This is a genomic window from Pseudomonas baetica (assembly GCF_002813455.1).
GTDB classification, from domain to species: Bacteria; Pseudomonadota; Gammaproteobacteria; order Pseudomonadales; family Pseudomonadaceae; genus Aquipseudomonas; species Aquipseudomonas baetica.
Window position 1 is genome coordinate 6,246,378 of the sequence record NZ_PHHE01000001.1, and the last position, 56,493, is coordinate 6,302,870.

Annotated in this window: 50 protein-coding genes, 1 tRNA gene and 7 pseudogenes (1 of these 58 cut by a window edge); 36 read left to right on the forward strand and 22 right to left on the reverse strand. The window is 56.7% G+C overall.

What is annotated here, in order from left to right; translation table 11 throughout:
• Positions 1-494: 494 nt before the first annotated feature.
• The 3 genes and pseudogenes from ATI02_RS29035 (at position 495) to ATI02_RS29045 (ending at position 3,666) form a co-directional block, all read left to right on the forward strand.
• Complete coding sequence (locus tag ATI02_RS29035) at positions 495-1,904, forward strand: circularly permuted type 2 ATP-grasp protein (RefSeq protein WP_095191308.1); 1,410 nt, start codon at positions 495-497, stop codon at positions 1,902-1,904.
• A 12-nt stretch (positions 1,905-1,916) separates the two neighbouring features.
• Positions 1,917-2,866: pseudogene (locus tag ATI02_RS29040) on the forward strand (alpha-E domain-containing protein).
• A complete protein-coding gene (locus ATI02_RS29045; protein ID WP_095191309.1) occupies positions 2,863-3,666 on the forward strand; it encodes a transglutaminase family protein in 804 nt (267 codons plus the stop codon). Before ATI02_RS29040 ends, ATI02_RS29045 begins: the two are co-directional and overlap by 4 nt.
• Before the next feature lie 119 nt (positions 3,667-3,785).
• On the opposite strand, the gene ATI02_RS29050 is transcribed toward ATI02_RS29045, so the two are convergent.
• Entirely contained in the window at positions 3,786-4,607 is an 822-nt protein-coding gene (locus ATI02_RS29050; protein ID WP_100848071.1) for a c-type cytochrome, read from the reverse strand.
• A gap of 94 nt (positions 4,608-4,701) precedes the next feature.
• Entirely contained in the window at positions 4,702-4,914 is a 213-nt protein-coding gene (locus ATI02_RS32175; protein ID WP_141233157.1) for a hypothetical protein, read from the reverse strand.
• 275 nt (positions 4,915-5,189) lie between these two features.
• Between ATI02_RS32175 and ATI02_RS29055 the strand changes: the two genes are divergently transcribed.
• The 3 genes from ATI02_RS29055 to ATI02_RS29065 all read left to right on the forward strand — a co-directional run bounded on the left by ATI02_RS29055 (position 5,190) and on the right by ATI02_RS29065 (position 9,387).
• Positions 5,190-6,395, forward strand: a complete 1,206-nt coding sequence (locus tag ATI02_RS29055) for an acetyl-CoA C-acetyltransferase (RefSeq protein WP_095191311.1) — start codon at positions 5,190-5,192, stop codon at positions 6,393-6,395.
• A gap of 24 nt (positions 6,396-6,419) precedes the next feature.
• Positions 6,420-8,564 (forward strand): 3-hydroxyacyl-CoA dehydrogenase NAD-binding domain-containing protein, encoded by a 2,145-nt coding sequence (locus tag ATI02_RS29060; protein ID WP_100848072.1) that lies wholly within the window; start codon positions 6,420-6,422, stop codon positions 8,562-8,564.
• A 94-nt stretch (positions 8,565-8,658) separates the two neighbouring features.
• A complete protein-coding gene (locus ATI02_RS29065) occupies positions 8,659-9,387 on the forward strand; it encodes an amidotransferase (RefSeq protein WP_095191313.1) in 729 nt (242 codons plus the stop codon).
• A gap of 81 nt (positions 9,388-9,468) precedes the next feature.
• On the opposite strand, the gene ATI02_RS29070 is transcribed toward ATI02_RS29065, so the two are convergent.
• From ATI02_RS29070 to ATI02_RS29080, 3 genes are all read right to left on the reverse strand, one after another.
• The gene (locus ATI02_RS29070; RefSeq protein ID WP_100848073.1) at positions 9,469-10,440 is read right to left on the reverse strand and encodes a magnesium and cobalt transport protein CorA; all 972 of its coding nucleotides are present in this window, start codon (positions 10,438-10,440) and stop codon (positions 9,469-9,471) included.
• A 136-nt stretch (positions 10,441-10,576) separates the two neighbouring features.
• Complete coding sequence (locus ATI02_RS29075; RefSeq protein ID WP_095191315.1) at positions 10,577-11,299, reverse strand: lysophospholipid acyltransferase family protein; 723 nt, start codon at positions 11,297-11,299, stop codon at positions 10,577-10,579.
• A 217-nt stretch (positions 11,300-11,516) separates the two neighbouring features.
• On the reverse strand, positions 11,517-12,206 hold the full coding sequence (locus ATI02_RS29080; RefSeq protein WP_095191316.1) for a crotonase/enoyl-CoA hydratase family protein: 690 nt from the start codon (positions 12,204-12,206) through the stop codon (positions 11,517-11,519).
• 307 nt (positions 12,207-12,513) lie between these two features.
• On the opposite strand from ATI02_RS29080, the gene ATI02_RS29085 reads away from it, so the two are divergent.
• The 3 genes and pseudogenes from ATI02_RS29085 (at position 12,514) to ATI02_RS29095 (ending at position 14,059) form a co-directional block, all read left to right on the forward strand.
• Positions 12,514-12,603: transfer RNA gene (locus ATI02_RS29085), tRNA-Ser, on the forward strand.
• Positions 12,604-12,806: 203 nt separating this feature from the next.
• Positions 12,807-13,025, forward strand: a pseudogene (locus tag ATI02_RS32960) (hypothetical protein).
• Positions 13,026-13,195: 170 nt separating this feature from the next.
• Positions 13,196-14,059 carry a hypothetical protein gene (locus ATI02_RS29095; protein WP_100848074.1) on the forward strand — a complete coding sequence of 288 codons (864 nt, stop codon included), beginning with the start codon at positions 13,196-13,198 and terminating at the stop codon, positions 14,057-14,059.
• A 59-nt stretch (positions 14,060-14,118) separates the two neighbouring features.
• Here ATI02_RS29095 and ATI02_RS29100 read toward each other — a convergent pair whose 3' ends face one another.
• The gene (locus tag ATI02_RS29100) at positions 14,119-14,811 is read right to left on the reverse strand and encodes a hypothetical protein (protein ID WP_100848075.1); all 693 of its coding nucleotides are present in this window, start codon (positions 14,809-14,811) and stop codon (positions 14,119-14,121) included.
• A gap of 295 nt (positions 14,812-15,106) precedes the next feature.
• On the opposite strand from ATI02_RS29100, the gene ATI02_RS29105 reads away from it, so the two are divergent.
• Positions 15,107-15,346 carry a hypothetical protein gene (locus tag ATI02_RS29105; protein ID WP_100848076.1) on the forward strand — a complete coding sequence of 80 codons (240 nt, stop codon included), beginning with the start codon at positions 15,107-15,109 and terminating at the stop codon, positions 15,344-15,346.
• Positions 15,343-15,590: pseudogene (locus ATI02_RS32965) on the forward strand (hypothetical protein). Before ATI02_RS29105 ends, ATI02_RS32965 begins: the two are co-directional and overlap by 4 nt.
• Here the strand turns inward: ATI02_RS32965 and ATI02_RS29115 are convergent.
• From ATI02_RS29115 to ATI02_RS29145, 6 genes are all read right to left on the reverse strand, one after another.
• Positions 15,574-16,761 carry an Arm DNA-binding domain-containing protein gene (locus ATI02_RS29115; RefSeq protein WP_100848077.1) on the reverse strand — a complete coding sequence of 396 codons (1,188 nt, stop codon included), beginning with the start codon at positions 16,759-16,761 and terminating at the stop codon, positions 15,574-15,576. The pseudogene ATI02_RS32965 and the gene ATI02_RS29115 overlap by 17 nt on opposite strands.
• A 437-nt stretch (positions 16,762-17,198) precedes the next feature.
• The gene (locus ATI02_RS29125; RefSeq protein ID WP_192886590.1) at positions 17,199-19,922 is read right to left on the reverse strand and encodes a toprim domain-containing protein; all 2,724 of its coding nucleotides are present in this window, start codon (positions 19,920-19,922) and stop codon (positions 17,199-17,201) included.
• The gene (locus ATI02_RS29130) at positions 19,919-20,158 is read right to left on the reverse strand and encodes a hypothetical protein (protein WP_100848525.1); all 240 of its coding nucleotides are present in this window, start codon (positions 20,156-20,158) and stop codon (positions 19,919-19,921) included. The genes ATI02_RS29125 and ATI02_RS29130 overlap by 4 nt, the downstream gene beginning before the upstream one ends.
• Before the next feature lie 78 nt (positions 20,159-20,236).
• A complete protein-coding gene (locus ATI02_RS29135; protein ID WP_100848079.1) occupies positions 20,237-20,485 on the reverse strand; it encodes a hypothetical protein in 249 nt (82 codons plus the stop codon).
• Positions 20,482-20,772, reverse strand: coding sequence for an Ogr/Delta-like zinc finger protein (locus ATI02_RS29140; RefSeq protein ID WP_100848080.1), 291 nt, complete (start codon positions 20,770-20,772; stop codon positions 20,482-20,484). Before ATI02_RS29140 ends, ATI02_RS29135 begins: the two co-directional genes overlap by 4 nt.
• A gap of 36 nt (positions 20,773-20,808) precedes the next feature.
• The gene (locus ATI02_RS29145; RefSeq protein ID WP_100848081.1) at positions 20,809-21,015 is read right to left on the reverse strand and encodes a BcepMu_gp16 family phage-derived protein; all 207 of its coding nucleotides are present in this window, start codon (positions 21,013-21,015) and stop codon (positions 20,809-20,811) included.
• A 75-nt stretch (positions 21,016-21,090) separates the two neighbouring features.
• On the opposite strand from ATI02_RS29145, the gene ATI02_RS29150 reads away from it, so the two are divergent.
• Positions 21,091-21,465: a helix-turn-helix domain-containing protein gene (locus ATI02_RS29150; RefSeq protein ID WP_164747901.1), complete on the forward strand. Its 375-nt coding sequence runs from the start codon at positions 21,091-21,093 to the stop codon at positions 21,463-21,465.
• Between the two features lie 440 nt (positions 21,466-21,905).
• Here ATI02_RS29150 and ATI02_RS29155 read toward each other — a convergent pair whose 3' ends face one another.
• Positions 21,906-22,199, reverse strand: coding sequence for a DUF3077 domain-containing protein (locus ATI02_RS29155; protein WP_100848082.1), 294 nt, complete (start codon positions 22,197-22,199; stop codon positions 21,906-21,908).
• A 526-nt stretch (positions 22,200-22,725) separates the two neighbouring features.
• On the opposite strand from ATI02_RS29155, the pseudogene ATI02_RS32970 reads away from it, so the two are divergent.
• The 10 genes and pseudogenes from ATI02_RS32970 to ATI02_RS29205 all read left to right on the forward strand — a co-directional run.
• Positions 22,726-22,889, forward strand: a pseudogene (locus ATI02_RS32970) (toxin-antitoxin system HicB family antitoxin); the annotation flags it as partial.
• Between the two features lie 101 nt (positions 22,890-22,990).
• A complete protein-coding gene (gene tnpA / locus ATI02_RS29165; protein ID WP_095188479.1) occupies positions 22,991-23,308 on the forward strand; it encodes an IS66-like element accessory protein TnpA in 318 nt (105 codons plus the stop codon).
• Positions 23,305-23,640 (forward strand): IS66 family insertion sequence element accessory protein TnpB, encoded by a 336-nt coding sequence (tnpB, locus tag ATI02_RS32975; RefSeq protein WP_157815118.1) that lies wholly within the window; start codon positions 23,305-23,307, stop codon positions 23,638-23,640. The genes tnpA and tnpB overlap by 4 nt, the downstream gene beginning before the upstream one ends.
• 49 nt (positions 23,641-23,689) lie before the next feature.
• A complete protein-coding gene (tnpC, locus tag ATI02_RS29175; protein WP_095188477.1) occupies positions 23,690-25,216 on the forward strand; it encodes an IS66 family transposase in 1,527 nt (508 codons plus the stop codon).
• Positions 25,210-25,548: pseudogene (locus ATI02_RS29180) on the forward strand (DNA adenine methylase); the annotation flags it as partial. The gene tnpC and the pseudogene ATI02_RS29180, both read left to right, overlap by 7 nt.
• Before the next feature lie 213 nt (positions 25,549-25,761).
• Positions 25,762-26,742, forward strand: coding sequence for an IS5 family transposase (locus ATI02_RS29185; RefSeq protein WP_100845114.1), 981 nt, complete (start codon positions 25,762-25,764; stop codon positions 26,740-26,742).
• Positions 26,743-27,518: 776 nt separating this feature from the next.
• Positions 27,519-28,598, forward strand: coding sequence for a hypothetical protein (locus ATI02_RS29190; RefSeq protein WP_095191448.1), 1,080 nt, complete (start codon positions 27,519-27,521; stop codon positions 28,596-28,598).
• Between the two features lie 124 nt (positions 28,599-28,722).
• Entirely contained in the window at positions 28,723-29,964 is a 1,242-nt protein-coding gene (locus tag ATI02_RS29195; RefSeq protein ID WP_100848083.1) for an MAC/perforin domain-containing protein, read from the forward strand.
• Between the two features lie 252 nt (positions 29,965-30,216).
• On the forward strand, positions 30,217-30,441 hold the full coding sequence (locus ATI02_RS29200; RefSeq protein WP_095191446.1) for a hypothetical protein: 225 nt from the start codon (positions 30,217-30,219) through the stop codon (positions 30,439-30,441).
• 13 nt (positions 30,442-30,454) lie between these two features.
• The gene (locus ATI02_RS29205; RefSeq protein ID WP_095191445.1) at positions 30,455-30,688 is read left to right on the forward strand and encodes a hypothetical protein; all 234 of its coding nucleotides are present in this window, start codon (positions 30,455-30,457) and stop codon (positions 30,686-30,688) included.
• A gap of 570 nt (positions 30,689-31,258) precedes the next feature.
• On the opposite strand, the gene ATI02_RS29210 is transcribed toward ATI02_RS29205, so the two are convergent.
• Positions 31,259-33,361, reverse strand: a complete 2,103-nt coding sequence (locus ATI02_RS29210; protein WP_202864027.1) for a hypothetical protein — start codon at positions 33,359-33,361, stop codon at positions 31,259-31,261.
• Positions 33,362-33,956: 595 nt separating this feature from the next.
• Positions 33,957-34,181: a hypothetical protein gene (locus tag ATI02_RS32180; protein WP_157815158.1), complete on the reverse strand. Its 225-nt coding sequence runs from the start codon at positions 34,179-34,181 to the stop codon at positions 33,957-33,959.
• A 712-nt stretch (positions 34,182-34,893) separates the two neighbouring features.
• Between ATI02_RS32180 and ATI02_RS29220 the strand changes: the two genes are divergently transcribed.
• The 4 genes and pseudogenes from ATI02_RS29220 to rimA all read left to right on the forward strand — a co-directional run bounded on the left by ATI02_RS29220 (position 34,894) and on the right by rimA (position 38,559).
• Entirely contained in the window at positions 34,894-35,256 is a 363-nt protein-coding gene (locus ATI02_RS29220) for a DUF6124 family protein (RefSeq protein WP_100848084.1), read from the forward strand.
• 454 nt (positions 35,257-35,710) lie between these two features.
• Positions 35,711-36,787 (forward strand): annotated as a pseudogene (locus ATI02_RS33430) (methyl-accepting chemotaxis protein); the annotation flags it as partial.
• A 78-nt stretch (positions 36,788-36,865) separates the two neighbouring features.
• On the forward strand, positions 36,866-37,645 hold the full coding sequence (locus ATI02_RS33435) for a methyl-accepting chemotaxis protein (RefSeq protein WP_425273629.1): 780 nt from the start codon (positions 36,866-36,868) through the stop codon (positions 37,643-37,645).
• A 137-nt stretch (positions 37,646-37,782) separates the two neighbouring features.
• The gene (rimA, locus tag ATI02_RS29230) at positions 37,783-38,559 is read left to right on the forward strand and encodes a S6 modification regulatory phosphodiesterase RimA (RefSeq protein WP_100848086.1); all 777 of its coding nucleotides are present in this window, start codon (positions 37,783-37,785) and stop codon (positions 38,557-38,559) included.
• Positions 38,560-38,568: 9 nt separating this feature from the next.
• Here rimA and pseH read toward each other — a convergent pair whose 3' ends face one another.
• The 3 genes from pseH to ATI02_RS29245 all read right to left on the reverse strand — a co-directional run bounded on the left by pseH (position 38,569) and on the right by ATI02_RS29245 (position 40,550).
• On the reverse strand, positions 38,569-39,120 hold the full coding sequence (gene pseH, locus ATI02_RS29235; RefSeq protein WP_100848087.1) for a UDP-4-amino-4,6-dideoxy-N-acetyl-beta-L-altrosamine N-acetyltransferase: 552 nt from the start codon (positions 39,118-39,120) through the stop codon (positions 38,569-38,571).
• 79 nt (positions 39,121-39,199) lie between these two features.
• Positions 39,200-39,991 carry a transporter substrate-binding domain-containing protein gene (locus ATI02_RS29240; RefSeq protein ID WP_095191437.1) on the reverse strand — a complete coding sequence of 264 codons (792 nt, stop codon included), beginning with the start codon at positions 39,989-39,991 and terminating at the stop codon, positions 39,200-39,202.
• A 76-nt stretch (positions 39,992-40,067) separates the two neighbouring features.
• Positions 40,068-40,550 (reverse strand): hypothetical protein, encoded by a 483-nt coding sequence (locus ATI02_RS29245; RefSeq protein ID WP_095191436.1) that lies wholly within the window; start codon positions 40,548-40,550, stop codon positions 40,068-40,070.
• Positions 40,551-40,715: 165 nt separating this feature from the next.
• Here ATI02_RS29245 and ATI02_RS29250 point away from each other — a divergent pair, with 165 nt between their 5' ends.
• The 5 genes from ATI02_RS29250 to ATI02_RS29270 all read left to right on the forward strand — a co-directional run bounded on the left by ATI02_RS29250 (position 40,716) and on the right by ATI02_RS29270 (position 45,106).
• A complete protein-coding gene (locus tag ATI02_RS29250) occupies positions 40,716-41,381 on the forward strand; it encodes a ribonuclease T2 (RefSeq protein WP_095191435.1) in 666 nt (221 codons plus the stop codon).
• Between the two features lie 134 nt (positions 41,382-41,515).
• Entirely contained in the window at positions 41,516-42,013 is a 498-nt protein-coding gene (locus ATI02_RS29255) for a PAAR domain-containing protein (RefSeq protein ID WP_095191434.1), read from the forward strand.
• Between the two features lie 3 nt (positions 42,014-42,016).
• Entirely contained in the window at positions 42,017-42,745 is a 729-nt protein-coding gene (locus ATI02_RS29260) for an alpha/beta hydrolase (RefSeq protein WP_100848088.1), read from the forward strand.
• A complete protein-coding gene (locus ATI02_RS29265; protein WP_100848089.1) occupies positions 42,745-43,266 on the forward strand; it encodes a hypothetical protein in 522 nt (173 codons plus the stop codon). Before ATI02_RS29260 ends, ATI02_RS29265 begins: the two co-directional genes overlap by 1 nt.
• Positions 43,267-43,537: 271 nt before the next feature.
• Positions 43,538-45,106 carry a sensor domain-containing diguanylate cyclase gene (locus ATI02_RS29270; RefSeq protein WP_100848090.1) on the forward strand — a complete coding sequence of 523 codons (1,569 nt, stop codon included), beginning with the start codon at positions 43,538-43,540 and terminating at the stop codon, positions 45,104-45,106.
• A 158-nt stretch (positions 45,107-45,264) separates the two neighbouring features.
• Here ATI02_RS29270 and ATI02_RS29275 read toward each other — a convergent pair whose 3' ends face one another.
• The gene (locus ATI02_RS29275; protein WP_095191430.1) at positions 45,265-45,564 is read right to left on the reverse strand and encodes a hypothetical protein; all 300 of its coding nucleotides are present in this window, start codon (positions 45,562-45,564) and stop codon (positions 45,265-45,267) included.
• Between the two features lie 177 nt (positions 45,565-45,741).
• Between ATI02_RS29275 and ATI02_RS29280 the strand changes: the two genes are divergently transcribed.
• Positions 45,742-46,182 carry a carboxymuconolactone decarboxylase family protein gene (locus ATI02_RS29280; protein WP_095191429.1) on the forward strand — a complete coding sequence of 147 codons (441 nt, stop codon included), beginning with the start codon at positions 45,742-45,744 and terminating at the stop codon, positions 46,180-46,182.
• 125 nt (positions 46,183-46,307) lie between these two features.
• Here ATI02_RS29280 and ATI02_RS29285 read toward each other — a convergent pair whose 3' ends face one another.
• Positions 46,308-47,072: an AraC family transcriptional regulator gene (locus ATI02_RS29285; RefSeq protein ID WP_095191934.1), complete on the reverse strand. Its 765-nt coding sequence runs from the start codon at positions 47,070-47,072 to the stop codon at positions 46,308-46,310.
• 102 nt (positions 47,073-47,174) lie between these two features.
• On the opposite strand from ATI02_RS29285, the gene ATI02_RS29290 reads away from it, so the two are divergent.
• The 4 genes from ATI02_RS29290 to ATI02_RS29305 all read left to right on the forward strand — a co-directional run bounded on the left by ATI02_RS29290 (position 47,175) and on the right by ATI02_RS29305 (position 55,161).
• Positions 47,175-48,305, forward strand: coding sequence for an MFS transporter (locus tag ATI02_RS29290; protein WP_100848091.1), 1,131 nt, complete (start codon positions 47,175-47,177; stop codon positions 48,303-48,305).
• A 108-nt stretch (positions 48,306-48,413) separates the two neighbouring features.
• Complete coding sequence (locus tag ATI02_RS29295) at positions 48,414-50,141, forward strand: ShlB/FhaC/HecB family hemolysin secretion/activation protein (protein WP_100848092.1); 1,728 nt, start codon at positions 48,414-48,416, stop codon at positions 50,139-50,141.
• A 98-nt stretch (positions 50,142-50,239) separates the two neighbouring features.
• The gene (locus ATI02_RS29300; RefSeq protein WP_100848093.1) at positions 50,240-54,706 is read left to right on the forward strand and encodes a hemagglutinin repeat-containing protein; all 4,467 of its coding nucleotides are present in this window, start codon (positions 50,240-50,242) and stop codon (positions 54,704-54,706) included.
• A gap of 197 nt (positions 54,707-54,903) precedes the next feature.
• Positions 54,904-55,161, forward strand: coding sequence for a hypothetical protein (locus ATI02_RS29305; protein WP_100848094.1), 258 nt, complete (start codon positions 54,904-54,906; stop codon positions 55,159-55,161).
• 207 nt (positions 55,162-55,368) lie between these two features.
• Here the strand turns inward: ATI02_RS29305 and ATI02_RS29310 are convergent, their stop codons facing one another.
• A complete protein-coding gene (locus ATI02_RS29310) occupies positions 55,369-56,250 on the reverse strand; it encodes a LysR family transcriptional regulator (RefSeq protein WP_100848095.1) in 882 nt (293 codons plus the stop codon).
• Positions 56,251-56,264: 14 nt separating this feature from the next.
• Positions 56,265-56,493 (reverse strand): annotated as a pseudogene (locus ATI02_RS29315) (L-dopachrome tautomerase-related protein) (its annotated part continues 116 nt past the right edge of the window); the annotation flags it as partial.

The window sequence follows — 56,493 nt, forward strand, 5'->3', positions numbered from 1 at the left end:
TGGCCGCTGTTTATTCAAAGATCAAAAGATCGCAGCCTGCGGCAGCTCCTACACGATCACCTGTAGGAGCTGCCGCAGGCTGCGATCTTTTCGTTTTTATTTCACAAAGTTTCGATCAGGCAAAAAAAAGCCACCGGAGAGGGTGGCTAAAAGGGAAGACCGATAAGGAGAGGAAACCGGTCAGGGTTAAGGCTTTGAGGGCTGCTCAGGCAGTCCGGATCAGTTGAGCTGAAGGCTTCACCGGGGAAGTTTTTTCAGCGGATGCGCCGATTATGCGCAGCCAGCCACCAGCAGTGAAATCAACTCTGACTATGCTGGTGATAGACGCCTGCACTGCGTCGCAATGAGGCGGGGGCAATCAGGTTGGGGCATTTGGCGCACAGCAATGGTGCGGCGGCCACGGCTTGAATATCCAACCGATTGAAATCAAAGCGTTTATGCCGATGGCACGGGCCTTGCGAAGGCCTGTATGTCCGGGTGACAAGGAGTACGGCATGATCCGCACCTATTTTGATGAAATGTACGATGCCGGCGGCCAGGTCCGCCCGCATTACCGGGAGTTTGCCCGGTGGTTGGCTGACACGCCTGACGAGCTGCTGGCCCAGCGCCGCCGTGAGGCTGATCTGCTGTTCCATCGCGCCGGCATCACGTTCACGCTTTATGGGGACGAGCAGGGCACAGAGCGCCTGATTCCTTTCGACACCATCCCGCGCAGCATCCCCGCCAGCGAATGGCGGATCGTCGAGCGCGGCTGCATCCAGCGGGTCAAGGCGTTGAACATGTTCCTCGCCGACCTTTACCACGAGCAGCGCATCATCAAGGCCGGGATCATTCCCGCCGAGCAGGTGCTGGCCAACGAGCAATACCAGTTGGCGATGCAAGGGTTGGATCTGCACCGCGATATCTATTCGCACATCTCCGGCGTCGATCTGGTGCGCGACAGCGACGGCACCTATTACGTGCTCGAAGACAACTTGCGCACACCGAGCGGCGTGAGCTACATGCTCGAAGACCGCAAGATGATGATGCGCCTGTTCCCGGAGTTGTTCTCCGCGCAGCGTATCGCGCCGATCGACCATTACCCGAACCTGCTGCTCGACACGCTGAAAAGCTCTAGCCCCATCGACGACCCAAGTGTCGTGGTGCTGACGCCGGGGCGCTTCAACAGTGCGTTCTTCGAACACGCCTTTCTGGCGCGGGAGATGGGCGTTGAACTGGTGGAGGGCGCCGATCTGTTCGTGCGCGACGACAAAGTCTTCATGCGCACCACCGACGGCCCGAAAGCAGTGGACGTGATCTACCGCCGACTCGACGACGCGTTCCTCGACCCGCTGGCGTTCAATCCGGATTCGATGCTCGGCGTACCGGGCCTGCTGTCGTCCTATCGCTCCGGCAACGTGGTGCTGGCCAATGCCATCGGCACGGGGGTGGCGGATGACAAATCGGTTTATCCGTTTGTCACCGACATGATCCGCTTCTATCTCGACGAAGAACCGATCCTCAAGAACGTGCCGACCTGGCAGTGTCGCAATCCGTCTGAACTTTCCCATGTATTGGCCAATCTTCCGGATCTGGTGGTCAAGGAAACCCAGGGCTCCGGCGGTTACGGAATGCTGGTGGGGCCGGCGGCGACCACCGCGGAAATCGATGCCTTCCGCGAGCGCATCAAAGCCAAGCCTCACGCGTACATCGCGCAACCAACGCTGTCGCTGTCGACCTGTCCGACGTTTGTCGAAAACGGCATTGCGCCGCGCCATATCGACCTGCGTCCGTTTGTCTTGTCCGGTCGTGAAACCCGGGTTGTGCCGGGCGGTTTGACCCGTGTCGCTTTGCGTGAAGGCTCCCTGGTGGTGAATTCCTCCCAAGGCGGCGGAACCAAGGACACCTGGGTGGTCGAGGATTGAAGGAAGCTTGCCATGTTAAGTAGAACTGCCTCGGATCTGTATTGGATGTCGCGTTATCTCGAGCGAGCGGAAAACCTCGCTCGGATGCTCGACATCAGTTATTCGCTGTCGCTGATGCCGCAGGACGGTCGCGGCGACGGTCTGCACGAACTGGCCATGCCGCTGCTGATTACCGGCACCCTGGATGATTACCTCGAGCGTCACGGCGCGCTGCATGCCGAACGCCTGTTGCATTTCTTTGCCCTCGACGCAGCCAACCCGGCGAGCATCTATTCCTGCCTGGGTGCTGCACGAGCCAGCGCCCACGCCGTGCGCGGTCGCATCACCGCCGACATGTGGGAAAACATCAACGCGACCTGGCTGGAAATCCGCGGCATCGCCGAACAGGGCCTGAGCCGCTATGGCATGAGCCGTTTCTGCGAGTGGATCAAGGAGCGTTCGCACCTGTTTCGCGGCGCGTCCTACGGCACGATCATGCGTAACGATGCGTTCGCTTCATTCGGCTGGGCACGTTTATCGAGCGCGCGGACAACACCTTGCGCCTGCTCGATGCCCGTTACGAAATGGCTGGCGATCAGGCCGAAGCCGTCAGCGACGGCACGGCTCACGCGTACTACCAATGGAGTGCGTTATTGCGGGCCTTGTCGTCGTTCGAGGCCTACACCGAAATCTACCGGGATGCGCCGGGTGCCCGGCATGTCGCCGAATTGCTGCTGTTGCGTGCGGATGTGCCGCGTTCCTTGCGCGCCTGCACCGAGGAGATCGACCAGATCCTCGCGCAGTTGCCGGGAGCCAACGGTCGTCCTGCACAGCGCCTCGCGGCAGAAATGGACGCGCGCCTGCGCTACACCGGCATCAACGAAATCCTCGAGGAAGGCCTGCACGCCTGGCTCACCGAGTTCATCCCGCTGGTGCGCCAGTTGGGCAACGCCATTCACAGTTCCTACCTGGAGGCTGCATGAGACTTTCCATTAGCCACGAGACCACCTATCACTACGAAGATCAGGTGCGGGCGAGCATCCAGTACCTGCGACTGACACCCCACGACAGCGAGCGCCAGCACGTGTTGAGCTGGCAGCTCGATCTGCCGCGCCCGGCGCGCGCGCAACTCGATCCGTTCGGCAACATCCTGCACGTGCTGACCATGGACGAGCCGCACGAAGCGATCATCATCGGTGCGCGTGGTCAGGTCGATATCGACGAATTGCGCGAAGCTGAGCATGAGAGCCAGTCAGCGCTGCCATTCTTGCGCTTCACCCGGCTGACCGAGGCAGACGAGGCGCTGCGGGCATTCGCGGCGAAATCCTGCAAACAACGCCGCGACCGCACCGCGCTGATCGATTTGATGCACGGCCTCAATCAGCATATGACTTACACGCCGGGTTCCACCGAGGTCGACACCAGCGCTGCCGAAGCTTTCGCCGGACGTGCGGGTGTTTGCCAGGACCACGCCCATGCGTTTCTGGCGTGCGCGCGCAGTTTGGGGATTCCTTCGCGTTATGTGTCGGGGTATTTGTACAGCGAAGATTGCGAACACCTGGCCAGCCATGCCTGGGCGGAAGCCTGGCTGGATGACGCCTGGTACAGCTTCGACGTGACCAACCAACTGGCGCGGCCGGAGCGACATCTGAAACTGGCAGTGGGTCTGGATTACCTGGATGCCTGCCCGGTACGCGGCATGCGTCGGGGCGGGGGGTGCGAGCAGATGCATGCGAAGGTGTTTGTCTCACCCACGCCCGTCATCTCCGTGCAACAGCAATAAACACCGCCCTCTGTAGGCGCTGCGGCACGCTGCGATCTTTTGATCTTGATGTTAAAGATCAAAAGATCGCAGCCTCGTTTCACTCGACAGCTCCTGCAGGGGGGATGCTGAACAGGTGATCAGGGCTTAACCTTGCGCCCAGCCATATGCTGCAAATACCCGATCAACATCTGTAAATCTCCATCCGGCAACACCTGCGTCGAAAACCCCGGCATCTTCGCCTGCGGCCATTGGCGCAAACTCTGCGGGTCACGAATGTAGCGCTTGAGGAAATCCGCACCGAAATACTCGGTCGGGTTATACGGAATATTCAGATCCGGCCCGAACTGCGCATCCCCGGCGCCGTTCAAGCGGTGGCAAGCCAGGCAGTTTTTCTGAAACAGCGCAAACCCCTGATTCACCGGGTCATCGGCCTTCAGCGCGGGATCCGGCAACAGGGCAGGGAAGCGCTCGGCCACTGGCGCCATGCGCTTGATACTGGCCACTTCGAAAGGCCATTGCTCCGGGCTGATATTGCCGGCCTGCGGATCCGTCCACACCAGATAAAACGGCCCTGCACTGTGCTTGCCCTTCGATAACGGCGGCCACGGCTGCGCCGGATCTTCAATCGCCAGCCAGGCCCGCGCACCTTTTGTATTGAGCAGGGGCGCAGCAGCCAACTCGGCGGCAAATCCATCCAGCGCCACCGCTTGCAGGTGATCTTCAGGTTTGATGCCGGTCAGCAATGCCGCCACGGGCACGGCGCGATAGGTCATGTCCTTCTTGTAGGACACATCGTTTTTAACCGTGAGAAATTGCACCTGAGGATGCTTGAGCAGCTGCTCGGTCTGCCAGGTGCGGCTGTTCTCGCCCAGTTCAAGATTCAACTGGGCGGCAGACAAGGGCATGCTCAGCAGCAGGGCCCCAAACACAATGAGCGCTTTCAAATGATCGCCGTCCATGTCGTGGAAGTGCGAAAGGTTGGCACAACCACGCTGGCCCGGGTAGCGGGCCAGTCATATTTTTAGAGGCAATCAACAGCACCTGCCGCTCGATTCAGCCGATGACCTTGGTCAGGTTCGGCAAAATCAACAACAGCGTCGTGGCGAAAAGAATGAGTCCTGCTTGACGAACTTTCGGTTGTTTGAACATGGCTTGACCGCCTTTATTGTTATTCCTGATGCTTGCCTGCATATCCATGACGGCAAGCGCTGCACTTCCTGTTGAATGACGCCTGCCTCGGCAAAACCCGACAGCGACGACGTACATGTCTTACCTTAGGGCCCGCGTCACGCTTGGCTTAGATCCATTTCATATTTACTTGCTGCTACACGCGATCAAAAAGGCATGAGGCGTATTGCCAGCTTCGTTGCCGCCCGCTTGCTAGACAACTCGCCGACCTGAACCGGTTCACCCGAGGGCAGATGACCGTCCGTCTGAGCGTGCACGTCAATGTCATTGAGCGCTGTGGTCATTGAATCCATGTCCCTGGGGGGCAACAGTGACAACACGAAATTCACTCCGCGCACCGGTTCGAGGACGTCATGACCCAAGCTTTGATTTTCGACGCATTACGCACGCCCCGCGGCAAAGGCAAGGCCGATGGCGCCCTGCATAGCGTCAAACCCGTGAATCTGGTGGCCGGATTGCTCACCGCGCTGCGCAACCGTACGGCGCTGGACACCAGTCAAGTCGATGACGTCGTGCTCGGTTGCGTCACGCCGATTGGCGATCAAGGCTCGGACATCGCCAAGACCGCGGTGCAAGTGGCCGATTGGGATGTCAGCGTGGCGGGCGTGCAGATCAACCGCTTCTGCGCTTCCGGGCTGGAGGCGGTGAATCTTGGTGCAATGAAAGTGCGTTCGGGCTTCGAAGACCTGGTAGTGGTCGGCGGTGTCGAATCGATGTCGCGGGTGCCGATGGGCAGCGATGGCGGTGCCTGGGCGCTGGACCCGCAGACCAATCTGCACAGCCACTTCACGCCGCAGGGTGTCGGCGCCGATCTGATTGCCACCCTCGAAGGCTTCAGCCGGCAGGACGTCGATGCCTACGCACTGCACTCGCAACAGAAAGCCGCGAGGGCGCGGGCCGATGGCTCGTTCAACAAGTCGTTGGTGCCGGTACAGGATCAGAACGGCATCATCCTGCTCGACCACGATGAGTTCATTCGCGCCGAATCGACCCTGGAAGGCCTGGGCAAACTCAAGCCGAGTTTCGAAATGATCGGCCAGATGGGCTTCGACGCGACGGCGCTGCGGGTGTACAGCCATGTCGAGCGCATCAACCACGTACACACGCCGGGCAACAGCTCCGGGATCGTTGACGGCGCGGCGCTGATGTTGATCGGCTCCGAAGCCAAGGGCCGGGCGCTGGGCCTTCAGCCTCGGGCGCGCATCGTCGCCACGGCGGTCACCAGCACCGATCCAACCATCATGCTCACCGGCCCGGCCCCAGCCACTCGCAAGGCGCTGGCGAAAGCCGGGCTGCGCGTGGAAGACATCGACCTGTTCGAGGTCAACGAAGCGTTTGCCTCGGTGGTGCTGAAGTTCATCAAGGACATGGCGGTCGACCCAGACAAGGTCAACGTCAACGGCGGCTCCATCGCCATGGGCCACCCGCTGGGTGCCACCGGTTGCGCGATCCTCGGTACCTTGCTCGACGAACTGGAAACCCGGCGCCTGCGCTATGGCCTGGCGACGCTGTGCGTCGGCGGCGGCATGGGCATTGCCACCATCATCGAACGTCTCTGAGCCCCGAATTCAAGGAACCTTGTTATGAATGAAGCCATTCGTTACGAAAAAGGCCAGGACGGCGTTGTCGTCCTGACCATTGATATGCCGGGCCAGAGCGCCAACACCATGAATGCCGTGTACCGCGAGGCCATGGCGGCCTGCGTCGCCCGCCTGGTCACGGAAAAAGACAGTATTGCCGGAGTCATCATTACCTCGGCGAAGAAGACTTTCTTTGCCGGCGGCGACCTCAATGAATTGATCAAAGTCGGAAAGCCTGAAGCCAAGGCTTTCTATGACATGGTGCTGACGCTCAAAGGGCAGCTGCGAACCCTGGAAACCCTCGGCAAACCGGTAGTTGCCGCCATTAACGGCGCGGCGTTGGGCGGTGGCTGGGAAATCTGTCTCGCCTGTCATCACCGGATAGCGTTGGACGATTCGTCCGTGCAACTCGGTCTGCCGGAAGTGACCCTCGGCCTGCTGCCGGGCGGCGGCGGTGTGGTGCGCATGGTGCGCATGCTAGGCATCGAGAAGGCGCTGCCGTATTTGCTCGAAGGCAAAAAAGTCCGTCCGCAACAGGCTTTACAGGCGGGTTTGATCGATGAGCTGGCGACGGATCGCGATGATCTGTTGGCCAAGGCGCGTGCGTGGATCGTTGCCAATACGACGGCGGTTCAGCGATGGGACGTGAAGGGCTACCAGATTCCGGGCGGCACGCCGTCGAACCCGAAAGTCGCGCAAATGCTGGCGATTGCACCGTCGATCCTGCGCACTAAAACCCAAGGAACGTTGCCTGCGCCAGAGAAGATTCTGTGCGCAGCGGTGGAAGGTGCTCAGGTGGATTTCGACACCGCGCACCTGATCGAAACCCGCTACTTCACGGAGTTGACCACCGGCCAGATCTCGAAAAACCTGATCGGTACGTTCTGGTTTCAACTCAACGAGATCAACGCCGGAGGTTCACGGCCGCAAGGTCTAGCGCCGTATGTCACGCGCAAGGTCGGCGTGCTTGGAGCCGGCATGATGGGGGCCGGAATTGCTTTTGTCAGCGCCTCGGCCGGTATCGAAGTGGTGCTCAAGGACATCAACCTTGCCGCGGCGCAGAAGGGCAAGGCTCATTCAGCGACGCTGCTGGACAAGAAAGTCGCCCGTGGCCAAATGGATACTTCACAGCGTGAAGCCGTGCTTGCGCGAATCCAGCCCAGTGAAAACGATGCCGATCTGGCCGGTTGCGAATTGATCATCGAAGCGGTGTTTGAAGATCGCGAACTGAAAGGCAAAGTGTCTGCGGCTGCGCAGAAAGTCGTTGGTGCTGACGCTGTCATTGCCTCCAACACCTCGACCTTGCCGATTACCGGGCTGGCGACCGCCGTACCCGACCAAAGCAAATTCATCGGCCTGCATTTCTTCAGCCCGGTGGAGAAAATGCCGCTGGTGGAAATCATCAAAGGTGCGCAGACCAGCGATGAAACCCTCGCGCGCGGTTTCGATTTCGTCCTGCAGATCAAGAAAACGCCAATCGTAGTCAACGACAGCCGTGGTTTCTTCACTTCACGGGTGTTCGGCACCTTCACCAACGAAGGCATCGCCATGCTCGGCGAAGGCGTCAGTGCGCCAATGATCGAAACCGAGGCGCGCAAGGCCGGGATGCCGATCGGGCCTCTGGCGATCTCCGACGAAGTTTCCCTCAGCCTGATGAGCCATATCCGCAAACAAACTGCCATGGACCTACAAGCTGAAGGGAAACCGCTGATTGCGCACCCGGCGTTCGCGGTGATTGACTTGTTGCTCAACGAATACAAGCGTCCGGGCAAGGCCGCAGGCGGCGGCTTCTATGAATACCCGGTTGGCGGGCAGAAGCATTTGTGGCCCCAACTGAAGACTCGTTTCGAGAAGGCCGACGGGCAGATTTCGCCGAAAGACGTGCGTGATCGCTTGCTGTTCGTGCAAGCCATCGAAACCGTGCGCTGCGTGGAGGAGGGCGTGCTGACCTCGACGGCGGATGCCAACGTCGGCTCGATCTTCGGCATCGGTTTTGCGGCGTGGACCGGTGGTGCACTGCAGTTCATCAACCAGTACGGCGTGAAGGATTTTGTTGCGCGCGCGCAGTATCTGGCTGAGCAATATGGCGAACGTTTCGCGCCACCTGTGCTGTTGCTTGAAAAAGCGGCGAAAGGAGAGCTGTTCTAAAGGCTGGGAATCCATTCCGGGGCTTGCCTTGCCAGGGTGTTTCAGGGCAGGCTCTGGGGTGTTCATTATTCCCATCACGTGTCAGGTATTTTTTATGTCGCTACGCATCTGCATTCTGGAAACCGACATCCTGCGTCCGGAACTGGTCGATCAATATCAGGGTTACGGGCAGATGTTTCAGCGCCTGTTCTCGCAGCAGCCTATTGCTGCCGAGTTCACCGTGTATAACGTGATGCAGGGCGAATACCCGAGTGACGAGCAGACCTTCGATGCGTATCTGGTCACCGGCAGCAAGGCCGATTCATTCGGTACCGATCCGTGGATTCAGACCCTCAAGCACTACCTGCTGAGCCGCTACGAGCGTGGCGACAAACTGCTTGGCGTGTGTTTCGGCCATCAACTGCTGGCGCTGCTGTTGGGTGGCAAAAGCGAACGTGCGACGCAGGGTTGGGGCGTCGGCACACACAACTACAAACTGGCGGCCAAAGCGCCGTGGATGAGCCCGGTGCGCGAAGAGCTGACGCTGTTGATCAGCCACCAGGATCAGGTCACCGCGCTACCGGAAAACGCTACGGTGATTGCCTCCAGTGACTTCTGCCCGTTTGCGGCATATCACATCAACGATCAGGTGCTGTGCTTCCAGGGGCACCCGGAATTCATTCACGACTATTCGCGTGCGCTGCTGGATCTGCGCCAGGAAGCGTTGGGTACGCAGATCTACAGCAAAGGCGTGGCCAGCCTGGAGCAAGAGCACCATGGCGCTACCGTTGCGGAGTGGATGATGCGGTTTGTCGCGCACAAGCCAGATACTGTTCAGAGCTGAAAACATCGCCAGCAGGCTGGTGCACACAAGGGATCTGCGTTGATACACAGACCCCTGTGGGCACCAGCCTGCTGGCGATTGTTACAGCCATCCCGACCGCTTGAAACTCGCCCACAAACTGACACACCCCACCGTAATGAACCCCAGTACGGCGAAATAGCCGTAATGCCAGCTCAACTCCGGCATGTTCTGGAAATTCATCCCGTAAATCCCGGCCACCGCCGTCGGAAACGCCAGAATCGCCGCCCACGCGGCAAACTTGCGTTGCACCACACTCTGCCGTGACGCTTCCAGCAGCACGCCAATTTCAATGGTCTGGCTGGCAATGTCGGCCAGCGTGGTCAGATCCTCCATCTGCCGCGTCACATGAATCTGCACATCGCGAAAGTACGGGCGCATGTTCTTGTCGATAAACGGGAAGCTCAGCTTTTGCAGTTCCTCGCTGATTTCCACCATCGGCGCCGCGTACCGGCGCAGGCGCACCACATCACGGCGCAGACCATGCAGCTTCTGGATGTCGTGTTCATTCAACGCACTGCACAGCACATTGCGCTCCAGTTCATCGATCTCGGCATGGATTGCCTCGCCCACAGGCTGATAGTTCTCGATGACGAAATCGAGCAACGCATAGAGGACGAAATCTTCCCCGTGCTCCAGCAGCAGCGGACGCGCCTCACAGCGTTGGCGGACATGGGCGTAGGACGCCGAATGACCATTGCGGGCCGTGATGATGTAGCCCTTGCCAGCGAAGATATGGGTTTCGATGAACTGCAAAATGCCATGTTCACGGATGGGCGAGTAGGTGACGATAAACAAAGCGTCGCCAAAGGTTTCCAGCTTCGGGCGGCTGTGTTTTTCCAGCGCATCTTCGATGGCCAGTTCGTGCAGGTTGAACTGACGTTGCAGGTTGGCGAGTTCCTGTGCGTCAGGTTCTTCAAGACCGATCCACACAAAGTGCCCGGTTTTCGCGGCCCAGGCTGCGCCCTCATCAAGGGAAATATTAGTGACTTTCTTACCGGCGCTGTAAACCGCAGCAGCAACAACTCGACCCATGGTGGTGGTTCACTTCTTATTGGCAGATGACAGGGAATACAAGGCTCAAGCTTAGCCGTGTCGCTGTTTCAGAGTCAGTGAAATCTGCACAGTTCAACCGGCAAAACAAAGCCCGCACGGGGCGGGCTTTGTTTTGTCATGCGGCTTGCAGTTGCCGATCCATCGATTCGATGCACTCGCGCATCTGCTCGCGGCATTGGCTGATGAGCATGGGCATGTCATCCATGGTCAGTCCGACAGTAGGAATTGCCGGTAGCGAGCGTATGAGGATTTTCCCGCTGCGCCAGCGGTTCAGGCGCATATGTTTGACGTAACTGCTGACACACACCGGAACAATCGGCACACCCGCGGCGATCGCCATCTGGAAGGCGCCTTTCTTGAACGGCAGCAGTTCCTCGCCGAGGTTGCGCGTGCCTTCCGGGAACACCCAGATCGACGTGTCTTCGTTCTGCAGCGTATGGGTGGTGGTGAGCATCGACTGCCGTGCTTTTTGCGCATTGCCACGATCGATCAAGACGTTGCCGGCCAGCCAGAACAGTTGCCCGAACAACGGTACCCATTTCAGGCTTTTCTTGCCGATGCACACGGTGCGGCGTGGCACGACATTGCCGAATACGAACAGGTCATAGTTGGATTGATGGTTGGCAATGATCACGCAACTGTCGGGCTTGTTCATCAAGCCGCTGACCTCGGATTTCACGCGCAGACGCAAAATGCACATCGCCGGCAATGCATAGAGACGGGCACACAAACGGCTGTTGTCCGGATTAAACGGACGGCACAGCCCAAGGATCACCCCAAGCACACCGGCCAGAATAAAGTGCAGGCCCATCAATAACATACGAAACACGAACAGCATTTTCAGGCCCCACCGGGACAAAAGGTGGCGCAGTGTACGGATGTGCACTGTTTTCGGCAATTGCCACTATAGAGTCCGGAGATAGCCGATGTTTAAGCGCATGTTTCCGAAATGGTCGGCAAACGCGTCCTAGAGCTGTTGAAGATTTGTAAACAGTGCGTGCAAGAAAAAGCCCGACACGACCGTCGGGCTTTTCTTTGGCGCATGGATGTGAGCGTTAACCGAGATGTTCCTGATCCTGGATGATCGCGTTATCGAGGGTTTCCAGCAGCGCCTTGCGTACTTTCAGCTTGGTGTTCTTGTGCGCAGTCATGTTGATTTTCTTCAACTGACGCGCAGCGGCCAGCGCGGCGCCTTGCAGTTCCTCGGCAGTAACAACCTTGTCGAGGAAACCGGCATCCACAGCGCTTTTCGGGTCGAACATCTCACCGTTGATCACCGAACGGTGGAACGCCGAACGACGCAGACGATCACGGGCCAGCTCGATACCGGCGTGGTGCATGGTCATGCCGATCTGCACTTCGTTCAGACCAATGCTGAACGGGCCATCGACACCGATGCGGTAATCGGCGGACAACAGAATAAAAGCACCTTTGGCCACAGCATGGCCCGGGCACGCGACGATCACCGGGAATGGGTGAGAGAGCAGGCGACGAGCCAGCGTCGAACCGGCGGTGACCAGTGACACGGCTTCTTTCGGGCCGGCCGTCATGACTTTGAGGTCGTAGCCACCGGACAGAATCCCAGGCTGACCGGTAATAATCACGATGGCACGATCAGTCACAGCCTGATCCAGCGCCGCGTTAAACGCCGCAATCACGTCCGGGGAAATGGCATTGACCTTGCCATTGTTCAAGGTCAGGGTCGCGATACCGTCTTCGAGGTGGTAGGCAATCAACTCACTCATGACGCTATTCCTTGTAAGAAAGATGGGCAGACGTTACCCACCGCGGCAGGCCAGGTAAAGCACCGTGACTGACCCGCCGGTCACCCTTTACCCGCTCACCCGGCACCGCGCACCACACCGCTGACGCTTCTCCTTCTATATAGAAGGGGCGAGTCCACCGAAGATTGGCCGGTTTGCCATGGCCTGATGACGGCGAAAACGGTTTTTTCTCTTAAGCGCATGAAAATTCTGAAAAAAAGTTTGCCATCGGAAAAGCTTTCGACTACATTAGCGCGCCTCGACAGACAGAACATGTTTGAAGAGATACGGTGAAGTGTCCGAGTGGCTTAAGGAGCACGCCTGGAAAGTGTGTATACAGGAAACTGTATCGAGAGTTCGAATCTCTCCTTCACCGCCATATTCAGTAAACACAAACCCCTGATTTTCCTAGAGAAAGTCGGGGGGTTGTGGTTTTTGGCGTCTGAAAAAAGGCCATATGGGACTGAGATGGGACTGGGGCGCTATTTTGGTACGCAAATTGAGGCTGCCGAATGGGTGACTGACCTTGCCAGCGATACGATGAGCTAGGCTTTTGCGAACTGAACTCCAAGGACGACTTTTATGCCATCTGATTCAGATTCCAACATTGCCGCGGCAGATGCTCTGACATTGCTTCTGCATAACCAGCATGCCTTGGCGGCTGCGATAGAGGAGGTCACCAAATGGCTTTCATAAAACGGAGCAGAGGGTATTGCCGTTAACGCTATTACGGCGATGGAAGCCTTAGACGCAAATGCGGCGGCCCTGACAGATGCGATTATGCGGCTCCGGCGTTTATAGAGATTATCCCCTGGCTCTGAGCCGAAAACTGCTGGCAACGCATGAGTGTTAGGGGATGCTTCTGCGTCAGTTGAATGAATCTCGAGGATCACGAATTTTTGCGTGATTCAGTGCTACGCTCGTATTACGCTTCTAAATCGGCATCCTCCAACTGTGAATGCGGAATAGATATGGAAATTAAACAGAATCCGTTCTCTTTTTATGATTTTCTTGGATATTTCGTACCAGGCTCACTGTTTGTTTATTTGCTTATCAGCATATCCTCTCATGCCGCAATAAAAGATAGTTCCTTGTTTAAGTTTGTAAATGTGTCAGATCTGAAAGGGGTCGAGCTCTACACTCCGCTGATTTTACTTGCTTACATAAGTGGGCACTTCATAAATTTTTTGTCTGCGATGACGGTGGAGAAACATCTTAATTGGATGTATGGATTCCCATCAAAAACACTTCTAGGGATCTATCAAGATAGTTATTTTACATCAGGTGATGATAGCGTTAAGAAAAATTCAGTTAGAGCGATTGTGGCGTTGTTTTTACTGCCGATAAGTGTGGTCGATTTTTTTGTTAATTATGTCTTGGGGGTTAAGGGTCTGATAAATAAAGAGCTTGATTCCATGATGAAAGAAATTATAAAAAGTAAGGTTGTACTGATTCTATCTAGCTTTGCTGGTCTAGAGTCTCCACCGAAGGAACCTGTTAGAGATAAAAATTATTTTTTGTTTATTTATCATTTTGCTCTTGAATATTCAGTGAATCACGTTCCAAAGATGCAGAACTATGTTGCTTTGTTTGGTCTGATGCGCACGTTGACGTTTTATTTCGTGATTTTATTTTGGGTCGCGGTTTGGCATTTGATATACAGTGGTGCCAGTGTTCTTGTTTTTGCTGTGGCAGTTTTGAGTATGGCTTTCGTCGCTTACACATTTTATTTAGGTTTCATAAAGTTTTATCGTCGGTTTACTCTTGAAGCGCTAATGGCAGCAGCAGTTGCCTGCCCTAGGGTGATAGAGAGTGTATCGACTGAATTAAAGTAAGTCGTTGAGGACGGTTTGAATTTCGTTAGTCTGAGTTTTTCATAATTCTCAATTCAATCTTAGCTGAAGATTATTTCGCAGAATAGATATTCTCTCATCACGATTTTTATGCTGATGCCATCCTCATACGACACCATATATCTATATGTTGAGTCCTGAATGACACTCCATCCGTTCACTAGATTGATGTTGTTGTTCGCGATCAGGGAGTTCACAAAGGCTCTACTGCCGATTTCAGGCCATAAACTCAGGCTGGGCGAGTTTTCAAAGTCCGCATGTTCCTCTTCTGACAACGTTCCATAGGGCGCTATTCGGATGTATTCAGGGGCACTCATCTGAGGTTCACTGAGTTCATAAGCTGCATGGCCTCGAGCAAGCTTCATTATGATATTTTTGACTTTGGTGTCATCGGGGATCCAGATTAAATTTTCACCATTTTGACTTTTACTTCTTTCAATGCTATCCCTCAGTTGAGGCCTTTCCTCTAATATTCTTTTTATTTTCGTGCGTGACATCTTTTCAGGGTCGGTCGTCCCGTGAATTACGCACTCGATAAAGCATGCAAGATATAATTCATCGAATGAAAAGCTATTGTTGCAAGTTTTGCAGCACGGAACTACCGGTAGCGCCAAAGGGAACGGTTCATCTAGTAAAACCTTTGAGGGTACGTGATCTCGTGTCTCAGGAAATGCACCACAATAAACGCATACACCGTTAAATCGAGTGTCGTGAAACAGCTTCTTCGGATCCATAATATGCTCACAATGAATTACGCAAGAAAATTGTAGTTCTTATAGCAAAAATCGCCTCTGATATCAGGAAAGCACCCATCGGGGTGCAAGGACTTGAGTCGCTAATTGTGACAACCAGTGAAACGCACATTTTCGAGGATTCTGGAATTCCCATAATTCCAGCCTAGGTTCAATCGGCCCCCACACCTGGTCCAGGTGTGGGGGCCTTTTTTTGTGGTCGTGGAAGCCGGTCCCCCCAAGGGCTGGTCTACTATATCCCTCGATATCTGGTTGATCTCTGGACGTGGGAGTACGCATGACTGATGCATTGGCGGCACTGAAACTGCCGAACGCAGTGGAGGTGCAAACCCTGAAACTGCTGCACCAAATTGAACTGGCACACACGGCTGACGAACTGTTTCGCGCCAGTGATCATGCCGAAGGTTTCGTGCTGGGCCTGGAGACGGTCAAGGTGCTGAACGCGGCCAGTATCGAAGGTTTGTATAAGACCTTCGAGGCAGCGGCCACGGCGAGGCGTCAGGAGCACGAACAGTGATCGGCGAAGGTATTCACGAAGATTTGTTGCGCGCCCTGGTCGAACAACACGCGGTGCGCGAATGCCTGGTGGCCAGGACAACGGCTGGTCCGACTGGGGCCTATCGATTCGCCTGGGCGGCAGCGGCGCACGGAGGGTGCCGGTGCGCTCGCGACGTGAGTCACTGCGCACTTGGGCCAGCTTGACCGTCGTGGGACGTTTTGCCGAAAGCGTGGGTCTGATTGAATTCAGTGTGGAGCTTTAGCCGGTGACAGTTTCAAGGCCAGTTGTAACATCCCCACCACATCCGGCCCATCCTCATTAATCCACGTCCCATAATGCTGGCGGATCATGTTCCCGTTGGTATGCCCCATCTGCTCGGCAATCCAGTCAATCGACGCCACGCCCGTGGTCAGCAACTGACTGGCATAAGTATGCCGGCACTGCCCAGGCCCCCGATAACGAACCCCAGCTGTATTCAAATGAGCTTTGAAAAACCTATCCCGCACAACAAAGTCACTAACATGCGGTAGCCCACTTTTGCTGTTCAGAAAAACAAAGTGCAGCGTGTGTTGCCGCACCGTCTTGTTGTCCCGCTCAACGATGTCTACGGTCTGCGTCTTCTTCGCCGGATTCATTGCATCGATCTTGCGTAGCGCATCCCACGCGGGTGCAAGAAGTCTCACTTTTCGAGTTGAGCGCCGGGTTTTCGTCACGCGGTAAGCCCCTCGCACCTTTGACCGACGAAACGTCACTGTTCCATTCTGCAAATCAACATCCTCCCAAGCCAGCGCAATCGTTTCCGATACCCGAGGCCCCGCCCAAATCATGAACTGAATCATCAGCAGCTCTTGCGTCCGATGTGTCGGCGTCTCAAGGATCTGTTTGATCTCCGCCCTAGTAAACGGATCCGGCGCCTCAGGATCTGGCAAGCGCACAAACAAACCCTCAGTCGGATCATGCGCAACCTTCTTGCGAGTCCGGTAAAGCCGAAACACCTGCCGCACATTGCAAATGATGTCCCGAATGGTCTTGTTCTTCAGCCGCTTCGACAGCGTGTCTTGTACCCATTCCTGCAAATCCAGATGATCGATCTTGTCGACCTGAACCTTGCCCCACCTCGGCCTGACATGCACCTCAGCCTTGTTGGCATAACCTCGATAAGACGTCGCAGCAACGCTGTTGCTTTTGATCTTCAACCACAGATCCAGGTAGTGGCCGAAGGTGTTTTCAACGAGGCTGGCCGAGTTGGGAAAGTGCCGGCTGTAGTCGAAGGTACCCGCCTGAATCTCGTATTCAATGATATTGACCAGGCGCGCTGCTTGCTCCCGGTTGGCCGCAGTATTTCCACCCGGCAGAAGCTCCCTGTGCCGCTTGCCGTTAAAGCGAAAATAAACCCGTACCGAATTGCCACGGGCTTCTACCCCATGCGCCATATGCACCTCCTGTGCTGATCGAAAATTCCTCGGCGTTCCAAAATGCCAAGGCCCGTAGCTGCGTTTGACTCAGTCCTGACGCAACAACCAATACAACCCAGCGCTCCGTATCCGAGCCGAGGGCTTTCCCGTCCGAGCCTCCTCAATTCCACGCTGTGCCGCCGCCAACTGTCGCGCCTTGCTGCACCGCTGATGGTCACCATGCGCCCGTGACTTTCCGCACTGATCACAAACACCGTTCAAATCCAGACTCCAGGGGAACGCTTTTCTCCTTTTCATAACCCCCTTCCATCAACGTCGAAAGAGCAGGTGTGTAAGCTGAAATGTCGCTTCACCCTCGAGGCGGGCGAAAGCCATAAATCCGTTGTCTGCATTGTGTTTCTCCATTGAGCACATCCCAGCGCTGTAGCACCGGGTGATCCTTTGATTGCAGGGGGTTAGGCGCGCTGAAAAATCCAGCAGCGCACCGTCGTGGTCTTTTTGGGCATCGCATGGCTGGCGGCTTGCGCAGCACGCACCGCGCTGTAAATCGGCTTGTTGGTTTCCAGCCACTTACGGCTGCGGCTATTCACCAACAGTCCGCGCAATGTCTTGAGGTCGCCCAGGTTCTGCCGATGCACGCTGGCCAGTTCGGCGAACTCGTTGAGATTGATCGCAATGAGTTTCGGGTCGATGCTGTGATTGACCTGCGGGCCTTCGCCGAGACTTTCGAGGTATTCGAATACCTCCCAAAACTCGGCAACTAGCGGGTGGTCAGCGCTGATCGCGGCTTGTCGCTCCAGCGCCATGCTCATCAGCGCCTGGTGTGTCGTGGCAACCTGCTTTTCATCGAGCGGGCACACCAGAAGCAGGCAATCCACCAGAGCCATCAACTGGCTGTGGTTCTTGATAATCCGTTCGACGCGAATGTCTTTGAGTTCGCGTAACTGCTGTTCGTGAACAAGCACGCGCTCGGAGAACCGCGTCATTACCTGCGCCTCAGCGCGCACGGCCAGCAGCAAAAAGTGGCTCAACTGTTCAACTGGAATCAGATTCAAATTGTCAGCGGCCGCGCGACTCTCAGTCGTTACCGACGGCCGCGCAAAATGCGATTTGATGATCCGCGTGAGGATCGCTTCGGAAGCGCTGACATCGGCGTTCTGACTGATCGCAATCGCACCGCGAAACGGCGGCTCATAAGTCTCGTTCCCGCTGGTTTTCATGCCCTTGGTGCCGAGCGTGCCGCCGCCGTAAAAGTCCTTCAGCTCGTCCCAGTCGAAGCCTTTGGCGTGCGTTTTGTCTGGTTCATTCCGGTCGCCCTCGATCAGCACCACCGGCATGTTGGAGACTTGGCCCATCGCTCGCTGACGCCCGGCCCGGGTCGATTTCGACGGATCAAAACCCTCATGTTCGCGGCCGAGCAGTTTCCACAAAAAAGTCAGCAACGTGGTCTTGCCAGCGCCGGCCTCACCGGTGACCTCAAGGAAGGGAAACGACTTGCACTTCGCACGGATCTGCTCGGCGAACAGCGAGCCAAACCAGAAGGCGAGGGCGACAATTCCCTTGGCGCCGAAGCACAGCCACAGCATCGGCAACCAGTCGGTGCGGTACTGCTTCGCGTCGCGCTGAATGTGCATGGTGATCGACTTCTGCAGGGTCTTGAGCCGAAGCTTGCCGAACTCGAAAAAGTCTTCCTTGTTCACCAGGCTGACGATGCCGCCACGCACCGCGAGGTCACCAAACACATAGCAACTGTGGAGTTTGCTGTAGCCGACGAAGTCGATTGTCTCGACGGTCTTCAAGCCGAACAGTTGATCCTTCATGATCTTGTCGAGCTGCTTGCTGCTACCGGTGAACACCGCGCCGGCTGCCATCCCCAGCAGCCGTTTTTTGAACTCACTGGCGGCGGCAACCTGGCCGCCGGTGAAAGTGTTTTTGACGCTGCCACTGTCGTGAGGGAAGTCGACGCGAAAGTAGTACCAGGATTCGTCGGTGACTTCGTTGCGTTGAAAATACAGGGCCTGCGGGTAACAGTTGGCGATCTCTACGACACCACCACATTGCCGCAGGGCTTTTTGCCGGCGCTGGCCTTCGCTGAGAAGCTGATCTTCATGAAGGTCGGAGTTTTCCAGCGTATGCATCGCCCGGCTGAACTTCTCCAAGTCCATCTTGAACCAGTACAAACGGCTGTCGAAGCCGAAGTGAAATTCATGGCGCTCGCGCCAGTCGTACATCAATGCGCCTTTCTCTGAGGCGCTTTCCGCGATCAGCAAGGAGCCGTAATAGCGGGCGATGGCCACGTCTTTTTTGAGCTGCTCGGTACGCTGATTTTCGTCATCGATGAAAGCCCAGCGCTGATGCAGATCGTTCCAGTCGACCTTGCGGCTGTCCGTCTGCGGGATCTGCGCCGCTTCACATTCGTAACCCAGGGCGCGTGCCTGGCGCACCCAGCGCTTGGTGTATTTGTGCGCGCCGGGTTCATTGTCCAGTGCCCAAACCAGCTTGGGCAGCTTGCCGCCGCGCTGGCGTGCGAGTTCTTTTAATGAATTCTCGGGGAAAGCGTTGGACGACATCGCGGACACTGCCGCAATGCCGTTATGCACCAGAGCGATCGCGTCGAAAATGCCCTCGACAATCCACAGCTCTTTGACCTCCAGCAGCTCGATAGAGGGCGGGCACCACCAGGCACCACGCGGACTGTCGCCGGACTTGAAGCGCGCTTTCATCTTGCCGAAGCGATGCGGCCGATCGATCAGGCGCTCCCAGTAACCTCCCTTTTCCAACGTGAACCGCACCGTGGCACTGCCGGCGTTCAACGCCTCAGAGAAATACGTTTCCTGAGAGAACCAGCCCTGAATCAGTTCAAACCGAAAGCCTCGGGCAAACTCAAGGTAAGCCCGAGCGGTTGCCAACGGGAATTGCTCAGAGGAGGGCGCACGCTTGCTCCAATCATCGAACAGGTCTTCGTAGATATCCTTGAGGTGCCACCGTTGCGCGCACTTGCTTTCTCGTCCGCAGATGAGCAGCCAAGGCTCTGAATAGCGCGTGTAGAGTTCCTTTTTTCCGCACGCGGGGCATTTGCCGCCTCGCAGATAATCGGTGCTCAAGCGGCGCTGGAGCCCATAGTCATCCTTGAGACGCAGCAGCACGTCAGCATGCAAGTTGCTGGCAAACGCGCTCACCGGTGAAACTTCCTCCCGAGCCCGTGGGAGAGCGCCACAATCAAATGCCGCAGACCCGACATCATTGGGATTGCCGCAAGCAACGCATCGTGGCGCTGATCAATGGGGATCGAGCTGAAACGCTCTTCGTACCAGTGCGTCTGGAACTGCTCCGAGTACTGCGAGCGTATGGCGTCGAGCAGGAGTTCTGTTTCAACGCGAGTCAGTTTGCTATTGATGCTGACGTTATCTTCCATGAAAACCTCGAATTTTAGGCAAAGCGCATCCGTCATCCCGCAAAGCGGGAATGCCGGTTGTTTAAAAGGGGTGGGTGCTTAGAGCGTGTTGCCGACGCCGACTGTGCTAACTGGATGCTTGGCGCATTGCATGTCAGTCCAGGCCAAATGCACCAGCTTCGCTGCAAGGCTGGCGGGCACTTCCAGGCCAACGATCAAATGGCGCTCAGCGCTACTGAATAAACGATCTGAGTCAGCCAAGTATTCCGCGCGATGCCGCAACAGGTAAGCGTGAGCCGCGTCCTGCATGCAGGTTCGGTAGTCGGAGGCAAAATGGATAGTGTTCATTGTGCGGCCTCCATTCCTTGAAGCGGAATCAACGACATCTGATTGTCATCGGGCTGCATGGCTGCTCGACGCAACGCCACACAGGCCAGGGGGAGTTGCACGGCAGGGTTTGCCATGCCGCTGGGGCTCATCTCATGCGTCATCTCAAACTCAGCCCGAACGGACCAGCCGCAAGCTTCATTGAGGCATTGCAGATAAGCGATACGCAGAAAAATATGAGTGCCTTCACTGGTGCGTATTCGCATCCGAGAATGGCAATGGGGGCAAACGAGTTTGTAAGTGCTCAATGGCGGCATCCTTGCGTTAATGAACGATGGTGTAGCTCAGTCTCCGGCGCTGATCGTGCCGAGCTTGATACCCAGCAACACCGCGGCGTTGTGTGCTTTGCCGCGAAGTCCTTTTTTGCGGCCGTTAAGCAAGTCGCTGACCAAATTGCTGTTCAGGTCGTTGCGACGGCAAAACTCGGCAAGGCTGATGCCTTTCCGATCAAGTTCCGCTCGGGCTTGCTCGGTTGTGAGTGGGGCGGGCATAGTGTCCATTCGTGTGCATTCGTGTTGGTTTGACTTCATTATGCCCAAATAGTTGGGCCTGTAAAGGATGAAAGCTTGAAAAGTTGTGCATCTCCGGAAGACTTGGACGTTGGAGTGGGTGAGCGTTTGCGCGAAGAAAGGACGCGCTTGGGGCTCAACCAGGATGCCTTTGCACAGCAGGGCGGCATCACTCGCAATACCCAGGGCAGCTATGAGAAGGGCGAACGTAACCCTGATTCCGCCTACCTCACAGCCGTGGCCAAAGCAGGCGTGGACGTGCTCTACGTCTTGACCGGTGGGCGTTTACCGGCATCTGCCAACAGCTTGAATGCTACGGAGGATCAACTCCTCCAACAGTTCCGAAGCTTGTCTGACTATGACCAAAAAGCTGTGCATCGCATCGTGGGTGCGATGGCCGAAGTCACCCACCTTTCCGGTGCCAAGAAATAACTCGTCGACATTTAGAACATTCGTTACGACGGATTTCGTTTTGATTTTCCACGGTCATGAGTAACGTTGCCCCTGCAATGCACTTAATGGAGTAGTGGGCATTTGGATCAAGATGAAAACGAGAACATACGCACGGAACAACCCATGTGCGAAATCTCCGAGTTAACCCAAGAAGAGTGGAATCTTCTTACGTGGTATAGGGCGATGTCCGAGGCGGATCGCGGATACATAAGCCGTATATCGCAGGCGCTTATCCACAAGCCGTGACCTATGAGGCCGGTACGAAAGACCCCTACGTCGGCGATTGTTTGGATTTATATGAAAACACCAAAGGAAACCCGGCCCAGCGTCGGGTTTTTTCATGTCTTTGGGGGAAGGGCGCCAATAAGCAGCGCGCCCAACCACCATTCAAGTACCCAAAATCGCAAATGAGATAGCCGCTACGTTGTGGCTTTCACAATCGTTGGTTTAGGGCGAGGCGAGACGGCTTTCACCACATCATCGATCACAGCCTTGCCCATTGCCGTCAGAAAGTGCGCAGCCCAGGCGTACCGATCAGTGTCTTTCGCGAAAGCCGCGTCTTCGGTGAGCGATTTAGCCAGGCAAAGCAGATCCGAGGCTAGAGACAGCGCATCTTTAACCGGAACGCCAGCGCTGACGTGGAACAGCGGATTGTCGCCGCAGTAGATGAAGGGGGTGTAGCCGATGGTTTTTTCTTCGACTTCTTCGATCATTGACCACCTCCGCAAGTGGAGAGGCGTTGAAGGAAGAGCGAGGTGCCGCATTGGCGGTGAGGCGGGACGTTTATTGACGCGATTGTGTGCATGGTCTAACTCCTTGACATAGGGAGCTACCACTTTCGTTTCCAAGCGAATGGGTGGCAGCTGTACGCAGGTTGGAAACCGGGAGTCAAGGAGACCGGCACGCCCTAAAGGCGTCCCACGCACAGCCGCCATAACACAAGTGTGCAGTCGTAAAAATACGCTGCCGCACGTGAGGGGGCGCTGTTGCGTGACTCGACGGGTTTCCAAGCCCGATCGCTGAATATGCAGCGACGTCTGGAGAATATTCCGTCGAATTGAAGGCTAGCAAGGCGCTTGCCTGCGAAAAGCACCTAAGTCGTGCTTACGTACGCAACTCGCGGATTTTGCCTACAACTTCGGCCAGAGTCACTCGATATTCTGATAGCCGTGCCAAACAGGCTCGTTTTCATTTGCCTGTGGCGTACGTGATTTTCAATGAGCAAACAGGAGTCATCTCGTGAACACAATGTATTACAGCGGCTACACCGCCCGAATTGAATACAGTGAAGAAGATGGCCTTTTTGTAGGCCAAATACGGACATCAAAGATCTCGTTGGATTTCACGGGGAGTCAGTTGTGGCGTTGCCAGAGGCGTTCCAAGAGGCCGTAATCGATTATCTCGGTAAGCGGCCAGCGAACACACCTTCAGAAATCCGGAATTAAGGGCGATGGTGTCCGCCTATTTTTAAGCGGACGCGATCACCCTTATCGCCAGGATTTCCATGCGCCAACGAAGCTCCTATCCCAAACCCTTCAAGGCCCAGGTTGTGCAGGAATGCCTGAAACCCGGTGCCTCAGTTTCCAGCGTCGCCATCAGCCACGGCATCAATGCCAACGTGATTCGCAAGTGGCTGCCGATTTACCGTGATAAACCTGTCGCGCCACTTCCCGCGTTTGTACCGCTGCAACCAATGCCTAAACGGCACGCTGATGAAGCGGTGGTGATCGCACTGCCGCTGGGCGACAAAGCCATCACGGTCAAATGGCCCATCACCGACCCGGACGGCTGCGCACGTTTTATCCGCAGCCTCTCGCAATGATACGCATCGACGCCATCTGGCTCGCCACTGAGCCCATGGACATGCGCGCCGGCACCGAAACTGCGTTGGCCCGCGTGGTCGCCGTGTTCGGTGCGGCGAAGCCGCACTGCGCTTATCTGTTCGCCAACCGCCGGGCCAACCGGATGAAGGTGCTGGTGCACGATGGCGTGGGCATCTGGCTTGCCGCACGGCGTTTGAACCAAGGCAAGTTTCACTGGCCTGGCACTCATCGCGGTTTGGAAGTCGGGCTCGACGCTGAACAACTTCAAGCGCTGGTGCTCGGTTTGCCATGGCAGCGAGTTGGCGCTAACGGCGCAATCACAATGATTTAGCCTTGCTTTTCAGCTGTGGCAGGTGGATCGCTTTGGTAAAATCCACGGCATGACTTCCTCTCCCAATCTCGACCAAATGACACCCGAACAACTGCGCGCACTCGCTGCGCAGTTGCTGTCGAAGGTCGACACCATGGGCCGAAAAATCCATCGTGACGAGACGATCATCGAGCAGCTCTCTCACGAGATTGCCATCCTCAAGCGGCACAAGTTCGCCAAGCGCAGCGAACAGATCAGCCTGGCGCAAGGCAACTTGCTCGATGACCTGCTCACCACTGACCTTGAGGCTATCGAGGCAGAACTGAACGCGCTTCGTCCCGCCCCAACGTCGGACGAAACCCGCCAAAAACCCAAGCGCGCGCCGCTGCCGCCGCAGTTCCCACGTACCGTCATTCGTCACGAGCCAGAGAACACCCAGTGTGTCTGCGGGTGTCAGCTTCAGCGCATCGGCGAAGACGTCAGCGAGAAGCTGGATTACACGCCGGGCGTGTTTACCGTTGAGCAGCATGTACGTGGAAAGTGGGCCTGCCGCCAGTGCGAAACACTGATCCAAGCACCGGTGCCGGCCCAGGTGATCGACAAGGGCATCCCGACCGCAGGCCTGCTGGCGCATGTGATGGTGGCCAAATTCGCTGATCATCTGCCGCTGTACCGGCAAGAAAAGATCTTTGGCCGTGCAGGCCTGGCGATCCCGCGTTCAACGCTGGCTCAGTGGGTGGGCCAAACTGGCGTACAGCTACAACCGCTGGTGGATGCACTGCGCGAAGCGGTGCTGGCTCAGCGAGTCGTGCATGCCGATGAAACGCCGGTGCAGATGCTGGCGCCCGGCGAGAAGAAAACGCACCGAGCTTATGTCTGGGCTTATTGCACCACGCCGTTCTCGGCACTGAAGGCCGTTGTCTACGACTTCAGCCCCAGCCGTGCTGGCGAACATGCACGGAACTTCCTTGGCACGTGGAACGGCAAGCTGGTCTGTGATGACTTCGCGGGTTACAAGGCCAGCTTCGAGCTGGGCATCACCGAAATCGGCTGCATGGCGCATGCCCGCCGTAAGTTCTTCGACCTGCATGTGACGAACAAAAGCCAGTTGGCCGAGCAAGCGCTGCACTCAATCGGCGGGCTGTACGAAGTTGAACGGCAGGCCAAAGACATAAGTGATGAAGAACGATGGCGATTACGCCAAGAAATAGCGGTGCCCATTGCACAGAAATTACATGAGTGGATGCTGGCTCAGCGCGACCTCGTGCCCGAGGGCTCGGCCACGACCAAGGCTCTGGATTACAGCTTGAAACGCTGGGTAGCGCTGACGCGCTACCTGGATGATGGTGCCGTGCCCATCGACAACAACCCGGTGGAGAACACGATCAGGCCATGGGCGCTTGGGCGCTCCAATTGGTTGTTCGCAGGGTCTCTGCGCAGTGGCAAACGAGCGGCAGCGATCATGAGTTTGATCCAGTCGGCACGCATGAACGGGCATGATCCGTACGCGTATCTCAAGGATGTACTGACGCGATTGCCGACGCAGAAAGCCAGTGAGATCGAGCATCTACTGCCGCATCAATGGATGCCTGGCTGATCTACGCAAGGCGTATTCCCCATACGCTTACCGACCGCGCCCATACCTTCCACTACATGGATCCGCCTTACTGGCAGACCGCCGGGTACGGCGTGGACTTTCCATTCGAGAACTACGAACGAATGGCCGACTTCATGCGCCGCTGTAAAGGCAGGGTGATGGTCAGCATCAACGATCACCCGGACATCCGGCGCGTGTTTGAAGGCTCCCACTTCGAAACCTTAGACATCCGTTACACCACCACTAACCAGCGGCAGGGGAAGGCTGAAGTCAGTGGCGAGCTGGTAATCATGAATTGGGAGCCAGCAGCGTTGGGCGGATTGTTGTTCTAAACAATGTTGTATTGTTACTTGATGTTTCAGCAAGATAATGACGTAGGCGCGCCTAATTTAACTTGAAAGGAGCCGCTTATCATTGCATGAGCTAGATCAATAAATGTCTCGTGAAACAAGAGTATTCTGTTTCCAGCAGTGCTGCTAAGGAAACTCTGAAGAAGACTTCCTGATTTTGGCAAAATACCGGGACTCCACCCGCCGAGCTTTCCGATGAAACAGATGACCTTCGCTGACGCCGAGTACGCAGGCAAGCGTAAGCAGACCCGCAAAGAGTTGTTCTTGATCGACATGGATCAGGTGGTGCCGTGGAACGGCTTGATCAAACTGATCGAGCCGTTCTACCCGAAGGGTGAAGGCGGTCGTCCGGCTTATCCGTTGATGACGATGCTGCGTGTACATTTGATGCAGAACTGGTTCGGTTACAGCGATCCAGCGATGGAGGAAGCGCTGTACGAGACCACCATCCTGCGGCAGTTCGCCGGGCTGAATCTGGAGCGTATTCCCGACGAAACCACCATCCTCAACTTCCGCCGACTGCTGGAGAAACACGAGCTGGCTGCCGGCATCCTGGCCGTGATCAATGGCTATCTGGGTGACCGAGGGTTGTCGTTGCGCCAAGGCACCATTGTCGATGCCACGCTGATCAATGCGCCCAGCTCGACCAAGAACAAGGACGGTAAACGCGATCCAGAAATGCACCAAACCAAGAAGGGCAACCAGTACTATTTCGGCATGAAAGCGCACATCGGTGTGGATGACGAGTCAGGTCTGGTGCACCGCGTGGTGGGCACAGCCGCCAACGTGGCGGATGTCACTCAGGTGGACAAATTGCTGCACGGTGCGGAGAACGTGGTCTGCGCCGATGCCGGTTATACCGGCGTCGAGAAACGTACCGAGCATGATGGGCGCGAGGTGATCTGGCAGATCGCGGCACGCCGCAGTACTTACAAAAAGCTGGGTAAGCGTAGCGCTCTATACAAAGCCAAGCGCAAGATCGAGAAGGCCAAGGCCCAGGTGCGCGCCAAAGTCGAGCACCCGTTTCGGGTGGTCAAGCGCCAGTTCGGTTTTGTGAAAACGCGCTTCCGTGGCCTGGCCAAAAACACCGCGCAACTGGTGACGCTATTCGCGCTGTCGAATCTGTGGATGGCACGCCGACATTTACTGACGAGTACAGGAGAGGTGCGCCTGTAATGTGGGAAATGACCGTTGCGAGGTGCTCGCGGCGGCTAAAAGCGCAGAAATACGCGGATGATCTGATCGTTTTGGTCGATTCGCCGTTTTCAAAATCAGCGGAGGCTGAAGTCAGCCAGAAAAGCGTGACTACTTCAGACCATCCCTAAATAGTATTTAAAAGGTGCTGTTTAACTTGAGTTTTTGTGAAAAAAAAGAGTGGTTTATGGCCTGCGCTCAATGGGGTTGAAGTTGAGATTTGTGCCGTTGGTATGGATGTGATGATAAAAATGTTTGGAAAACAAAAATTGGTAAATTTTATAAGGAGGGCAACAAGAGCGAAGAAATAAATATTGCTGATATAGAAAAGCAATACCTATAGATTAATTAAAATACGAGGGAACGTATATGTTGAACACTAAAGTACTGGTCGCAGCAATAGTTATGTTCGGATCAATCGCTACCAGTCACGCGGAAGAGGCCGATGTAAGCAGAGCACGTGGCTATAGTATTGGGACGGCTATCGTGTCGTCGCAAGCTACAGGCGATTGTCCCTCCAGTTACCGAGGAGTCACTGATACTGGACAGGCTCCCGGTACAGATCACAACGCGTGTACACAAGCAAAGAACGTTGCGAAGGCTAACCTTCGTGGCAAGGTGCCTCAGGCTTGCGCGAAGTACATTACGGCAACCCCCCCTTGCAAGGTTGTAAATTGACGCTCCCCGCACTGCCGTAAACAAAAATGCCGCCGCATGATTTGCGGCGGTACAATCATGAAACCAGGAAGCAATATCCCATGTCACAGTACTCCGTCTATTTGAGCGGTCACAAACGTATTGTTGATGCCCTCCCCGCAGACTCCCTTTCCGTGCTTCGAAACAAGATCGGGGCGGCGGCGGATGATTACAACTTCATATATTACAATGAGTTCACTGAACAAAAAACCATCCTGAACGATCGCTCCGTGGAGGCCCGCAAGCCCATTTCAAGCATTGCCTTTCCCGATCCCACGACAAACACCAACACCATCGTGCAAATGGGCTTGGTGGCCGGAGGCAAGACCGACCTTTTTGGCACCCAGACGGATTGGCTCTACAACCGGAACGCCGGGGTTCGGATCACTCTGAATAAGAGTGACAGCAAGGCCATAACCGCCAACCAGGGAAAATTCGATCCCATCATGCTGAGGGATGTTCAACCGACCAACGAGCAGAGCAACGCCTTCTACGATCGGGTTGTCATCTGCGAGAAAGGCTCCGTGGTGAACTTCGAAATCAGTTCCTGGGGCGCGGCTGGCTTTGGTTATTCGGTGAGCAGCGAAAAGGACACTATCTGCAGTTCCCTCTACGTTACATATGGGGACAACCCCAATCAAAAATCCTTCAGTACCCTGAGACGCTATCAAGACTCTAAGAATTCTATCCAAATTGAAAGTACGGCATCACTAAACATACCAACGCAGGAAGTTGTATATTACCAAAAAATTACGGTGAAAACATGGCGTCTTACCAGTTATAAAGAAAATGGCAAAACCTATACCAGTAACATGGAAGCGCCCGCGCCCACCGCTCCCCGATCGATGGCTCTTCAGGGCGCGAGCCTAAATCTCAAGAGCGTGGCGGCGAACGAGCGATTCACTCCAGGAGACCCGACCGGGAATATCTACGTACCGGGCGATACCATCGAGACGGGCGCCCCCTCGCGCGGCCCCCAATCAGACCAAACTTTCGGCTTGATGGAGCTTCTCCAACAAGATGACCCCAACCAGAAAGTCATTGGCGCGGTTGTCTTTTACTTCTTCGTCTTCAAGGACAAGGAATCCGCTGACAAGGTCATTAATGTCCTGAACGCGCCCGGTCCTTGGGCCGTGGATTGAAAGCGATCACCTCACCTCATGTCAAATGAGATGAACGCGCCCCACCGCCCACCACGATACTCACCACCTCTAGGGTAATTGGATTATCCACTTTAAAGATACACATAAAAAAGGAATAAGACATATGGCAACTACACTTGTTTTAGTCGAACGCACCGATGGTCAACGTCGCAACGTGGCCCTGGATCTGGACGCCTCATTAACGGCAACCCGCGAGGTTCTGACCGGCAAAGGGCTTATGACCTCCGCCGATGATTTTCTTCTCCGCGGCGCCCCGGTCGATCGGGACGACGAAGACGACGTGCGCTTGTCGGCCTTGGTCGGCGCCGATGGCTCCGGCACGCTCATGATTGGCGTGGCGTCGACGGGCCTGGAGGATCCGGACAACACGGTGGACCGTTACAATCATCTCACCACCAGCCAAAAGCTGGCCCTCTTCAACGAGATTGAAATCTATCGGGGCATCACGGCGGCGGAAGACAAGGGGTTTTATCGGACCTTCAAGCCCTGTATCGCCTCATGGAACGCCAACCAGCTCCCCGCGTCGGCCAAGCCCACCTACATGAGCGAGAACCGCGTCATCTCCACCTTTTCCGAGGTGGGGAACACCTTGGCCCAGACCACTTCCGACAAAAGCTCGGTATCGGTGACGACCCCCATCGGCGGAGGCCAGACCGACTTCTCCTATGCCCAATCCCATACGACGACATCGAAAAAAGTAAAACAGTACCTGCTTGGCAAGTACATGGTGAATAAGGTCGCCCTCTCCCAAGAGCGCGCGAACCTCGTCCTGGTTTCCGATTTCGAAAGCGCCATCGCCAAGGCCATCTCGCCAAGCTACGAAATCGACGCCTATGTCAACTTGATCGAAACCTTGAACAGCCGCGGCTACTATGTGGCTCGGGCCTTCACCCTGGGCGGCATGCTGGTCAGCGAGGAAACCGCCGAGGTATCGGAATACACGGAATCCCGGTCGGAGGAAAAGGACTTCTCGGTCGGCTTCAAGTTGGCCATCAAGGGCTTTGGTGGTGGCTCGGACTACACCCATAGCGAAGGCCATGAGGAATCGGAATCGAATACCAGCAAGTACAAGAATACGTCCCTGACCAAGATTGGCGGATCCGTCACCGCGAACACCTATGATGCTTGGACGGAATCATTGAAACCCGCCATCAATTGGGACGTGATCGATCACATGGAACTCTACCCGACCCTGGCGCTTCTCAGGGATATGCGCGTGGCCCGACGTTGCCTGTCCTTGATGGATGAATATCATACCTATGATACGGTCAGAAACCGGCAGACGGTGATCGATATTGGCAAGTATACGACCCTCGTGCAGCAGATTCTGTTCACCAACGGGTGATGAACGCGCCGGTTTTGCCGGGGGCTGATTGCTCTTCGTGACGGGGGTTATGGCTGGAGTTTCCAGAGCGGTGCAGTGGTTTGCTTCGGCCTCCGCAGGCGGGAAGCTTCCGATGGGCCGAAGCACCTCATCTCGCCGGTCAGCCGATCTTCGCCGCAATCGATACGATCGCCTGCCATCGGGAGCCGTGCTGACTCCCGGTATCAAACACCAGCCGAACCGCGCGGTCACGCACTTCAGGGGAAAGCGAGAATGGCTATCCCTGCGCCGTATGGCAATCACCCTTTGATGCTTGTCCCTGTGATGCAGATGGTGCTTGCCATACCTGAATCCGTGTTGTGGGTCGTGGGCGACACCTGGGTCAAGTGCGAAAACGGCTTCTACTTCGTCGGGGCTGATGAGGAAGTGGATTACAAACGTGTATATGAGCTACTTCGCGACGCCCAGGGTGATGTTTATCCCTGGGCTGATTATTGAGGACCCATAACTCGTGAAATACGAACACGAAGCAACCAGAGTAGCTGTGGTGATTAAGCTGACCATCAACCAGGGGATTGCGACAATGAGCGCGCTGGTATTTTGGGCGATATTCGCGAAGGTTCAACCCGTGGGTGACGTGCTGATTGGCGCTGTGATTGCCTTCGCTATCAGCACGGCTATCACGGGTTACCACGCTCACAGGGCACAGGGAAAGCACGTTGATCTGATCGTCGACGAGAAGTAGTAAAACGCTCAGATGCACCCTCAAGCCCTGGCCGTCAAAATGCCGGGGCCGAGGACGTAGAGGAGCGCCTATTTCACCTTCCCGACCGTCAAGGTAAGAAAGTGACAATCAGTCCTGTGATCCCCGTGTTTCAGTGCCCGCGTGATATCGCCTTGAAGCTATTTCGAGAGGCCGGCCGAACCTGGAATGCACGCACCCTAGAAGAGATGGGAGATCACCTTTTCAATTTCTGTGTAACCAATTCCTCGTTACGGGACTAGATCCTGCAATCAAAGAATGAAAAGGCTGATGCGGCTTTTCATAGTGCTTGGAGGGCAAAGGCTGATGGCCTGTTTGGCGAGTGTGCCGATATCGCTAATGCTTCAAAGCACCTCGTAGTAAAGCCAGTTTCGGTCGGTGGTGGCAATCAGCAATTGTCAGCGCTAGGCCCAAATGGTGTGATCAAAGGGCTTGAGAAAGAACGGAAAGCTTGCATCGTGAATACGTATTCCCGTTCGCAATGAATCTGGCGTGATCGCCTGGGTATTCCATAGAACATCACGTCAGTCATGTTGCTGTCAGTGTCAACAGTCAGACTTTTATGGCGTGATTTTGTAGCAGGCGGGCAGTGAGTTCGAGTTTGTCATTACGCTCGCTTGCTCGCTCAGGAAAAGTAATGAGCCCATTCTCATCGACCCGCTCCTGGCCGAAAGCATCATCAATAGCTTGAGCCATGGCACTACGACCAGCCGTCGTATGCGGATCGATTGGACTCTCCTGGAGGCGAAGCCGGTTGTCACTGACAGCCAACTGCAGCTCATCCAGCTCGCTGGCAAGGGTCGCAATCCTGCTATCCATCCGTTGGGCCAGTTCATAGAGGCGGCTCTCTATGCCGATCGCCATCGCTCGGTTGTCAAGATATTGCCCCTTGCTTTGGTCAAATCTGCTCATGGCACGTGCAGCTAATTCCAATGCATAGGCCTTGGTGGCCATCGCATTGACGCTGCCCTCCCAGCCCACCTCGGTGCCAACACCCAGGGTCACACCGAGGGTCGTATGTAGTTTGACGCCTGCCGAGCCTATAGCTGCTGTTGCACCTGCTGTGGCACCAACGCCCAGATTAGCGGCAGCGCGAACCTTGGCCGATAGGCTGTATGCATTGGCGTATTGGCTCTTGAACAAGTTGAGCTGAGCGCTCCCTTCTGCTTTCAGGCCGGCGAAAGCCGAGGCGTTAGCTGTCACGCGGGCCATCGGTCCCGCTGGGGTCATCATCAGTGCGGCTTCTGCCCCCAGTTTGGCGTTGACGCCAACCTCGGCAGCGCCTTCGAGTTTGGCATTAAGCAGGTTGCCGACAGTCCAACTGCCCTCGACTGACAGCCCAAGCTTGCTGACCAGCTCGGCGCTGGCACCGATGCGCAGCAGGCTCACATCGTGAGGGCCAGGCTTATAGCGCTCACCCTCAGTTTCGTTGAGGATCCGGGGGGCGGAGTTGAACGCTAGTGACCCTTCGACTTTACCGATCATCGCTTCGGCCTTGGCTCCGGCCATGTTCTCCTGGACCAGGGTCGCTTTTGTGGAAAACTCGCCAATAGGGCTCTGGCTGCGAGCTTCCCATTTACCGATCTCGATTTTGGCAAATGCTTCAACCAACACGCTGGCGTTGATTAGCCCTATATCGATGAACTCCTTCTGACTGACAGGCTGTCCGGGCTTGATCTCGTGACTGGCAACATCAAGAGGACGCTTGAGCTCAGCTCGTACACCGAGCTCATAGCTCATCTTTTGCTTGCTTTCTCCTTGCCAGAGTAATTTTTTCTCTTCAGCCAAGGCCTGATAGGGGGCGTCCAGTCCATCCACCAGCGCTGTCAGTAATTCGGTCCTTAGTAGCCCAATCTCACCCTGCTGCTTCACCTTCTGGGCCAGACTCAGAGCTAGCACTTCCTTGAGGTGGCCCATCTCCAGGAGGTGGCTGTGGGCTATCAGAATGTCACGACCGTTCTCTTCGGCTGTGGCTTGTGGCTGCAGCGCCCCAAGAGTTGGTAATTGCAGGCGCAGTGCGCCACAGAATGCCTTCCACTCATGACTACCGGCGACTTCCTCTTGGGTGGGAGCACGCTCTAGACGGCAGGCTGTCATCGTTTCACTTACGCCGAACATCAGGTCGAGTCCACTCTGCAGTTCTCGTTTGAACAGATCATGAGCCCCCTGTTGCCGTAAGTGAGTGAGTTCCCCTATCCATTGACGAATATGATGATTACTCTCAATGGGTTGATTAATTCGCCCCTGCTCATTACAGACCCATGCCCGTTGAAAGGATGGGGCCTGCCCTCCTTGGCTGAACGCTTGACGTCGAGAGGCGATGTCATTCACCAGTCGTTGAAGTACCGGATCCTGCTGACGGGATCGGTTCCTTCCTGACTTGAGCCAAAACTGCAACGCGTTATCGATTTTCGCCAATGCGGGCAGCGAAGGTGTTTTCTGGGCCTGATAATTACGTACTGCCTGAATGACAGCCTTCAGTTCTTTACTCTGGCGGTGAGTTATGTCGCGGCGGATCCCTCGTTCAAACTCACGATTTCCGGTATCAAGAAGGCGCAGTCTGTTGTTACCCAGAGTGATGACCGTCGGCTGTTGCGGCCTGGATTGAGACGGGGGGAGCTGGCTGATGTTGGGACTGTGGGGTGCTGCCTTCATGTAATCACCCAGTTGGCAATGGGGAGAAAGACCTTCAACTTACGCCTTTACCCAGAAGCAATTTGTCAGAGATAGCCTCTCTTTTTTAGGATTCAGACCAACCCGAATGAGAGGAGAGCGGGTCCCTCTTGTTCAGCGGTAGGCCATGCATTAGCGCCCATGTGCTAAAAAAATACGACGACAGCTAGTAAGCAACAGCCTGGCGGCCAAATAGAGTGTCGTTCTCCTTTGAGCAAGGCTTGGCTATGTATCACTCGCTCGTCACCGCACTCTTTACTCACCTTGGACTACCCACTCCGGATGCCGGGCAAACCATAACAACGTTTGCTGTCAACGATGAGCTGGTATTGACGTTGGCGGAAGACGACGATCATTTGGCCATCTATCTGCTGCTACCGGGCCATGTGATGCCTAATGTCCCCTTGCTGACAAAGTTCTGCAGCGACACTGTGTTTCTGTTGGATCGGACACCTCAGGGTGAGACTCTGCTTTGGAGCCGGGAGTGGCTAGATCATTTGACGGTCGACAGTTTGTTGCTGCTCTTGGAGCGTGCTATTGAACTGGGTACTGAACTACTCGCCCATAAGCTCGACAGTCAACAATCGCTGGAACAGAGTTCGGGAATAAGGGGGTAGCGGGCGGGGGCAATCCAGCGGGGTCCGTTTTTCTCGGCAATAGAAACGGCAAGCTTCCGTAAGGTTTCGGGGGAATCGTCTACCACTTCTTTCGTGATCTCTATCGATTTATGGCGGCCAAACCCTCTGCCCTGGGCGGAAGCTAGGCGATGAAGAACGACGTACGCGATGGTCACAATTTCCATGTCTAGCTTCCTGATGGCATGAAGCTACGACTGTATCTGATGGAGGTAAGATACCCAGTTTGGGCGGCGAGCGAGTCGTTTCGGTGCACTCTGGATTGGAGCGACAGTTACTGACGACAAGATGTGCTTGGGTAGGCTGGAAGTGGGCGCGCGGTGGTACGAAAGAGGTACGCGGAAAAAACAGATTCCCTGATGGCCTTTATTTGTAAGGCCTTCAGATTTAGAGGGTCCAATCCATCATTGATGCGATGCACAGCACTTGAAAACAAGTGCACAGGGCTCTTGGCAATTGGCAATTGGCAATTGGCGCAAGTTTTGGGTTCGATCACTGCGCGCACTGACCTTTTTAAACATAGAAAAACACGCATGTTTAGATTGCTCATATCGGTGTAGTCGCTGACCTACAACTCCTTGCGCCACCCCCTACATCTAAGACAGAATCCGCCGGCTTGTGCCTCTAGCTCGCGGGTTCTATCGTTCCTGGGTCACTGAAAAACAGTGATCGGGTTTGGTAGCCCGTCTCCGTCAGAAGCACAAGACTACTGTCTTGCGAGGGCGTTTCTCGTCTTCGTTTTATGGTGGTCATGCGCGGGGCGTCTTCGGATGCGCCGGGGTTCCTGACGACCGGTCTACCAACCTGCGTATGGCCTCCACCCTTCGTTTGGTAGCGAGAGTGATGGCTCTTTTTCGTTAATCCGTCAGGAGTTACACCATGTTCAAACCAACACCCAACCCACCAGAAACCGACCCCGCATCCCCCTACGAATCCCCCCATTCCAAAAAACTCAACGAAGCCGCCGAGCGCGCGCTCGATCACTATCTCCTTCCCGCTAGCCAGATCATGGCCAGCACCAACGAGCCCGAACGCATGTACCTCGCCAACCCGAAGTACGACTCCGAATCCCTGCTGGCCAACGCCAGCGAAACCCTGAGTTCGGCTTCCGAGATGCTCAACAACTTTGCCGCGATGCTCGATCCTTCGCACCGCAAAACCGCGCTAGGCATTGCGCAGGTGGTGATGTTGGGCGAGTTGGCGGTGAATCAGGCGTTGGATAAGGTCGAAATCACGCCGTAAAACCCGCGTCCCTCTGTGGCGTGCGGCACGCCGTTGCCGCAGAGGGCCAGGCGTTTGGATCAGCATTTTCAGCTGCGTTTTGCGCCAGTAGCGATGTGCCGCAGGTGGTGATGGCAATGCGTCATCACGCCGCTCTAAAAGTTCAACGATTGTACAAAAATAAAAAGTTGTACAAGTTTTCGCAAAATTTATAGCATCCCTCCAGACACCTTTGCTGAATCGATAAATCGTGCGTGCAGATGCTCTGTTTGCGACGTGATGGTTTGTCTGCCGATGCTCGCGTCGGGTTTTTCTTCGACGCATCAGCAGCATCGCATTTTGCATTTCCGGGACAGCTAGAGCGTCCCGTAACACGCCTTGGATGACGACCCCCGAATGTCTGGACGGTGACTGCGGTTGCCGAAGATCTATTTTTTGTGCCTGGCGTTTCGCGTCAGGGCGTTTGAGGCTGAATATGGCAGTTGCATCGAATTTTCTGGGTGACATCAAGGTTTCCCGCAAGCTGGGCACCGGTTTCGGCATTCTTCTGCTGGCGGTTTTGGCGGTTGCTTTCATTGGCTATAGCAGCAACCGCGTGCTTGTTGATCGCTTGAGTACAACGCGTCTGATCGGCACGCTGAATGACGCTACGCAGGATATGCGTCTGTCCGAGAAACAGTACGAAGCCGCCGCTGACGCTGCGTTCGCTGATTCCTATAACGCTCAACTGAATGTGCTGCAGGGTCTGGTGAGCAAGGCGCTGGAAACGTTGACCCACGCTGAAAACCAGCAAGCCTTGAAGGCGTTGCAAGCCACGATTGTTGCCTATGATCAGAAGGTAAAGCGGCTGATCGCTGCCGATCAGTCGACCACCGATGCCCTGAAACCGTTGGGTGCGCTGTCGGACAAGTACGCGCAGACCTTTGCCGGCATGCTTGAAGGCACCACGACCAGTGCACTGGCGTCCGCCGATGGTGAGCGCGTTCGGGAGCTGCGCACGGTGGCCGATTTGCGCAATGGCATGACCCTGTTTCGCCTGATGTTGCGTCGTTATATTGCGGTGCCCAACGACGTGAACAAAAAAGTGCTGATGGACACCATCGACACGTTCCTGAGCGATATCACCAAAGCGCGTTCCAGCCTGCCGGCGACCCTGTCGAGTCAACTGGAAGAAGCGCACGCCGGGATGCGTCGTTATCGCGAAGTCTTGGTGGAAGTGGCCGGGCTGTTTGAGCAGAAGCAGAACATGCGCGAGCAGGTCGATCAGCAAAGCAAGGCGATGGACAGCATCATGAACGGCCTGATGGACACCCAGCAGCGCCTGGCGCGTGAAGATCAGCATTCAGCTTTTATCCAGATCGCGGTGTTGACCGTGCTGGCGTTGGTGATCGGGCTGTTTGCTTCGGTGGTGATCTCCCGGCAGATCACTTCGCCGCTGGCGCTGACGGTTGATCTGGCTCGGCGTATTGCCAAAGGCGATCTGACGGTACAAGCCAAATCAAACCGTAAAGATGAGTTGGGCGATCTGCAAAATGCGATGCAGGACATGGCGCAGAACCTGAACACGCTGGTGCAGGGCATCGGCAATGGCGTGACACATATTTCCACCGCTGCGGAAAAACTCTCGGCCATGAGCGAGCAGACCAGCGCGGGTGTACGTCAGCAAAAAAGCGAAGTGGATCAAGTCGCCACGGCGATGCATGAAATGGCGTCGACGGTGCAGGAAGTTGCGCGTAACACCACCGATGCCTCCGCTGCCGCGACCTTGGCCGATCAGCAGGCGCGCCACGGCAGTACGGTGGTGAAGCAGGCAACGGTGCAGATCAGCGAGCTCGCTGTGGCCATTGAGGAGTTGGGCGGTGCGATGAACGTGCTGTCGCAGGACAGTGAGCAGATCGGCAAAGTGATCGATGTGATCAAAGCCGTCGCGGAGCAGACCAATCTGCTCGCGTTGAACGCCGCTATCGAAGCGGCGCGGGCGGGGGAGCAGGGCCGTGGTTTTGCCGTGGTGGCAGATGAAGTGCGTTCGTTGGCCCAGCGCACGCAGGACTCGACCAAGGAAATCGAAGCGCTGATCATCACCCTGCAACAGGGCACGCAAGCGGCCTCGACGCTGATGGCTTCCAGCCGCGAGCGCACCCTCGATACGGTGGTGTTGGCGCAGAAGGCCGAGCTGGCGATTACCGAGATCAATCAGTCCATCGGCACGATCCAGGAAATGAGCTTGCAGATCTCGGCCGCGGCCGAGCAGCAAAGTGCGGTGGCCGACGAAATCAATCGCAGCATCGTCAGCGTGCGTGATGTGGCCGACCAGTCGGCGGTTGCCAGCGAAGAGAGTGCGGCAGCGACGATTGAGTTGGCGTCACTGGGGCAGGACTTGCAGCGAATGACCGCGCATTTCCGTACCTGATTTTGTGAACCATGAGCCCACGGCGCCTTCAAAATATTCAGGCGCCATTGGGCTAGAGTTATGGCGGGTCAGCAAATAAGCCGAACCGCTGTTTATCTATCACCATGGACGGTTACTACCCGTTATCAGGGGGTCTAATGACCGACGTTCCAAAATCATCCGCCTCGCCCGGAGGCTGCCAGGGTTGTAAAAACAAAGGCGCGCCGGATCTGGATTTCGCCTTCGCGTTCCAGCCCATTGTGGATCTGCGCGATCAGACGACTTTTGCCCATGAAGCCTTGGTTCGCGGCGCGAATGGTGAGACCGCCCTGTCAGTCCTGGAGCAGGTGGACGATCAAAACCGTTATCGATTCGATCAACTGTGTCGTGTGCGGGCGATTTCCACCGCTGCTCAGTTGGGTATGACCGAGTACCTGTCTATCAACTTTTTGCCGAATGCCGTTTACCGCCCGGAATTGTGCATTCGCAGCACGCTTGAAGCGGCGCGCGCTCATGGGTTCCCGCTGGATCGCTTGATCTTCGAGGCTGTTGAGGGCGAGCACGTTGAGAAGAACAGCCATCTGACGAACATCTTGCGTGAGTACCGCGAGTTTGGTTTCAAGACGGCGATCGATGACTTTGGCGCAGGCTATTCCGGTCTTAATCTGTTGGCGGATTTTCAGCCGGATCTGATCAAGCTGGATATGGCGTTGGTCCGGGATGTTCACCTTGACCGTGTACGCCAGACCATCGTGCGTAACGTCGTGAATATGTGTAGAGAGTTGGGTGTGGAGGTGATCGCCGAGGGCATAGAGGATGCCCAGGAAAGAGACTTTCTCGCCGATTGCGGCATTTATCTGATGCAGGGTTACTGGTTCGCCAAGCCTGCTTTCAAATCACTGGCGCAGATTCCCGCGGGTGCGTGGCTGAAGTGATGATCTCTTTCAGCTCGCACTGAGCCGCTCGATAACGGGGGCCAGCGCCTGGCGTTTGTTCTGCCATTCAGCTTTGGTGATGCCCAACAGAACGACGTCAATCCGAACGCCATCCTTCACTACGTTCTGCCGCCTCACCCCTTCAATCTCAAACCCGAACTTCTGGTGCATCTTCACCACCGCCGAGTTCATCGCCAGCACTTCGCAGTTCAACTTTTCCAACCCCGCCACATCAAATGCGTAATCGAGCATCCAGAACTCGACTACGCTGCCCAAGCCTTTGCCCTGCAAGCCAACGTCCAGATAAAACGCCCAATCAGCCGTTTTGTGCAGATCGTTAATCGCATTCAACGACACAACCCCAACTGCCTGCTCATCCTTCACCACCACAAACACTTGCTGGCGTGGATTGCCCTGCAAAGAAGCCAGCCAGTTCGCATGTTCCTGTTCGCTGATTTCATGGGAGGTGTACATGAATTTGCGCACCTCCTCCTGATTACGAAGGGAGCGGACATGGGCCTGGAGAGCGGGGCTGGCGTCGGTCAGGGGGAGCAATTGCATGGTGATGTCCTTGTCTGGCGGGGAGGTGATTGTGAACCGACGCTGTCGATAAAAAAGGCTCAAGTTAGCGCATGAATGATTACTGCGCAGGTGGCACGGCAATCCATTCGCCAAGCACTTTCTGATATCTACCGGTGACCTTATTCAAATGCAGCCATTGATCAACGTACAGTTTCCAGCTGATGTCATCACGCGGCAGCAGGTAGGCCTTTTCCCCGTACTGCATGAACTGTTGCGGATTGACCGCGCACAACCCCGGTTTCAATTTTTGCTGATACAGCGCTTCCGAGGTGTCGGTGATCATCACGTCGGCCTTGTTGTCGAGCAGTTGCTGGAAGATCGTCACGTTATCGTGCAGGGCCAGTTGTGCCTTTGGCAGGAAGGCGTGGACGAAGGCTTCGTTGGTGCCGCCGGCGGGTTCCACCAGACGCACGTTGGGCTGGTTGATCTGTTCGATAGTTTGATACTTGGATTGATCGGCGCAACGCACCAGCGGGATCTTGCCATCGACGTCGAGGGTGTTGCTGAAGTAAGCCTTTTTCTGCCGCTCCAGCGTCACCGAAATGCCGCCCATGCCGATGTCACACTTGCCGGCCTGCATGTCCGGCATCAGGGTTTTCCAGGTGGTTGGCACCCACTCGACCTTGACCCCGAGGCTGTCGGCCAGCGAGCGGGCCATGCTGATGTCGATGCCTTCGAAGTCGCCGTCGTCGCGTTTGAAGGTGTAGGGCTTGTAGTCGCCAGTGGTGCAGACGCGCAGTTGGCCTTGTTGCTGGATGGTGTCCAGGTGTGACGGTTGTTCCGCTGCCTGCGCGCTCAAGGTCAGGGGCAGGGCCAGAAAGGTACCGAGCAAGATTCTGATTTTTTTCATGTCTGTCGGGCTTCAAAGAGATCGGAGCGAGAAGTTAACCACGTTCTCGGCGCTGATCCCTATCGTCGAAGTGCACTTATAGGCCCAATCCTTCCTGCACCACCTGCAAAAGATTGTTCTCCGTCAACGCAATCGCATCCAGCTCCTGCCCGGTTTCCACGGTTTGCAGCCACCAGTGGCTTTCGTGGTGTTCATCGACGGTGCGCAACAGATAAGTGTTTCTGTCCGGCAGGGTGATTTGCACGCGCCCCGCACCGTCTTCGGTAAAGCGTGCAATGGGATCAAATGTCAGGCTTTGGTCATTCGCCTCGATCACCAGTTGGTCGATGGCGTAATCGTGGGATTCGCCATCCGGTGACGTTTCGCAAATATGCGTAGGATTGCGCCGAATCTTCAGGCCGACTTCGGTCACCGGTTGCAGCCACGCCTCGATGCGGTGGTACAGGTCGTAGACCTGCGCCGGCCAGCAATCGATCTCCAGTTCCGCGCAGGTGATGTCGGCCGCGTGGTTGTGCCGGGTTTGCTTGAGCTTCGCGGCGAATTCGTCTGCTTTACTCATTTCGGATCCCTGTGTTTGATGTCTGCTTATTAATCGTAGACCTTTCAACGGGGTACGGCCTTGCCTTGCGTCATGTGCTTGCAACACTGGCGTGTCCAAATCAGCCCTGACCAAGTCTGGTCAGGAACGAAAACCACGGACGCAGGCGTCCCAAGGAGCGGGTACATGAAAAAGCTGTTTACAATTTTGGCGGTGATTGCGCTGACGGCCGGTAGCATCGGCCTGAGTTCGGCGCGCCAGTCCCAGTCCGGCAAAGTGCAGGCGGAATCGGTGGCGGGGGTGTTCGATTACTACCTGCTGTCGTTGTCCTGGTCGCCGACGTTTTGCCTGACGCACAAGGACGACGTGCAGTGTTCCGGCAAGGGATACGGCTTTGTCCTGCACGGTTTGTGGCCGCAATACGCCAAGGGTGGCTGGCCGGCATCCTGCCCGCCACTGACCACGCTGTCGGCAGCAGAAAGCAGCAAAGGCATGACCCTGTTTCCAACGAAAAAACTGCTCGACCACGAATGGTCCAAGCACGGTACGTGCAGCGGCCTCGGTGCGATGGGGTATCTGGATGCAGCGGATAAAGCCGTTGGCGCGGTGAAAATTCCGCAGGAGCTGCAACCGTTCAGTACGTCGTATTACTTCGAGGCGCAGGAAATTTCCGATCTGTTCCGTAAGGCCAATCCGGGCATTCCGGCGGATGGCATCGCGGTGATTTGCAGCGGCCCTGAGCTGTCGGAGGTGCGAGTGTGCATGGGGAAAGACTTGCAGCCTGGCGCATGTGGCAAGGGTGTGAAAACTCAGTGCCGGGCAGGGGATATCCGGGTTCCGCCGTCGCGGTGATGTGTTCGGCAATTGTTCAAAGAGAGGCGCCTGAATGGGCGCCTTTTTTTTCTTGAAGATTTGAAGCACCTGACAAATTCACGCATGCTAGCTCCCCCAAAAGGATGACCACGCAACACTGCAAGGAGCTGATCATGAGCGGAAAACCCGCCGCCCGCGTCACCGATCCCACCGCCTGCCCACTTCCGGGACATGGCACCAATCCGATCGCCAATGGCTCGCCGAATGTGAATTTCGACGGTCTGGCGGCTGCGCGAATGACTGATAAATCAGCGTGCGGCAGCCCGATTACCGGCGGTGTTGCCTCGACCGTGTTGATCAACGGCTTGAACGCCGCGACCCTCGACAGCACCGGTGGCCACGGTAATGTGGTTATCGGTGGTTCCGGCACGGTCATCATTGGAGACACCGTGGTCGTTGCTCCTTTTAGTGGCTTGCTGCCGATGCCGGTGCATTTCACTGACAAGCTGCAACTGGTCAACGACGTGACCGGTGAGCCGATGTCAAATCATCCTTATGCTATACAGCGCGCGGACGGCCGTATGGAGCATGGTGTGTCTGACGCCAGCGGGTTCACTCACACCGTCAGCTCGCACCTTCCTGAAACCATCAAGCTGTTTCTGGAGGAGTGAGGTGTGGCTGGTGAAACGGTGACGTGCGAGAAGGGCAATAACTATAAACTGCACAAGGAGCATGCGCTGACGGATAAGAAAGATGTCAGTGTGAAGGCTGTGCCGGTGGAGAGTACGAAGGCAATAGTTGTCTTCATTGGGGGCGCTGGAGATAAGGAGCGGTATTATTTTTCAGGTCCTTATGAAAATATTCTGGAGGCACGAAAGGACTTCGATGAGCGCACACGAACATTAAAAAATGAGGGTAAATATAAATCGGAGTGGTTAGGCTATAACGAAGTTAGAGGGAAACAGGATATTCAGAGGCATGTTCTCAGTCTGATTCCGTACAAGAGTTGCCCTGTTTATATCGTTGGACATAGCCTCGGCGGATGGAACGGGGCGCATCTGACAAAGAGCATGTCGGCATGGGGTTATCGGGTTCAAATACTGATTACACTTGACCCCGTCGGTGAGGGAGCTTTTGTCTGGCTTGGCTCGGATATTTATTTCGACCGCCCTGAGCCGGTCGCTGCCGACTGGATCAATATCAAGGCGATGCCCTCCAAAAGGGATCCATCAGACGGGGTCGCTGATTTTGGAGAAAAGTGGCTAATCCCTTGCGGGCCTTCCGTAAACGCGAATGTAGACACCAATCATGCCAACGCATTAGGACTTTTCACTGCTCGTATCGCAGGAAGCAAGTCAGCAAGCGACCTGCTGCTTGACGCGATCATGAAGGAATTTTCGTAATGTATAAGTTCCTTCTTTGTCTTCTTTTCGTCTATTGTTCAGGATGTGCAAAAGACCATGTAAAGCCGGCAGCAAACTTGAACTTCGTGTCTGTTGAAAGAGAAAAGTCTCTTTTATATGTAATCCGATATCAATCGGATGTCGATGTACTCAATCTTTTTGATCGCGGGGAAAGAGAAGGCATGGCTTCAGGCATGCTCAAGTGTGCCTTGGCAGATGACCAGGACTTCTCGGTCGGCAAAGCTATACGGTTTTCTGCAGTCGGCTTGATCAGGTCTGAAAAAGATCAAGGTAACAATACGAAATTTTCGTACCTTACCCATGCGTTTGTCGTTGAAACCTCTGATAACCGTAGTTCGGAAAGAGATTTGTCGGTCGCAGAAATGAACCAGCTCCTTTCCAACAAAAAACATATCCCCTGCAAAGTCGTCATCACTGCTTACGGCTACAAACCCTACTACTCAAACACCATGATTATCCCCGTCGCTGATTTGCTTCGAGAAATCAACAAACCCCGGTAGTACAAAAGGGGGATTTCAAGTAAATCCCTCGCATCCACCCCGACTCCGTCGGTGCCAATGCCGGCAAATCCGTATACACCTCATGCTCTGGCAACACGCCGAAACCAGACAGCGAAAATAAATCTTCGAACGGCGATCATCCAAATCCACCGCGCGCCGATACAACGGGGCGGGAGCGGGGCGTTTGCCCCCGGCATCCCGGTGGGCTACGCTCACAAAATATAAGGGTTTCGGGCATCGAGCCCTTGTCGTACCTGCCCAGGACACGCTTTTGCCTATCCCAATTCACGATCCGCAACAGGCTCCCGGCACGCTTAAACGCCTGCCTCTGCGTAAAGCAGCGGCATTGTTTATCGTTGCGGTGAGCCTGTGTCTGTTCGGTTTGCTGTACCTGCAACTGGAACAGTCGCGGCGTCAGGATCTGGCGGTGGCGCAGATGGCGTCGAGCAACCTGACCCGGGCGATGGCGCAACAGGCAGAGGACACATTTCTCGCGGCGGATCTGGTGATGACCAGCCTGGTCGACTGGATTCAGGACGACGGTTACGGGGCGGCGCAGAGGCCGCGTCTGCAAAGAACTTTTGCCCGCCGGGTGCAGCAACTTGGCCAGTTGCACGGCATGTTCCTGTTCGATAAGCAGGGGCAGTGGGTGATTACCTCATTCCCGGATCAGCCCCTTGGCATCAGCGTGGCTGATCGCGAGTACTTCAAGTTCCATCAGCAGAACGTCTCGAGCGTGGCGCACATCGGCCCGGCGATTCGCAATCGCGAGGACGGTGAATGGATCATCCCGATCTCCAAGCGCGTCAATGACCGCGCCGGCAATTTTCAGGGTGTCTTGCTGGCCGGGATCAAGATGGCGTACTTCGACCAGTTCTTCGAAAGCTTCAGCCTCGACGACAATGGGATCATGTTTCTCGGGCTGACCGACGGCACTTTGCTTGCCCACCGACCTTTCGATCAATCGCTGATTGGTACGTCACTGGCCCAAGGCGAGATCTATCGGAAATTGCTGCCGAGTGCGGCGGCTGGCACGGCGATGATCAATTCGGTGGTCGACGGCGTCACCCGTTTGTACGGTTACCGGCAGTTGGTGTCATATCCGCTGGCGGTGTCTGCCGGGACCTCGCGGGACACGATTCTCAAGGGGTGGTACGAGCGGGCATTTCAGTCCAGCGTGATTGTGGCGCTGGTGATTCTGGGCGTCGGATTGTTCGGCTGGGTGTTCATTCATCAGGTGCGTGACGGCGAGCGCATCGAAAAGAATCTGCGCAAGGCACAACGGGCGCTGGAGCAGATCGCCACCCACGACAGCCTCACCGGACTGGCCAACCGGCGCTTGTTCGAGCGCTCGCTGGAGATCGAGTTTTCCCGGGGGGCGCGCCAGGTCAGCCCGGTCAGCCTGATCATGCTCGATATCGATTTCTTCAAGCGTTACAACGATGCCTATGGACATGTCGCCGGCGATCATTGCCTGACCCAGGTTGCCCAGGTGCTGAGGAGCTGCTGCCAGCGCAAGTCGGATCTGGCCGTGCGATACGGCGGTGAAGAGTTCGCGGTGCTGTTACCCGATACTGATATCAACGGCGCGCTGGCGATTGCCGGGCAGATCCGCCGCAGTGTGATCGACAAACACATTACCCACAGTGGTTCACCTACCGGTTACCTCACCGTCAGCCTGGGTTGCTACTCATTTATTCCCACAGGCAATGATGATCCGGAAGTGTTTATCCAGCGCGCCGACGCGGCGTTGTATCAGGCGAAAAATGCCGGGCGCAATCGGGCAGCGGTGTTGTCGCTGGAGGACGCTGTAGCGGAGCTCATGCGTTCCGACCGATAACCACCCATCCTTGTGGGAGGGGGCTTGCTCCCGAATGCGGTAGATCAGTCAAATCATCGTTGCCTGACCCACCGCATTCGGGAGCAAGCCCCCTCCCACAGGATTTCGCATTAATGCCGGGGAGGGCAATGCGTTTATCCGGGATGGCTCTTGTTCGTTCAGCCGCCCGTGCCACCGCCGGCACCGCCAGTACCGCCGCCGGCTGACCCGGTGCCACCACCCGCGCCCGAGCCCGAACCGCTGGCGCCGCCATTGGTGCCGGTGCCCGAACCTGCGCCGTCGGAGCTGTTACCCCCAGAAGGCGCGCCCGGCGTGTTGTCCGGTGGCATGGTCGAACCGCTGGTGGCACCGGATTTGGTGCCGGTGGCGTCCGCGCCGTCGTTGGCCGCGAAGCTGGAAGCCGATGCGGTAGCGAGCAGGCCGGCGAGGAATAACGAGGTGAGTTTGCGCGTCATCATGGTACGTCTCCAAAAAGGGGATTTACCTGATATTGGTCTGACGCCGTTCTCGCTTGGTGCCGGCAGGGTGACGAGCGGTCAGGTGAGTGGCCTCCTGTTCTTCGGCAATATTGGCTATTTGCCGAAGCATGCGCCGGGACTAACGTGGTCACACATTCACTCGCCCCGGTAACCAACATGAAACCACGTATCGATTTCTACACCGCTTCCCCAGACGCCCTGAAAGCGATGATGGCCCTGGAAACCGCCGTCTCCAAACTGCCGCTGGAAAAGACCCTGATCGAGTTGGTCAAGCTGCGCGCCTCGCAGATCAACGGCTGCGCCTTTTGCATCGACATGCACACCGCTGATGCGATCAAGGGCGGCGAAACTCCACGTCGCCTGTTCGCAGTGACCGCTTGGCGTGAAGCGCCGTTCTTCAGCGACCGCGAACGTGCGGCGCTGCTGTGGACCGAATCGCTGACCCAACTGAGCCTGACTCATGCCCCAGACGAAGATTACGAAGTCGTCGCCGCGCAGTTCTCGCCCAAGGAAATGGTCGATCTGAGCGTTGCGATCAGCACCATCAACAGCTGGAACCGTCTGGCGGTGGGCTTCCGTAAAATCCCGCAGGCCTGATCACCACCCCCTGTAGCAGCCTTCGGCAGCTCCTACTGGGATAACGTTTTAATGGGCATCGGCACTTGGCGCGGCCGGTGGTTGCACCTTACGCATCAGGGTCACCATCGCCGGTCGTCAGCTACCTATTGGAGCCAATGGCCGGGCGTGGTGCCGGTCATGGCTTTGAAGAACGCAATGAACGCGCTGTCGCTGGCAAAGCCCAGTTCGAAGGCGCAAAAACTGAGGCTGCGCCCAGTGGCGAGCAATTCCATGGCGCGCATCAGGCGCCACTGCTGGCGCCATTGCTGATAGCTCATACCGGTTTCACGCTGGAAGATCCGGCCGATGGTGCGGGCGCTGGCGCCGATCTGTTGTTCCAGTACTTGCAGTTCCGGCGGCAGTCGCTCAGGTGTCGCCATCAAGGGGGCGAGGCGCTTGTCCCATGGCAGCGACAAGAGCATCGGTTGCTGCGCCGCCTCCGCCATTTCGCACAGGCACAGGCCCAATAGATGTCCGAATCTGCCCTGCTGCCAATTGCTGTCAAAGTCGGCCAATGCCATCGGTTCCAGCACGGCGCGCAGCAGTGGGCTGACTTCAATCACGCAGACCTGTTGCGGCAGCGTGCTGCACAGTTCGGCGGTCAGATAAATCGAGCGGTAATCCACGCTGTGTTGCATCACTGCGCGATGTACAACGCCGGGCGGAATCCACGCTGCCCGCGACGGCGGCAGCAGGCACAACTGTTGCGCCAGGGTGATGCGGGTGCAGCCTTTGCGCGTGTACAGCAATTGTCCACGCTGATGGCGATGCAGGCCTGAGTCGTGATCACCCAAGGTTGAGGCGATGCCGATCACTGGCGCCGGATAGCTGTCAGGGTCAAACATTGAGTGGGCATCGAGCCAGGCCATGGGTTGTCCGATTTCAATGATAAATTGGCGCGATCTGGATAATACGCCAGTCGCTGCTTCTTAAACTCCTCGGCAGTTTTTGGTTTGGGGAGTAAACGCAAAATGAACAACAGACCTCTATTGATACTGGCGATTGCGCTGCTGATGTTTGCGCAGATCGCCCAGACCTTGTACAGCCCGGCGCTCGGCGATATAGGCCGGGCATTCGACGTCGGCCCGCAGGCGGCGCAAACCATGTCGGTATATTTCCTGGCATTTGCTTTCGGCGTGGTGACGTGGGGCCGGGTGTGTGACCGGATCGGTCGGCGTCCTGCGATGCTCAGCGGTCTGGCGATCTACGCAATGGCCTGCGTGATTGGCTTGAGTGCCCGCAGCTTTCAGCACCTGCTAATGGCTCAGGCCTTGGGTGCTTTCGGCGCCGCGGTGGGTTCAGTGGTAACCCAAACGCTGTTGCGCGATCGCTTTCAGGGTACGGAACTGGCGCAGGTGTTTTCGCTGGTGGGCATGGCACTGGCGGCGAGCCCCGCGTTTGGACTGTTCAGTGGCGCGGCGCTGACTCAGGGGTTTGGTTACCGCGGTGTGCTCGGCGCCTTGCTGCTGATTGGTTTGGCGCTGTGGCTGTGGAGCTGGCGTGCCTTGCCGGAAACCCGTGTGCAACAGCCTACTACCGTGAGTTTGTTCGAAACCCTGGGGCGCATGATGCGCGATGTCGGCATCTGGCGCTCGGCACTGTGGATCGCGTCATTCAACATTGCGTTGTTCAGCTATTACAGCCTTGGCCCGTTCATGTTTAAAAGGCTCGGCTTGAGCGAGTCAGCTTTCGGTTACAGCGGGGTAATCCTCGCGCTGGGCTCAGGGTTTGGCGCATGGCTGAACAAGCGTTTGTTGCGCCGTGGCTGCAGTGCGCTGCAACTGATTCGCCTCGCTGCAGCGCTCGGTTTGCTCGGTGGCCTCGGCGTGTGGCTGCTACACAACAGCGGCGCGTTCGTATGGCCAATGTTGCTTGTGGTGCTGGCCTTCGGCTTGGCGATACCGAATATTCTCGGCTCGGCACTGGTTGATTATGCAGATCGTCTGGGCACTGCCGGCGCGCTGTTGGGGCTGCTTTATTACCTGCTGATCGGTGCAGGGCTGATGCTCGCAGGCGCATCTCAGGCCCTCGGGGAAACCCTGATAGCGTGCAGTGGCGTGGCGTTGCTGCTGACAATCAGGGTAAACAAATCAATTGTTTAAGAAGTGTAAGCGCTGTAGGAAGCGTCTTGCTTTTGTGTAGGAGGGCTCCGACTATCACGAACATTGATGAAGTGGCATTACGCCATTTTGTGATTGCAAGGATGTTGCGTGCCGTATCCGTTTCGCGTTGTTTTCCGTCGTCGTGTCACGCGTTGCCCGCTGTTGTCGGCCTTTGTGTTGAGTGTGTGTGCCTCCTCGCTTGAAGCTGCCGAACCTGTCGCGCCGGGCCAGGAAGTGCTGCGCCAGCAGCAACAGCAACAGCGCGATCTGCAACAACTGCAACTGGAACAAAGAAAGCGTCAACTGGAGCGCGGCGCGTTCGGCTCCGCGCCGGTCACCCCGGCGGTTCCCCAGACGGTCACGCCCGACGAGCGCTGCTGGCCGTTGAGCGGTACGCGCATCGGCGGCGTCACGCTGATCGACAGCAACAAACTCAACGCACGGATAAAACCGTTGCTGGCGCCGTGCATGGGCGTGGGCCAGATCAATCACCTGCTGGCGACCATCACCGCGATCTACGTCGAGAAGGGCTACATCGCCAGCCGCCCGTACCTGAGCAGCGCGCCAGCGGCGGGGCAGTCGCTGGATATCATGGTCGATGAAGGCTACATCGAGTCCATCGAACTGGCTGATCAAAGTCTGCCGGTCTCGCTCGGCGGCGCTTTTCCGGGAATGCTCGGCGGGCCGTTGAACCTGCGTGATCTGGAGCAAGGCCTGGACCAGTTGAATCGCCTGCGCTCGGTCGATCTTACCGCCGACATCGCCCCCGGCAGCCAGCCCGGCGCCACGCGGATCATCCTGCGCTCGCGCACCTCCGGGCAATCGCGCTGGGCCTTGGGCCTGGGCATGGACAACCTCGGCAGCGCCAGCACCGGGCGCGATCGCGACACGCTCAGCCTGAGCCTGGACAGCCCGCTGGAACTCAACGACCTGTTGAGCCTCAGCGCCAGCGACACGTTGAATCAGGGTGATCGCTACAGCCGTAATGCCAGCCTGTACTACGCGATTCCCTACGGCTACTGGACCTACAGCGTGTTCGCCAGCCACGCCGAATATCGCGCGCCATTTAAATTGCCCAGCACCACTTTTCACAGCACCGGCATCACCGATCAAGTGAGCCTGCGCGCCGACCGCGTGTTGTGGCGCGACCAGAGCCGTCAGCTCAGCGCCAACCTGCAACTGGCGCACAAGGACGTCGACAGCTATCTGGAAAACGTCCGGCTGGGGATTCAGAGCCCGACGCTGACGGTGGCCGAAGCCGGGCTCAATCTGTTCTGGCTTGACCGCGCGGTATGGAACCTGGACGTCAATTACGCCCAAGGCCTGCGCTGGTTCGGCGCTGATGACGATTCGCAGCACCCAATCAAAAACCTGCCCAAGGCGCAGTTCCACAAGTACCGCGCCGGCCTCAGTCAATGGCGCAACGGTCAGCTCGGCGCACAAGCCTGGCAGTGGCAGAGCCAGCTCAATTTGCAGTACAGCCCCGATCCGCTGCCGGCCATCGAACAACTGCTTGGCACCGACGATTCGGCGGTGCGCGGTTACCGCATCAGCAGCGCATCCGGCGCCAGTGGTGCGATCTGGCGCAATACGTTGCGCCTGCCGCTGCGCAGTGAATGGCCGGTGCAGATTACCCCGCGTGTCGGCCTCGACCATGGCTGGATCAAGGCTGATCACGGCGCTCAGGGCAAACGCCTCAGCGGCGCCAGTCTCGGGTTGAATCTGGGCTGGAAGAACCTGCAAGTAGACGTCGATTACCAACGCGCCCTCAACATCCCCAACGGTCTGCAGCACGAACCGCAAACCTGGCTGATGCGGGTCGGCTTGCAAATATGAACACCGCAGTAAACCAACAGCCGTCGGATCTGAGCGCGACAGCCATGGCCAAGACTAAATCGCGCAACGTGATGCCGTACCCACTTGGAGACGTTTTTATGCCAGCACCTACCTTTGCATTTCATCTCTCCCCTCGGGGCAAATTGCGTTGGGCGATTGCCAGTCTGTTCTTCGCCGTGCACCTGCCGAGCGCCCTCGCCGGGGGTGTCGTCGTTGCTCCGGGCCCCGGCGGCACCGCGCAATTGCAGACCCAGGGCGGGGTGCCCATCGTCAACATCGTCGCGCCCAATGGCTCGGGCCTGTCGCACAACCAGTTTCTCGACTACAACGTCGACCGTCAGGGCCTGGTGCTGAACAATGCCTTGCAGGCCGGGCAATCGCAGCTCGCCGGGCAACTGGCGGCCAACCCGCAACTGCAAGGCCAGGCCGCGAGCGTGATCCTCAACGAGGTGATCAGCCGCAATCCGTCGGCGATCAACGGCGCGCAGGAAATCTTCGGTCGCGCCGCCGATTACGTGCTGGCCAACCCCAACGGCATTTCGGTCAATGGCGGCAGTTTCATCAACACGCCGAACGCCAATCTGCTGGTGGGTCGCCCGGAATTGATCGACGGCAAACTGCAAGCCCTGAACACCCGCGACGCCACTGGGCAGTTGCAGATCCACAACGGCGGCCTGCGTAACGGCGAGGGCTCGATTAACCTGATCGCCCCGCGCATCGACAGCCAGGGTGCGCTCACCGCCCGCGATCAACTGAACCTCACGGTCGGCCGTAATCAGGTGGATTACGCCAGCGGCCAGGTGAAAACCGTGGACCCGGCGGGCAACACCGGCGATCAACGCATCGACGCCAGTCTGTTCGGCGCGATGCAGGCCGGTCGCATCAATATTGTCAGCACTGCCGAAGGGGCCGGTGTGCGGGTTGGCGCGGTACAAGTCGCTGGTCGCGACGGCGTGCAGATTCGTTCGGCCGGTGACCTCAATGTCAGCGGCGAAGCCGTGGCCAACAGCCTCGACGTGACCCGCGCCGGTATCCGCAGCAGTCAGGGCGATGTCGGTTTGCACGCCGGTAAAGACCTGACGCTCGCGGCCACTGATGTCAGCGGTCGCGACGTTACGGTGGATGCCAAACGCAACCTGACGCTGAGCGCGGTCGAGAGCCGCAAGCTCCAGGAAAAACGCGAGAACTGGAACAACAGCACCATCGGCATTACTTGGGAAACCTACGACCGTACCCAGACCGACAGCGAAACGCGACAGCATGGCAGTCAGATTGTCGCCAGCCGCGACGCGAAATTGTCTTCCGGCAAAGACACCGAACTCAAAGCCGCCAAAGTCGAAGCAGCGAAGAATCTTGAGGTGAAAAGCGGCGGCGATCTGCGCCTCTCGGCCGCCACCGAAAGCCACATCCAGACCGATCAGGGCAACCATCGCAAGCACCTGTGGAAAGCCGACTGGAACAGCAGCAGCGAAGAGCAACGCAGCATCACCAGCCAATTGAAGGCCGGCAACATCGCCTTGCAAACCGCCGCGTTGTTGCGCTCCGAAGGCGCCGAGCTGAACAGTTCGGGCGACCTTCAGCTGGCCGGCAAACAGGTGGAAATCACGACCGCCACCCGCACCAATCGCAACAGTGACAACCGTTATTCCGGCGATCTGGTCGGCGGTGGTTTCTTCGGCAAGACCGGCGATGCCGACAAGGGCCAGACCCGGCATCAGGGCAGTAAAATCAATGCGGTCGGCAAACTGATCGTCAAGGCTGACGACGTGCGCATCAGCGGCAGCCAGGTGCGTGGCGGTACCGACGCCAGTGTGATCAGCGACAAGGGCTCGCTGGTTGTCGATGGCGTGCAAGACACCTCGCACAGCAACAATCACGACAAGGACAGCAAGTTTTTCGGCATCAGCAAGGACGAGTCGCGCCAGAACGCCAAGGACAGCACCACAGTGCGCAGCGAACTGGTGTCCGACAGCAACCTCAAGCTCAAGAGCGCCAAGGACATCGAAGTGGCCGGTTCCACGGTCAAGGCCGGCGGCGCGCTGACGGCGGACGCGGCGGGGGATGTGAACGTGCATTCCGCGCAGAACACCCACGACCGCAGCGAGAGCACGCAGACCCGTGGCTTCGATGCCTACGCCAAAGAGCAAACGCCGGAGCAATATCGCGCCGGGATTCATTACCAGGACAAGCAGCAGACCGTCACCCATAACGGCGTCACCCAACAAGGCTCCAGCCTCAGCGGCGGCAGCGTGCAGGTGCAGGCTGGCGGCGATCTGACGATCAAGGGCGGCGAGGTCCGATCCACTGCGGGCGATACCCGCCTGAGCGGCAAAAACGTGTCGTTGCTGGCCGAAGAAGACAGCCACAAAACCGCCACCGACAAGCGCAGCACCGGCGGCGGTTTCTACTACACCGGCGGCCTCGACCGCGCCGGCAGTGGCATCGATTTCGCTCACAACACTTCGCAGGACACCACGAGCAACACCACGGCGCAAACCAGCAGTGTGCAGAGCAGCGGCGGTTTGACGATCAATGCCGACAAGCTCGCCACCGAAGGGGCTCAAGTGAAGGTCGGTAATGGCTTGAACATCGCGGCCAACGAAGTCGACAACCGCGCGGCCCGCAACACCGAAAGCAGCACCCACAACGAAAGCAATTGGTCGGCGGACATTGGCGCCAATGTCGAGTACAAAGACATCGCCCGGCCAATCGTGGGTGCCGTCAAAGACGTGCTGAACGGCAAAGTTCCGGACAAGGAAGCGTTGAGCAATCTCGGTCAACCGAACGTCGGTATCGACGTGGCGATCGGTCACGGCAGCGCTGATAAAACCGACCACAGCAGCAACGCTGTAGTCAGCCGCTTTGACGGCGGCAGCGTCGATGTGAAAGCCACCGGCGCCGTGCATGACCAAGGCACCCAGTACAACGCCAGCGCCGGCAAGGTAAACATCAGCGCCGACAAACTGGTCGCCGATGCCGCGAGCAACACCCACAGCAGCACTGATAACGCGGTAGATGCCAAGGTCGACGTGCGCGTCTACACCAAAACCGGCGAAGACGTGAACGTCGCCGGCAGCGGTGCCGGTGGCAGCAGCCAATCCAGCAAAAACAGCTCCACGGCCGTGGTTGGCGGTTACGCCAGCAGCCAAGGCGTTAACATCAAAACCGCAGGCGACGCACAGTTTGAAGGCAGCCGTTTCGACGGCGGCCAGGGCGGCGTGAGCATCAAGACCGGCGGCGATCTGGCGCTGAATCAGGCCACCGACCGCCAGAGCAGCAGCGAATCCAGCCTGCGCGGCAATGGCTCGCTGACCGTCGGCACCTTGCCGGGCACCGATGGCACTAACGTCGACCTTGGTGCCGGATTCCAGCTCGATCACAGCGCCAAGCAGACCACTGACACTCAGGCACAGGTGGCGAGCATCAGCGGCAACGGCGTGCAACTGAGCAGCGGCGGCAATCAGGTCCAGCAAGGCACGAAAATCGACAGCGCGGGCGCCATCGATCTGAAGGCTGACGGCAAACTCGATCTGCAAGCAGCCACTGACACTCACACCGCCACCGGCAGCAATCTCGGTGGTGGCTTGAAGGGCGGCGGCAGCAAAACCAGCAGCGAGAAGAGCCGCGATCAGGGCGCTAATCTGAGCGGCAACTTCAACATCGGTCGGGTTGACGAGAACTCACAGACCCTGACCGGCGGCCAGCTCAATAGCCAAAGCACGATTGCCCTGAACGGCGATGCGGTGCATCTGCAAGGCACTCAGGCCAGCGCGCCAAACGTCAGCATTGATGCACAGAAGGGCGGTTATGTGCAGGAGTCGGCGCAGTCCACCGACAGCCGCAACAACTGGAACGTGGCGCTGAATGCCGGTGGCAACCTGAGCAGCAAAACCCCAACCGCCGAGGACGAGCAAGCCAGCAGCGACCACGGCTTCAACGCCGGGGCCAAGGTCGGCGTGGATTACCTGCAAGGAACCACGCAGCAGAACAGCCAGATCAAGGCTGACACCGTGGTGCTGAACAGCGCGGGTGATGCACAGCTCTCCGGTGCGCGGATCGATGCGCAGAATGTCAGCGGCAAGGTGGTCGGTGTTCTCACCGTCGAAAGCCGTCAGGACTCGCAGACCCACGCCAAAGTCGATGTCGACCTGGGCCTGACCGCCAAGAAAAATCCACCCGGCGACAAGGAAAAACTCGCCGGCACCGATTACAAGCCGACGCTGAAAGCGCAAGGCGAGTACGCGCACAAGGACGGCGTGAAACACGCCTCCGGCATCAGTGGCAGCCAAGGCGTGAATCTGCACGTTGGCGGCGCCACACAACTGACCGGCGCACGGATTTCCTCGTCTGAAGGCAAGGTTGATCTCGGTGGTTCGAAGGTTGGCAGCACTGACCTGAGCAACCTCGATTACGGTGTGAAAGCCGGGGTTGAGCTGCCACAGAAGAAGGAAGAAAACGCGCCGAAGGTTTCCTTTGAAAACGGCGATCTGAACATCGGCCCGGTGACCTTGAGCGGCCACCTCGACAGCCAGCCTTTGCAAGCCGGCATCGACGAAAAAGGCTAAACCCGATGGGAGGTGGGTGCGCAGGAGTCTGCATCCACCACCAAGCACGCTTTCACACGGGATTTGTGCCGGAGAAAGTTTGGAGGCTTCGGCACAGGATCCGGAAAGGTTGGAATGTCGGATTTTTTATAGCCAATGAGTCTTGAGTAACTGTCAGATATGACAGTTGTGACTTTGCTATTTCAAGGAGATTCCAGATGAGCGAAATTACCTTTCCAGATGCGGTGTGTGGGGTGATTAACTGCAGTTCCAAGCCAATGGACGGTGTTAAGGTCAAGATCGGACCGCTAACAGACGCTCCACATGGAGCGGTTCTGAAGATTTACTGGCAAGGCTTGCGCGATAGCGAGGGGCAGACGCCCATTCCGGGCGCTAACGCGACGCCGATCACAGCGGCGGTCGCTTGCGCCTCGCAGCTTGTCAGAAGGCGCAGGACGCAGATCTCCCACTCCTGAGAGCCCAACGCTCATCTAGCTGTTTGAACTCGGTTTCGCTGACTCACTTTCGGCATTAGGAAGGTATCCCGTTTCCTTTTAGCAAGTCAGAGCGATGGAGTTTGAATTGGAGAGGGGCTAGATCCGACCATGGGCGCTTGGACTCAAATGACGTACCTTGAGCGGCAGTGAATTCAGAGGTAAAGCTGCTCGGTGGTCATGCTCCGCTCAGAATCCTTCAGCAAATTCTTGGCTGAGGAAATCGACAAGCGCTCGTGCTTTGGAGGAGATCTGCCGGGAGCTGGGATAGATAGCGCTGATCGTGCGGTTTTGTTCAAGAGCAAAAGATGACAGGACTTCGACCAGTTCCCCTTTATTCAAGGACGCTCGAGCATTCCATAGCGAAATGGAGGCGATCCCCAGTCCTTCTACAGCAGCCATGCGCGCAGTTTCCCCGCAGTTAACTCGAAAACAGCTATTGACAAGAGAAGGTGGGTTGCGTGGGTTATCGGCAAAGTGCCAGCGATTCTCGTCTCCCAATATGATGCAATCGTGGCGACTCAAATCTGCGGGCTCTTTCGGTTCACCTTTTTGTTCGAGGTAGGCCGGGGACGCGCAAAGAATTCGTGTGTCGTTTCCAAGCTTGCGCGCCACATGTGTTGAGTCCTTCAACGCGGCAATGCGGATGGCCACGTCGATACCTATCTCCGTTAAGTTTTGCACTTCATCTGAAAGCACCAGATCTATTTTCAGATTCGGATAGCTTCGTAGAAAGCGAGTTACCGCAGGCATCAAACAGACCCTGGCGAACGAGCCGGGGGCGGAGACACGCAATACGCGTTTAGGCGTCTCCTGGCTTTTTACGGTCGTAAAATAAGCTTCGTCCACGGCGGCGATGATACGAGAAGCATGAGGCAGGAAAAGCGCACCGTCCTCTGTAAGGCACACCTGCCTTGTCGTGCGATGCAGCAACCGCATGCCCAAAGACTTCTCGAGCCTGGCGAGTTTTTGACTGGCTACCGAGGGAACCAGCCCCAGCTCCGCGCCAGCAGCGGTGATGTTTCCCATTTCCATGGATCTGACAAACAGGTTCAACGCTTGAATATCCATGTTATGGCTCCCATTCAGCGTGTCTGCACGGGTGTTGCGTTGATTTTTACTCGCAACAATCTGTAGGGTTTTTCTCGTAAATCTTTGCCGCCATGAAATCCCGCTTGGCGATGAAGCTGGTTGGCAGTGAAATACAGGTAACCGTCGGCTCCCACAGAGAGTGTGTCCGGCCACAGTATTCGTGGGTCATGAACGACCGTCTGCCAACTACCATCAGGCAGGCGCTTGCGAATACTGTTGTCT

What these genes read in the sequence shown, in the direction of transcription:
- tnpA (WP_095188479.1), top strand. Translation starts at nt 22,991, where the DNA reads ATGCGCCAACGAAGCTCCTATCCCAAACCCTTCAAGGCCCAGGTTGTG.
- ATI02_RS29200 (WP_095191446.1), top strand. Translation starts at nt 30,217, where the DNA reads ATGGCTATCCCTGCGCCGTATGGCAATCACCCTTTGATGCTTGTCCCT.
- ATI02_RS29045 (WP_095191309.1), top strand. Translation starts at nt 2,863, where the DNA reads ATGAGACTTTCCATTAGCCACGAGACCACCTATCACTACGAAGATCAG.
- ATI02_RS29095 (WP_100848074.1), top strand. Translation starts at nt 13,196, where the DNA reads ATGGAAATTAAACAGAATCCGTTCTCTTTTTATGATTTTCTTGGATAT.
- rimA (WP_100848086.1), top strand. Translation starts at nt 37,783, where the DNA reads ATGACCGACGTTCCAAAATCATCCGCCTCGCCCGGAGGCTGCCAGGGT.
- tnpC (WP_095188477.1), top strand. Translation starts at nt 23,690, where the DNA reads ATGACTTCCTCTCCCAATCTCGACCAAATGACACCCGAACAACTGCGC.
- ATI02_RS29130 (WP_100848525.1), bottom strand. Translation starts at nt 20,158, where the DNA reads ATGGAAGATAACGTCAGCATCAATAGCAAACTGACTCGCGTTGAAACA.
- ATI02_RS29245 (WP_095191436.1), bottom strand. Translation starts at nt 40,550, where the DNA reads ATGAGTAAAGCAGACGAATTCGCCGCGAAGCTCAAGCAAACCCGGCAC.
- ATI02_RS29285 (WP_095191934.1), bottom strand. Translation starts at nt 47,072, where the DNA reads ATGGCCTGGCTCGATGCCCACTCAATGTTTGACCCTGACAGCTATCCG.
- ATI02_RS29050 (WP_100848071.1), bottom strand. Translation starts at nt 4,607, where the DNA reads ATGGACGGCGATCATTTGAAAGCGCTCATTGTGTTTGGGGCCCTGCTG.
- tnpB (WP_157815118.1), top strand. Translation starts at nt 23,305, where the DNA reads ATGATACGCATCGACGCCATCTGGCTCGCCACTGAGCCCATGGACATG.
- ATI02_RS29070 (WP_100848073.1), bottom strand. Translation starts at nt 10,440, where the DNA reads ATGGGTCGAGTTGTTGCTGCTGCGGTTTACAGCGCCGGTAAGAAAGTC.
- ATI02_RS33435 (WP_425273629.1), top strand. Translation starts at nt 36,866, where the DNA reads ATGAGCGAGCAGACCAGCGCGGGTGTACGTCAGCAAAAAAGCGAAGTG.
- ATI02_RS29265 (WP_100848089.1), top strand. Translation starts at nt 42,745, where the DNA reads ATGTATAAGTTCCTTCTTTGTCTTCTTTTCGTCTATTGTTCAGGATGT.
- ATI02_RS29105 (WP_100848076.1), top strand. Translation starts at nt 15,107, where the DNA reads ATGACTGATGCATTGGCGGCACTGAAACTGCCGAACGCAGTGGAGGTG.
- ATI02_RS32175 (WP_141233157.1), bottom strand. Translation starts at nt 4,914, where the DNA reads ATGTACGTCGTCGCTGTCGGGTTTTGCCGAGGCAGGCGTCATTCAACA.
- pseH (WP_100848087.1), bottom strand. Translation starts at nt 39,120, where the DNA reads ATGCAATTGCTCCCCCTGACCGACGCCAGCCCCGCTCTCCAGGCCCAT.
- ATI02_RS29155 (WP_100848082.1), bottom strand. Translation starts at nt 22,199, where the DNA reads ATGATCGAAGAAGTCGAAGAAAAAACCATCGGCTACACCCCCTTCATC.
- ATI02_RS29310 (WP_100848095.1), bottom strand. Translation starts at nt 56,250, where the DNA reads ATGGATATTCAAGCGTTGAACCTGTTTGTCAGATCCATGGAAATGGGA.
- ATI02_RS29290 (WP_100848091.1), top strand. Translation starts at nt 47,175, where the DNA reads ATGAACAACAGACCTCTATTGATACTGGCGATTGCGCTGCTGATGTTT.
- ATI02_RS29300 (WP_100848093.1), top strand. Translation starts at nt 50,240, where the DNA reads ATGCCAGCACCTACCTTTGCATTTCATCTCTCCCCTCGGGGCAAATTG.
- ATI02_RS29145 (WP_100848081.1), bottom strand. Translation starts at nt 21,015, where the DNA reads ATGCCCGCCCCACTCACAACCGAGCAAGCCCGAGCGGAACTTGATCGG.
- ATI02_RS29060 (WP_100848072.1), top strand. Translation starts at nt 6,420, where the DNA reads ATGAATGAAGCCATTCGTTACGAAAAAGGCCAGGACGGCGTTGTCGTC.
- ATI02_RS29280 (WP_095191429.1), top strand. Translation starts at nt 45,742, where the DNA reads ATGAAACCACGTATCGATTTCTACACCGCTTCCCCAGACGCCCTGAAA.
- ATI02_RS32180 (WP_157815158.1), bottom strand. Translation starts at nt 34,181, where the DNA reads ATGGAAATTGTGACCATCGCGTACGTCGTTCTTCATCGCCTAGCTTCC.
- ATI02_RS29255 (WP_095191434.1), top strand. Translation starts at nt 41,516, where the DNA reads ATGAGCGGAAAACCCGCCGCCCGCGTCACCGATCCCACCGCCTGCCCA.
- ATI02_RS29065 (WP_095191313.1), top strand. Translation starts at nt 8,659, where the DNA reads ATGTCGCTACGCATCTGCATTCTGGAAACCGACATCCTGCGTCCGGAA.
- ATI02_RS29190 (WP_095191448.1), top strand. Translation starts at nt 27,519, where the DNA reads ATGTCACAGTACTCCGTCTATTTGAGCGGTCACAAACGTATTGTTGAT.
- ATI02_RS29250 (WP_095191435.1), top strand. Translation starts at nt 40,716, where the DNA reads ATGAAAAAGCTGTTTACAATTTTGGCGGTGATTGCGCTGACGGCCGGT.
- ATI02_RS29195 (WP_100848083.1), top strand. Translation starts at nt 28,723, where the DNA reads ATGGCAACTACACTTGTTTTAGTCGAACGCACCGATGGTCAACGTCGC.
- ATI02_RS29220 (WP_100848084.1), top strand. Translation starts at nt 34,894, where the DNA reads ATGTTCAAACCAACACCCAACCCACCAGAAACCGACCCCGCATCCCCC.
- ATI02_RS29240 (WP_095191437.1), bottom strand. Translation starts at nt 39,991, where the DNA reads ATGAAAAAAATCAGAATCTTGCTCGGTACCTTTCTGGCCCTGCCCCTG.
- ATI02_RS29035 (WP_095191308.1), top strand. Translation starts at nt 495, where the DNA reads ATGATCCGCACCTATTTTGATGAAATGTACGATGCCGGCGGCCAGGTC.
- ATI02_RS29305 (WP_100848094.1), top strand. Translation starts at nt 54,904, where the DNA reads ATGAGCGAAATTACCTTTCCAGATGCGGTGTGTGGGGTGATTAACTGC.
- ATI02_RS29135 (WP_100848079.1), bottom strand. Translation starts at nt 20,485, where the DNA reads ATGAACACTATCCATTTTGCCTCCGACTACCGAACCTGCATGCAGGAC.
- ATI02_RS29055 (WP_095191311.1), top strand. Translation starts at nt 5,190, where the DNA reads ATGACCCAAGCTTTGATTTTCGACGCATTACGCACGCCCCGCGGCAAA.
- ATI02_RS29275 (WP_095191430.1), bottom strand. Translation starts at nt 45,564, where the DNA reads ATGATGACGCGCAAACTCACCTCGTTATTCCTCGCCGGCCTGCTCGCT.
- ATI02_RS29080 (WP_095191316.1), bottom strand. Translation starts at nt 12,206, where the DNA reads ATGAGTGAGTTGATTGCCTACCACCTCGAAGACGGTATCGCGACCCTG.
- ATI02_RS29185 (WP_100845114.1), top strand. Translation starts at nt 25,762, where the DNA reads ATGAAACAGATGACCTTCGCTGACGCCGAGTACGCAGGCAAGCGTAAG.
- ATI02_RS29210 (WP_202864027.1), bottom strand. Translation starts at nt 33,361, where the DNA reads ATGAAGGCAGCACCCCACAGTCCCAACATCAGCCAGCTCCCCCCGTCT.
- ATI02_RS29115 (WP_100848077.1), bottom strand. Translation starts at nt 16,761, where the DNA reads ATGGCGCATGGGGTAGAAGCCCGTGGCAATTCGGTACGGGTTTATTTT.
- ATI02_RS29075 (WP_095191315.1), bottom strand. Translation starts at nt 11,299, where the DNA reads ATGCTGTTCGTGTTTCGTATGTTATTGATGGGCCTGCACTTTATTCTG.
- ATI02_RS29100 (WP_100848075.1), bottom strand. Translation starts at nt 14,811, where the DNA reads ATGGATCCGAAGAAGCTGTTTCACGACACTCGATTTAACGGTGTATGC.